35 protein-coding genes and 1 CRISPR repeat array are annotated in these 43,737 nt (G+C 40.5%); of the genes, 4 read left to right on the forward strand and 31 right to left on the reverse strand.

Features of this window, described 5'->3' with window-relative positions:
- Positions 1-264 precede the first annotated feature (264 nt).
- The 6 genes from argJ to BV372_RS34215 form a co-directional block, all read right to left on the reverse strand.
- Positions 265-1,506 (reverse strand): bifunctional ornithine acetyltransferase/N-acetylglutamate synthase, encoded by a 1,242-nt coding sequence (gene argJ / locus BV372_RS34190; RefSeq protein WP_086691881.1) that lies wholly within the window; start codon positions 1,504-1,506, stop codon positions 265-267.
- 961 nt (positions 1,507-2,467) lie between these two features.
- Positions 2,468-3,943, reverse strand: coding sequence for an Asp-tRNA(Asn)/Glu-tRNA(Gln) amidotransferase subunit GatB (gene gatB, locus BV372_RS34195; protein ID WP_086691884.1), 1,476 nt, complete (start codon positions 3,941-3,943; stop codon positions 2,468-2,470).
- Between the two features lie 114 nt (positions 3,944-4,057).
- The gene (locus tag BV372_RS34200; RefSeq protein ID WP_086691887.1) at positions 4,058-5,026 is read right to left on the reverse strand and encodes a glutathione S-transferase family protein; all 969 of its coding nucleotides are present in this window, start codon (positions 5,024-5,026) and stop codon (positions 4,058-4,060) included.
- Positions 5,027-5,082: 56 nt separating this feature from the next.
- Positions 5,083-5,373 (reverse strand): Asp-tRNA(Asn)/Glu-tRNA(Gln) amidotransferase subunit GatC, encoded by a 291-nt coding sequence (gatC, locus tag BV372_RS34205; RefSeq protein WP_086691890.1) that lies wholly within the window; start codon positions 5,371-5,373, stop codon positions 5,083-5,085.
- 77 nt (positions 5,374-5,450) lie between these two features.
- A complete protein-coding gene (locus tag BV372_RS34210) occupies positions 5,451-5,972 on the reverse strand; it encodes a photosystem I assembly protein Ycf3 (protein WP_086691893.1) in 522 nt (173 codons plus the stop codon).
- 224 nt (positions 5,973-6,196) lie between these two features.
- Positions 6,197-6,880 carry an SOS response-associated peptidase gene (locus BV372_RS34215; protein WP_086691896.1) on the reverse strand — a complete coding sequence of 228 codons (684 nt, stop codon included), beginning with the start codon at positions 6,878-6,880 and terminating at the stop codon, positions 6,197-6,199.
- Positions 6,881-7,084: 204 nt separating this feature from the next.
- Here BV372_RS34215 and BV372_RS34220 point away from each other — a divergent pair, with 204 nt between their 5' ends.
- Entirely contained in the window at positions 7,085-7,705 is a 621-nt protein-coding gene (locus BV372_RS34220) for a glutathione S-transferase family protein (protein ID WP_086691899.1), read from the forward strand.
- A 79-nt stretch (positions 7,706-7,784) separates the two neighbouring features.
- Here the strand turns inward: BV372_RS34220 and BV372_RS34225 are convergent, their stop codons facing one another.
- From BV372_RS34225 to BV372_RS34240, 4 genes are all read right to left on the reverse strand, one after another.
- Positions 7,785-8,012: a DUF167 domain-containing protein gene (locus BV372_RS34225; protein WP_086691902.1), complete on the reverse strand. Its 228-nt coding sequence runs from the start codon at positions 8,010-8,012 to the stop codon at positions 7,785-7,787.
- Positions 7,984-8,406, reverse strand: a complete 423-nt coding sequence (locus BV372_RS34230; protein ID WP_086691905.1) for a DUF2809 domain-containing protein — start codon at positions 8,404-8,406, stop codon at positions 7,984-7,986. The genes BV372_RS34225 and BV372_RS34230 overlap by 29 nt, the downstream gene beginning before the upstream one ends.
- Before the next feature lie 179 nt (positions 8,407-8,585).
- Complete coding sequence (locus BV372_RS34235; protein WP_086691908.1) at positions 8,586-9,137, reverse strand: DUF2231 domain-containing protein; 552 nt, start codon at positions 9,135-9,137, stop codon at positions 8,586-8,588.
- A 12-nt stretch (positions 9,138-9,149) separates the two neighbouring features.
- Positions 9,150-9,896, reverse strand: a complete 747-nt coding sequence (locus tag BV372_RS34240) for a DUF2993 domain-containing protein (protein ID WP_086691911.1) — start codon at positions 9,894-9,896, stop codon at positions 9,150-9,152.
- 258 nt (positions 9,897-10,154) lie between these two features.
- Here BV372_RS34240 and BV372_RS34245 point away from each other — a divergent pair, with 258 nt between their 5' ends.
- Complete coding sequence (locus BV372_RS34245; protein ID WP_086691914.1) at positions 10,155-11,207, forward strand: hemerythrin domain-containing protein; 1,053 nt, start codon at positions 10,155-10,157, stop codon at positions 11,205-11,207.
- Positions 11,208-11,290: 83 nt separating this feature from the next.
- Here the strand turns inward: BV372_RS34245 and BV372_RS34250 are convergent, their stop codons facing one another.
- From BV372_RS34250 to BV372_RS34280, 7 genes are all read right to left on the reverse strand, one after another.
- Entirely contained in the window at positions 11,291-11,566 is a 276-nt protein-coding gene (locus BV372_RS34250; RefSeq protein WP_086691917.1) for a type II toxin-antitoxin system RelE/ParE family toxin, read from the reverse strand.
- Positions 11,559-11,810 (reverse strand): type II toxin-antitoxin system Phd/YefM family antitoxin, encoded by a 252-nt coding sequence (locus BV372_RS34255; RefSeq protein WP_086691971.1) that lies wholly within the window; start codon positions 11,808-11,810, stop codon positions 11,559-11,561. The genes BV372_RS34250 and BV372_RS34255 overlap by 8 nt, the downstream gene beginning before the upstream one ends.
- A gap of 80 nt (positions 11,811-11,890) precedes the next feature.
- Positions 11,891-12,214, reverse strand: coding sequence for a hypothetical protein (locus tag BV372_RS34260; RefSeq protein ID WP_086691920.1), 324 nt, complete (start codon positions 12,212-12,214; stop codon positions 11,891-11,893).
- A 108-nt stretch (positions 12,215-12,322) separates the two neighbouring features.
- Positions 12,323-13,510 carry a M20 family metallopeptidase gene (locus BV372_RS34265; protein ID WP_086691923.1) on the reverse strand — a complete coding sequence of 396 codons (1,188 nt, stop codon included), beginning with the start codon at positions 13,508-13,510 and terminating at the stop codon, positions 12,323-12,325.
- A 146-nt stretch (positions 13,511-13,656) separates the two neighbouring features.
- A complete protein-coding gene (locus tag BV372_RS34270) occupies positions 13,657-14,184 on the reverse strand; it encodes a pentapeptide repeat-containing protein (RefSeq protein WP_086691926.1) in 528 nt (175 codons plus the stop codon).
- A gap of 421 nt (positions 14,185-14,605) precedes the next feature.
- Complete coding sequence (locus tag BV372_RS34275) at positions 14,606-16,354, reverse strand: serine/threonine-protein kinase (protein ID WP_086691929.1); 1,749 nt, start codon at positions 16,352-16,354, stop codon at positions 14,606-14,608.
- Between the two features lie 375 nt (positions 16,355-16,729).
- Positions 16,730-18,574: a CRISPR direct-repeat array (repeat unit 37 nt; unit sequence GTTCCAATTAATTAAAATCCCTATCAGGGATTGAAAC).
- Positions 18,575-18,672: 98 nt separating this feature from the next.
- Entirely contained in the window at positions 18,673-20,277 is a 1,605-nt protein-coding gene (locus BV372_RS34280) for a peptide ligase PGM1-related protein (RefSeq protein WP_086691932.1), read from the reverse strand.
- 838 nt (positions 20,278-21,115) lie between these two features.
- On the opposite strand from BV372_RS34280, the gene BV372_RS34285 reads away from it, so the two are divergent.
- Positions 21,116-21,373 (forward strand): hypothetical protein, encoded by a 258-nt coding sequence (locus tag BV372_RS34285; RefSeq protein WP_086691935.1) that lies wholly within the window; start codon positions 21,116-21,118, stop codon positions 21,371-21,373.
- Positions 21,374-21,715: 342 nt separating this feature from the next.
- Here BV372_RS34285 and BV372_RS34290 read toward each other — a convergent pair whose 3' ends face one another.
- The 13 genes from BV372_RS34290 to BV372_RS34345 all read right to left on the reverse strand — a co-directional run bounded on the left by BV372_RS34290 (position 21,716) and on the right by BV372_RS34345 (position 38,961).
- Positions 21,716-22,330 carry a CP12 domain-containing protein gene (locus tag BV372_RS34290; RefSeq protein WP_086691938.1) on the reverse strand — a complete coding sequence of 205 codons (615 nt, stop codon included), beginning with the start codon at positions 22,328-22,330 and terminating at the stop codon, positions 21,716-21,718.
- A 127-nt stretch (positions 22,331-22,457) separates the two neighbouring features.
- A complete protein-coding gene (locus tag BV372_RS34295; protein WP_086691941.1) occupies positions 22,458-22,973 on the reverse strand; it encodes a DUF3122 domain-containing protein in 516 nt (171 codons plus the stop codon).
- 215 nt (positions 22,974-23,188) lie between these two features.
- The gene (locus BV372_RS34300; RefSeq protein ID WP_086691973.1) at positions 23,189-23,722 is read right to left on the reverse strand and encodes a universal stress protein; all 534 of its coding nucleotides are present in this window, start codon (positions 23,720-23,722) and stop codon (positions 23,189-23,191) included.
- Between the two features lie 444 nt (positions 23,723-24,166).
- Entirely contained in the window at positions 24,167-25,651 is a 1,485-nt protein-coding gene (locus tag BV372_RS34305; RefSeq protein WP_256973631.1) for a DUF5009 domain-containing protein, read from the reverse strand.
- Between the two features lie 75 nt (positions 25,652-25,726).
- Positions 25,727-26,647 carry a polysaccharide deacetylase family protein gene (locus BV372_RS34310; RefSeq protein ID WP_086691943.1) on the reverse strand — a complete coding sequence of 307 codons (921 nt, stop codon included), beginning with the start codon at positions 26,645-26,647 and terminating at the stop codon, positions 25,727-25,729.
- A gap of 588 nt (positions 26,648-27,235) precedes the next feature.
- Positions 27,236-32,029 carry a non-ribosomal peptide synthetase gene (locus BV372_RS34315; RefSeq protein WP_086691946.1) on the reverse strand — a complete coding sequence of 1,598 codons (4,794 nt, stop codon included), beginning with the start codon at positions 32,027-32,029 and terminating at the stop codon, positions 27,236-27,238.
- Between the two features lie 1,149 nt (positions 32,030-33,178).
- Positions 33,179-33,625: a hypothetical protein gene (locus BV372_RS34320; RefSeq protein ID WP_086691949.1), complete on the reverse strand. Its 447-nt coding sequence runs from the start codon at positions 33,623-33,625 to the stop codon at positions 33,179-33,181.
- A 113-nt stretch (positions 33,626-33,738) separates the two neighbouring features.
- A complete protein-coding gene (locus tag BV372_RS34325) occupies positions 33,739-34,977 on the reverse strand; it encodes an anhydro-N-acetylmuramic acid kinase (RefSeq protein WP_086691952.1) in 1,239 nt (412 codons plus the stop codon).
- A 104-nt stretch (positions 34,978-35,081) separates the two neighbouring features.
- Positions 35,082-35,357 carry a hypothetical protein gene (locus BV372_RS35740; protein WP_143845498.1) on the reverse strand — a complete coding sequence of 92 codons (276 nt, stop codon included), beginning with the start codon at positions 35,355-35,357 and terminating at the stop codon, positions 35,082-35,084.
- A gap of 319 nt (positions 35,358-35,676) precedes the next feature.
- The gene (locus BV372_RS34330; protein ID WP_086691956.1) at positions 35,677-36,594 is read right to left on the reverse strand and encodes a tetratricopeptide repeat protein; all 918 of its coding nucleotides are present in this window, start codon (positions 36,592-36,594) and stop codon (positions 35,677-35,679) included.
- Between the two features lie 90 nt (positions 36,595-36,684).
- Positions 36,685-37,017 carry a cytochrome c6 PetJ gene (gene petJ, locus BV372_RS34335; RefSeq protein WP_086691959.1) on the reverse strand — a complete coding sequence of 111 codons (333 nt, stop codon included), beginning with the start codon at positions 37,015-37,017 and terminating at the stop codon, positions 36,685-36,687.
- Between the two features lie 219 nt (positions 37,018-37,236).
- Complete coding sequence (locus BV372_RS34340) at positions 37,237-37,746, reverse strand: GNAT family N-acetyltransferase (RefSeq protein ID WP_179198333.1); 510 nt, start codon at positions 37,744-37,746, stop codon at positions 37,237-37,239.
- A 78-nt stretch (positions 37,747-37,824) separates the two neighbouring features.
- The gene (locus BV372_RS34345; RefSeq protein WP_086691965.1) at positions 37,825-38,961 is read right to left on the reverse strand and encodes an RpoD/SigA family RNA polymerase sigma factor; all 1,137 of its coding nucleotides are present in this window, start codon (positions 38,959-38,961) and stop codon (positions 37,825-37,827) included.
- An 836-nt stretch (positions 38,962-39,797) separates the two neighbouring features.
- On the opposite strand from BV372_RS34345, the gene priA reads away from it, so the two are divergent.
- Positions 39,798-42,374, forward strand: coding sequence for a primosomal protein N' (gene priA, locus BV372_RS34350; RefSeq protein WP_086691968.1), 2,577 nt, complete (start codon positions 39,798-39,800; stop codon positions 42,372-42,374).
- A 227-nt stretch (positions 42,375-42,601) separates the two neighbouring features.
- Here the strand turns inward: priA and BV372_RS34355 are convergent.
- Positions 42,602-43,737 (reverse strand): calcium-binding protein (locus BV372_RS34355; RefSeq protein WP_143845500.1); only part of this gene is annotated, 1,136 nt, incomplete at its 5' end.

Genomic DNA, 43,737 nt, shown 5'->3' on the forward strand with positions numbered 1-43,737 from the left:
ATAGCAATCCGATTTGATTACTGAAATTATTTACATAGGGAGGGAACAGGGAACAGGGAACAGGGAACAGGGAAGAAAGAATAAAACTGTACTGAGTTTTTTTCAAAAATCAAATATAAGTCCTATAGAATTCATATTTGATTCGTGAACTTGCTCGTAAATGTAGGAAATAAGCGACAGGAAAGAAGTTGGTAATTTAACAGTTATCAGTTTGAAGTAAATCTCTATATCATACAAGTGATAACTGTTAATTTTTTAGTTAATTTAAGTTGTATATTCGGCGTTAATCTTCACATAGTCATAGCTTAAATCACAACCCCAAGCTTTACCTATACCATGACCATTACCAACGCTAACAGAAATTAATACTGTATCTTCTTTAAGATACGCACCTTTAGCTGCTGCTTTCAAATATTCACTCGCTGCTGCACGGTCAAATGGTAGAGGTTGACCATTTTCTAATAGTAAAAAATCTCCTAGCTTGATTTGTAAATTTTCTTGCTCAAAGGGTACACCTGCACGTCCAGCAGCGGCGGCGATGCGTCCCCAATTAGGATCGCGACCAAAAATTGCAGATTTAACTAAAGATGAACCTGCAATAGTTTTAGCTATTTGACGCGCGGAGAGTTCATCATTGGCTCCGGTAACTTGCACTTCAATCAGACAAGTTGCACCTTCGCCATCGCGAGCGATCGCTCTTGCTAAATGTTGACACACTGCTGTTAACATCGCCTCTAATTTTTCCGCTTCTGGCCCCATTTCTATAATTGCTGGGGTGCGGGATTGGCCATTTGCTAAGGCAATTAAGCTGTCATTGGTACTAGTATCACCATCCACAGTAATGGAGTTGAAGCTTCTGTCAGCGGCGCGACTCAACATTTGTTGCCATAGCGCTGGTGACACAGCAGCATCACAGGTAACAAATGCCAGCATAGTTGCCATGTTGGGATGTATCATCCCAGAACCTTTAGCAATGCCACCAATGCGCACGGGGCGATCGCCGATAGTTGTCTCTAAAGCAATGGATTTAGTCACCAAGTCTGTAGTAATAATTGCTGCTGCTGCTGCATCTGAGCCTGTTTCTGAAAGTGCTGCTACTAGTTTGGGAATTCCTGCTTTGAGTTGCTCCATGCGGATTCGCTGTCCAATTACCCCAGTCGAAGCCAATAACACAGATTCACTTGAGATATTCAAAGCTTGGGCTACTGTCATCGCTGATTCTAGGGCATCGAACCAGCCTTGACTACCTGTTGCAGCGTTTGCTTGCCCAGCATTGCACAGAATGGCCTGAGTATGATGCTTGGCTTGTAAGTGTTGACGACAATAATCTACGCAGGCGGCTTTAACTTGACTGGTGGTGAATACACCCGCTGCGATCGCTTCTACGTCTGAAAATATCAAAGCTAAATCGGGCAATCCTGAAGGTTTTAAACCTGCGGTAATTCCTGCGGCCCGATATCCCCTTGGTGCTGTGATACCACCAGTAATTTCCTGCCAGTCTGCCATGATTATTCCCCCACAACTATATAGTGGCTTGACTGGCGATTATATCAAGTCTTAGGTAATTCAAAATTCAAACTTCAAAATTCAATATCAATATAGACTCCACGGGCTTTAGCGTAGCTCTTCCTGAAGCTGGCTCCCACCCACAACGCGGCCTGCGAGGCTATAAAAACAAAATCTTTACCTTCTGCCTATTGCCCTCAGCTTTTTACCTTATTTTCTAGCCAGAGCGCAGATAAAAAGCGAAAAAGGAGAGCCACTTGGGCAGCTCTCCAGATCATCAGGGTGCATCTATGTAGCACATTATAACATCTTTACTCCGAGGGGCAATACCCCTTAATTGGAAATTTATGAAAAAATTATTAAGTTGGTTTTTAAGCTTAAACGAAAATAAAAAAGAGAGCTACCTAGGCAGCTCTCCAGATCATCAGGGTGCATCTGTTCAGCAGATATTAGCATTTTCTGTATGAAGGTCAATACCAATGATTGAACTTTCTTTTTATAAAGTTATGATAAAGACTTATCGAAGTATAAAAAAAAGAGAGAGCTACTTGGGCAGCTCTCCAGGTCATCAGGGTGCATCTATATAACATAAGTATAACACTTTTGTAACGATGGTCAACACCCCCTAATGGAATTTTTTAGATAAATTTTTCAAAAATTTTTCACCTTGATTTGGCAAAGAAAAAGAAAAGCCACTTAGAAAGCTTCTCCAGACCATCGTAGTGCATTCATTTAACAGAGTATAGTACTTTTGGATTGAGGGGTATAACCCATCTTCATAATTTCTTTTTGTAACAATTTTGTAAAGTAAGTACTAGAAATATACTCAAGCGGCGTGACAGGAATCAGAATTCCCTTCTGCCTCCTGCCCTCTGCCTTTCTTGCTAAATCTCAAAACTGCCCATAAAGCCTGTTGTACTCCTGAATTCTGAATGCTCCTGTAATTGTACTTAGTCAAAAGTTAGGAATTCAGTTTCTTCTCCACCAATTCATTAGTCAGCTTAGGATCGGCACGTTTGTCAGTCTTTTTCAGAACTTGCCCGACAAAGAAGCCTTTGAGATTAGTGTTACCATTACGATACTTTTCTAGTTCTTTGGGATTGGCGGCAATCACTTCATCTACGATTGGTTCCAACACGCTAGGATCGCTGATCAGTTCTTGTCCTGCAAAAGCTTTGTCAGGAGACACACCTGCAAGCAAGTCTGGTAACTTTTGTTTGGCTTGGGCGTTACTAATTTTGCCTTGTTCAATCCGAACGATCGCATCAGCTAAATTTTGCGGAGTCAAACCAATTTCGCTAATGCTGAGTTTTTGCTTATTGAGATAGGCTGCAATATCTTGAGTAATCCAGTTAGCGGCTGCTTTAGGATTTGCACCCGCAGCGATCGCAGCTTCAAAATAGTCAGCGACTGGCTGATCTTCTGTCAAAACTCGCGTATCGTAAGCAGAAAGCCCCAACTCAGCTTCATAACGATGGCGTTTTTGTGCGGGTAGTTCTGGAAGTTCGCTGCGCCAAGTCTCTAATTGTTCTGGGGAAACTTCAATTGGTGCCAAATCTGGTTCCGGGAAATAGCGGTAATCGCTAGAACCTTCTTTCGTCCGCATACTAATTGTGCGTTGCGAACCTTCTTCCCACAAACGCGTTTCTTGAATAATGCGATCGCCTGCTTCGACAGCTGCAATTTGCCGTTCGATCTCGTATTCAATCGCCCTTTGAATGGCGTTGAATGAGTTCATGTTTTTAATTTCTACTTTCGTGCCAAACTCTTTTTGTCCTACCGGACGAACAGAGATGTTAACATCGCAACGTAAAGATCCTTCTTGCATATTGCCATCGCTGACGCCAAGATACCGTACAATCCGACGCAGTTCTTGAGCATATTCAGCCGCTTCTTGTCCAGTACGCAGATCTGGTTCAGAAACAATTTCTACTAGTGGCACACCTGCTCGATTGTAATCTACCAGAGAATAAGTAGAGCCAGAAAGACGTTCGCTACCTGCATGTACTAATTTGCCTGCATCTTCTTCCATATGCAGACGCGTAATGCCAATGCGTTTGCGTGTAGGATTACCGTCAGCATCTACTAACTCAATTTCTAACCAACCATGTTCGGCAATTGGCAGGTCATATTGCGAAATTTGGTAATTTTTTGGCAAATCAGGATAAAAATACTGTTTACGGTCAAATTTGCTATATTTAGCGATTTGACAATTTAGTGCCAAACCTGCTTTGACGGCATATTCTAGTACTTTTTGGTTGAGAACTGGTAAGACTCCAGGTAAACCCATACAAACTGGGTCGATGTTAGTATTGGGGTCACCACCGAATGCCGTAGAGCTGGTAGAAAAAATCTTGGTATTGGTACTCAGCTGACAATGGGTTTCTAGACCAATAATCGCTTCGTACTCAGTTTTTACGGTTGTAGCAGAAGTCATAAAATCAAAAATCAGGCATAATCCTTCTTTAGGGTACTATTGTAGCTGCCTTATCAGTTGGGCTGAAGTCTGAAATAGTGTTGATTGCTGAGTCTGGTAGATAGGGATTTCCGATTAGACGCTGAGGCGATCGCGATTATGAGGCGCATCAAAATCAATTAACGGCCCTTTTGGTACAATCCTTGTGGGGTTAACCTTGGGATGACTCCGGTAATAATGCCGTTTGATATGGTCTAAATTACAAGTTTCTTTGATTCCCGGCACTTGATAGAGTTCTTTGAGATAATTCCACAGATTAGGATACTCAACAATTCGGCGGATGTTGCATTTGAAATGCACATAATAAACTGGATCAAAACGAAACAAGGTAGTAAACATACACCAATCGGCCTCAGTAATTTTATTACCGCAGAGATAGCGTTGTTTATCTAATAGTTGTTCCCAATAATCGAGAGCATTAAATAATTCTGTTACTGCCTCATCATAAGCCGACTGAGTAGTAGCAAATCCCGCCCGATAAACACCATTATTAATTGGTTGGTAAATCGTATCAATTGTCTCGTCAACTAGTTTTTGCAACTCTTGAGGATAGAAATCGACATCTGTTTTTGCGAAAGCATCGAATTCTGTATCAAACATCCGAATGATTTCGCGAGATTCATTATTAACAATTGTCTTTTCCTGAATATCCCATAAAACTGGGACTGTCACCCGCCCGCTGTAGTTCGGTTCAGCCTTGAGATAAAGTTGCCAAAGATATTGAGTCCCGTTAACTGTATCAGGAATAGCTCCTGGTTCATCGCTAAATTCCCAGCTATTTTGATCAATTTCCGCCCCAACAACCGACAAACCAATTACATCAGTCAATCCTTTTAACTGGCGAAGAATTGCAGTACGACAAGCCCAAGGACAAGCCCAGGAAATATACAGATGATAACGCCCTGGTTCAGCTTTAAACCCACTAGAGCCATCGGCTGTAATCTTATTACGAAAAGTGGTTGAGGGACGGATAAATTTTCCTTGCGAATCTTCTTGATCCCGTTCAGAAATCCACTTCCCATCCTTAAGAATTCCCAAACCCATAATTACCTCCGAATTTGTTAGCCATTAGCTAATGACTAATGACTAATAACTAATGACTATTCAGCATTAAGAATTTTTGGTACTTTGAAAAATTCCCCTTCCTGTTCAGGCGCACCATTGAGAATGGCTTCTCGGTCAGGATAGGGTTGTAGTTCATCTTCTCGCGTTACATTGCTGACATCAATTGCCCTTGCTGTTGGCGGAACATCACTGACATCTAGTTCATTTAACTGCTCGATATAATCGAGAATGCTTCCCAGTTGGGTGGTGAATTGCTCTTCCTCTTGTGGTGTTAACTCCAAACGAGCAAGAAGGGCTACTTTATGGACTAGTTCACGATCAATCATTGTTTATTAGTTGTCATTGGTCATTGGTCATTGGTCATCATACAAAGGACAAATGACCAATGACAAAGGACTATTGTCTAAAAGAATACGTCAATTTGGGTTCTTCCAGTGGTTTTCAGCCAGTTTTGGGCTTCGATATAGTTATTGGGAGCCATGCGAATCGCTCTCACCCAATAGTCGGCTGCTTGGTCCAACATTGCTTCGCCACCATCATGATCCCCAGCTTCTTTGAGCTTTTCGCCTTGGTAGTGATAAATCACGGCGATGTTGTTTAAGGCTTGGGGTAAACGCGGGTTTAACTCAATTGCCTGGTGATACAGTTCTAAAGCCTTCTCATGGTCGCCATTGCTGGCATAGATTAGCCCCATATTGTAGAGGATATAGCCGCGATCATTAGGATCTTCCTCTAATGTGAGGGCTTCTTCATAGTATTCTAAGGCTTCAGCATATTCACCGTCTGCTTGGGCCGACATGCCATCTCGGTAATAAACAAACGCTTCTTTAGCTTTTTTATTGGTTGGCAATATCTTCAGGATGATATCCGCCATCACTGTAAAGGATTTGTCAATAAAGTTATCGTTTTTCTGTGTTCTTGGCATATTTGCCTCTGTGAGATTGCAGCTATTAGCTCAAAAGATGCCCCAAGGAGAGTTTGTTTAACCGTTGTTAAGACGCGATGAATATTGTCTCTACGTTGTGTGGGCATAGGCGGAACCTCCCTATTTTCCCTCTTTAGTAAAACGGATGAAAGGGGAGAGCCGCAGATTCTATCTACTTGGTAATTTTGCGATCGCTATACTTAATAGCTAATTTAACTGATTTATCAAGCATTATTTTCGCTGATTGGCATGATGCACTCTGGAGTATTATGCTGAGGTTTATTTACTAAAGTGCTAACTGGGTAGCTAGTCATTGCTTCGGCTGGATAAGGACGTAATAGCTGCTGTAGTGCTTCAGGATTCTGCTCTTGGGGGTCTAACCACAAATTGTAATCATTGGGAGCCAGAATTACTGGCATACGATCGTGGATTGGTTGGAGTAAATCGTTGGCTGCTGTTGTCAAAATTGTACAAGAGGTGATTTCCTCTCCTGAAGGAGATTGCCATTTCTCCCACAAACCAGCAAAAGCGAAGGGTTGCTCATTTTGAAAACGAAAATAAAAGGGTTGTTTTTTGTGCTGTTGTCGTTGCCATTCATAAAAGCCATCAGCCAATACTAAACAGCGTCGGTGCTTAAAAGCTGAACGGAAAGACGGTTTTTCCTGAACGGTTTCGGCTCTAGCATTGATGAGTTTTGCCCCCATTCCTGGGTCTTTCGCCCATGAGGGGATTAACCCCCAACGTAACTGTTGAAATTCACGCTTGTGGCTTTCTGATTTGTGTAACACTGTCGCTACCATTTGTGTAGGTGCAATGTTATATTGCCCTGCCAAGTCGGGAACTGCTTCTAGATCAAAAGCTTGAGCTAGTGCTGCTGCTGTCTGGTTTAAAGTGAATCTTCCACACATATTTTTATTTTCAACCACAGATTAAAATGAAACATCTAAAATTATGATAATTAATTAATACTTTTTTTATTTCTTCAGATAATTCTAATTCCAAGTTACATACTGAATATAAATCAGAAAATATCCGGTTTCTTGAAAATCATTTGGTAAGATATTGTATTTTGAACCCTACATTCTGAACATATTCCCTATTATATTTTTGGCATGGAAATATTACGGCTGTACGATTTTTTACCTTCAGGTAATGGCTATAAGATACGTCTTCTATTGACACAAATTGGTATGCCATTTGAGAGAATAGAAGTCAACATCATCAAAGGCGAGACTCGAACACCGGAATTTTTAAGTAAAAATCCTAACGGTAAGATTCCCCTGTTGGAGATTGAACCGGGGAGATACTTAGCAGAATCAAATGCCATCTTGGTATATTTAAGTGAAGGTACAGAATTTCTTCCTTATGACAGATTTCTGCGAGCACAGGTGTTGCAATGGTTATTTTTTGAGCAATACAGCCATCAACCTTTTATCGCCACATCGAGGTTTTTGCTCTCTATTTTGGGTAAGCCTGAAGAATATCGAGAAGCCATAAAACAAAGGCGTGAACCAGGTTATGCTGCATTAAGAGCGATGGAAAAGCACTTAAGCTCTCATACCTTTTTTGTAGGAGAACGCTATACTATTGCTGATATCGCTTTGTTTGCTTATACCCATGTAGCTGATGAAGGTGGATTTGATTTGACACAATTTCCGGCTATTCAAACTTGGATAAAACGCGTCAAATCTCAGTCAGGGTATATAAGCATTCAACAAGATTTCAAAATATGATTTCATTAACAGTTATCAGTTAATAGTTATCAGCTTTACCCAGATTGCTGTTAACTGACTGCTGTCTATTGATTTAATATTAAACATCAGTGTCAATTTCTACTAATTTTTGTCGAGAAGACGCACCTAATTTAATTTTGATATGGGATTTAGGTACATTAAATTTTTCTGCTAGTAGTTTAATTAACTCTTCATTCGCTTTTCCATCTACTGGCGGCGATTTTAAATACACATTCAGACTACCGTCACTTTGTTCTTCAATCTTTTGTTGTTTTGAATTAGGTTTCACTTTTACTTTTTTTTGCATTGCCTATTCCTTGTAATTGCCTGAGCCATAACCAACCTAAAGCACAACCCAATAGATAATGTGGAAAATCCCACCAAGCAAAGGTAGTACCAAGTAGCCATTTGCCTATCAATGTAGCGCGAATCTCTTCCAAGAGCGTTGGATGCCAAAGTTGCAAAAATTCGAGGATACAGGTAATGATAAAAACCCAAATAGGTATTTGCTTGACTGCTGTCCGACTTCGAGTAAACCAAAATGCAAACAGGCACCAAAATACTTCGTAAAATACAGCTGCTCCATAGTTGTTAAACCATTGATGGGCAGGCCCAGTATAGTACTTAAAGAAAAAGCCCATCGCTACTACGATGAGCATAGACAAGATCATAAATTTTGACTGCTGACGATTTTGGCGCATTTTGTTAGGGCTAGAAACTAAGGAAGATTTTAGCCTTTACATAGCTAGTTTCTCAGTTCCTTTCGAGTCCTTCCCCAAATGCGAGATTTCAAAGGTCTAGCAGTCGTCACAGCAACTTTGAAGGCTTGTAGTCAATGCTCAAGCTCTTTTTCAAGTACTAAAGTACTTACTACTAATAGTTAAGGATATCTTTTACTACCAGCGCCCACTACTCCGATTTTGTGGCGATAAGAGAGTTCAGCACCGAACCACCCAGAAATGCTAGTTAGTGTTCCCACAATCAGGGAGATTAAGAGTCCCCAAGGTAAGATGCGCGACTCAGTATTACCTAGACGAAGCAGGAAGTTAACAAGTGTTAAAATGAGTATAGAAACGTTAAGAATCAAGTGTGCCCAGCCGGCTTGGCGCTTGCGAACTCGCTCAATTCTCAAAAAGTCGCTGATACCGGTTAGGGCTGCGATGCTACCTCCTGCTAATCCCAGTCCAATTAACCATAACGAAGCTCTCGCCCAAAAGAAATCTTTTGTTAACCAATAGCCAAAGTCGCTTCCTAAAGCGGCGGCTAAAAAAGCTATCGGAAAAATTACAGTCAAGGGGTGTAAGGGATGCCCAGCGATCGCTACTGTACTGGGTACACCGCTATCAAGATATTCTCGGTCGTCGCTTTCAATAATTGGTGGAATATTTGGGAAAGGTGTCGAGGTAGTTTGGGTATTTTCTGTAGTTTCCATTATCTTAGTACCTTAATTTTCAGCGGAAGGAATTTGCTCAACGTGAGCTTGGGCTTGGAGTATGAGTTTGCCGGGTTCTACTTTTAAACTGTTAACTTGTAAGGTCATTCCCTCTAAATCAAAGTTGCTCAAGTTCAAGAGTTCACTGGTTTGATCTACCAAAGCTTTTGTGAGTTCTGGCGATATTTCCTCACTTTTTCCATACTCGACATTTTCCAAAGAAACAGTTTTTCCGTTAGCGCTGACACGGGGTACTGCCTCAAAAGCAACTGGGTGAGTTTCACCAGTTTCTACTAAGAGTATGTTGGCATTTAATGCAACCTTTCCCTCACCAGGTAGGTGAAAATCTACATTTTGAGGATTAATTGTTCTCGTTTCTCCATTGACCTGTATTTTCTGATTTTGGAGTTGAGAACGAACATAATCAGAGTTAAAGGCGCGGTTAATATCTGCTTCATTTAAAACGACTCGCGCACTTCCTACAGTAGGTTTTGTAAGTTCAATTTTGCCAAAAGCAACACTGAGAGGATTAATGGCGACGCTTTGGATTTGCATGTCCATTTCCTCCACGCGGAGGTCTTTTTGCATCACTAAACCTTCGCCCTCAATCGAGACTGTATCTATCTGTCCCTGAACCAATTTGAGCGGATCAGTTTTAATATTGACATCTAAATTTTCTACTTCATCTAATTGGCTAGATAACCCTACTTCTGCGGCTTTATTTAGCGCTTGCTCTCCTAGTCCAGGACTTTCCGCCATGCTGACTTAATCTCCTATTTAACTATCTTTGAGTCAATCTAGAAAATCTGCAACATAAATTAATCTACCTGACGATGGAGTAAAGATTAAGTATTTGTCTATCTAAAAGTAGAAGTATGAATTTATGAGTAAATTTTTTTGTTTTTCTACCTAGAGTAACCAAGGTAATCACTCAAAAGAAAGAGGGAAGGATTCTCAGCAATCGGCAAACTTGTTATTAGTGACAACTACGAATTCTTTTTTGAGGAGAACTGAATAATGGTAGCTAGTTTAGATGATACTAAACGTAATGCAATTGCCGTTAAATTGGCATCCCTAAAAGCCCTGCAACAGTTGGTTCTGGAAAATGAACAGCAACTTTTACAGCAAGGTCTTGATTCCGAAATTTCTGACCGCATCCGGGATTTCATTAAAGATGATCAAAAGAACCTCGGTGTTTTAGAAACTGTAATCGGTCAGTATGGTATCCAAGCTGAACCCAAACAAACAGTTCAACAATTTATTGACAGAGCTCGCCAATTGTTTCAAGGTTCCGAACTCAGCTTGTATGAAAAAGTGTCTCAGCATGAATTGCTGAAGCATCAAGTAGTCATGAGTGGCTTGATTGTTCACAAGGCTGCTCAAAAAGTTGGTGCTGACGTTTTGCTGGCGATCGGACCTTTGAATACCATTAACTTTGAAAACCGCGCTCACCAAGAGCAACTCAAAGGTATTCTCGAAATTTTGGGTGTTCGCGAACTGACTGGACAAGAAGCCGATCAAGGTATTTGGGCACGGGTTCAAGATGCTATGGCCGCAGTCAGTGGTGTAGTTGGTAGTGCAGTTACCCAAACCACTGACAAAAAGGATATGAATATCCAAGATGTCATCCGTTTGGATCACAACAAGGTAAATACTCTATTCACCGAACTGCTACAAAGCAACGATCCCCAAAAGATCCAAGAGTACTTCGGTCAAATTTACAAGGATTTAACTGCTCACGCTGAAGCAGAAGAAGAAGTTGTTTACCCAAGAGTACGTGCTTTCTACGGTGAGGGCGATACCCAAGAACTGTTTGATGAGCAAGCCGAAATGAAGCGGATGTTAGAGCAAATTCAGGCTATCAGCCCCTCTTCAGACGAATTCAAAGATAGAGTCAGACAGTTGATGGAAGCAGTTGGCGACCATATCCGTCAAGAAGAAAGTACAATGTTTGCTGCTATTCGCAACAACTTGAGCAGCGATCAAACTGAGCAATGGGCTACTGAATTTAAAGCGGCTAAGAAGAGAATACAGGAAAGACTTGGCGTTGTTAGCGAAGCTAATGCCTAGGATGTCTTGAGGCTTTCTCTAAAGGCTAATAAAGGTTAGTTAGAATTGGAAACTCCCAGCACCTTGGTGTTGGGAGTTTTTATTTACAAATTTTTGTAAACTTCACTATCATTACGCTTCCCGACCCTAAACACATCGATCAATTGAGTTTGGTCATCAATCGTGTACAGAATCCTGTATTCTCCAGAGTCTACACGATAACCACCTTCATAACCTTTGAGAGATTTGCAGTCTTGGGGTCTAGGATTTCCTTGGAGCGATAATATTTTTGATACTACCTGCTTAAACTGTTTAGGTTGCAAGTCGAGTAAGTCTTTTTCAGCTGTCTTAGCAATCCTTAGTATGTAACGCTCACTCATCACCACGCTTCGCAATTATTGCTTCTATGCTGGTAAATCCTTCATTCTGGTTTATGGCATGACGGAGGGTAGCCGAGTCAATCGCATCCTCAATAGCTTCGAGCAACTTGAGATCCTCAAGATTGATAATTGCCACAACTGGCTTGCCATGACGCTCAATTAAAATGCGTTCTTTGCCATACTCAGCACGGTTAATTAGCTCTGGCAAATTAGCACGAGCCTCAGTTGCACTGACAATATCCATAGTTTTGGCTATTTTGTACAAATTACTAATATTGTACAAAATATAGATGATGCGGAATAATGCGATCGCATTATTCCGCACTACTCATAGGACTTTACGGGAAAGCCTCTTCCTTCGAGCCATTTACATTTGGTTACTAGATTTGTAATAGCCTGCCGAATGGATGCAGCATTAAAATCTCGCAATACAATATCTGGTAAAATCGCAACCTGTTCATCGAGCCAATCAAGATTGCGGATTTGATTATAGAAGTACTTTTCACTCCAGATATTAAGACCAATTTGTGACCCATCAACAAAGTGTATTATTGCATTGCAAAACTCATCATCAAGATGCTTTTCTTCGCTTGTGCCATATTCATCAAGCTCAACCCATATCTCAAATCTCTGATTTGAATCCATCATTGGTGATTGATGATACCTACACCATAGCCTCAATTCCTAGTTGCACAAGTCAAAAGTTGCTTCAACTGCGGTAATCACGTTGAAGCAAAACATGAACTGACGATTTTATCAGATTTGAGGAGACTGCCAGAATTTATACGCGGCATAGGCCATAGTTACAACACCAGTGATAATTGCAGTTTCATCAACTTCAAATTCGGGGTGGTGTAGTGGGTGATTAATAATTCTATCTTTATAGCCTACGCCCAAGCGAAACATAGAACCAGGGGCGTGTTCTAAATACACAGAAAAATCTTCTGCACCAAGGGAGGGTTCTGGTAAGACTTGGACGCGATCGCTACTCCAAGCTTCTTCGGCTGCTGATTGCAATAATTGCGTCAGGGCATAATCATTTTGCACGCTAGGTACACCCTGGTGATAATTGACTTGATAATGCGCACCATAAGAATGGCAAACACTAGAGACAATGTTTTCAATCCAGCTGGGAAGACTAGCACGGGTTTCGGGATGAAGCGATCGCACTGTTCCCAATAAACGTACTTTATCGGCAATCACATTTGGTGCTCGCCCACCATTAATTTGCCCTATGGTTAAGACTACTGGACGGAGAGGATTTTGCGTTCGGCTAATTGCTTGTTGTAAAGCAGTAATTACTTGGGAAGCAATCCAAATTGCATCAATTGCCTCATGGGGACGTGCTCCATGTCCAGATTCGCCAATAATCAAAATCTCTAAATCATCAGCTGCTGCTGTTAATGCGCCATAACGCACGCCAATAGAACCTGCGGGTATGGAAGGAAAAACATGTATACCTAATATAGCCGACACATTTTTCATCGCTCCGTCTTTTACCATCCAGCTGGCTCCTTGAGCAATTTCCTCTGCTGGTTGAAATAAAAACCGGACTTTACCGCCTAATTCCTCTGCCAATTGGGATAGTACCATTGCTGTTCCTAACCCGACTGTGGTGTGGACATCATGACCGCAAGCGTGCATCACACTTGCGGCGCGAGAGGCGTATTCTAAGGTAGTGCGTTCTTGAATTGGTAAAGCGTCCATATCGGTGCGAATTGCCAATAAACGCTGATCATTACCAGTGCCTTGCAATTCACCAATGACGCCGGTTTTGCCCACACCTTCCTGCACATGAATACCGCTAGAAGACAACACACCTGCAACGAAGGCAGCTGTTTGATATTCCTGACCGCTGAGTTCTGGGTGTGCGTGGATGTGGCGGCGAATTTCTATGAGACGAGGTGCTAGCTTTGTGGTTAAGTCTTTAATCTGGTTAAGCATGAATCGATTGCAGTTTACAGCTTTGTTCCCATGATAAAGAAGTGTTAAGAAATCGCTAACTGATGCACCCTTTGAGAAGGCTGTTTATTCTCAGGGAGCTAAGTAAGTTCCTAGAGCTTTCTTACTCCCCGTGTGACTATTTATAGCTATTTCTTTTTACTAGCTTGTGCGTCTGTGCCTTCTTGTAACGACCAGCCATAGGGTTTGTCAGAAGTTACAACACCATTAGCCAGCGTTGTTAGCCGGAAATTTGCCGCCCGGAAATTAGTGAACAGCATTGTAGCCCCCTTGAGGTTAGCTGCTTCTAGATTGGCGCTAATAAAACCAGCGTAGGAAAGATTAGCATTTTCTAAAGATGCTGATTTCAAGTTTGTACCGGTTAAGGAAGCACCAGTAAGATTTGCAGAAGTTAGAATCGCAGTTTCCAGATCTGCCCCAGTCAGATCGGCATTTGTCAGATTAGCTTGAGAGAAATTGGTTCCCTTTAGGTTAGCGCCGCGTAAGTTAGCTCCAGTTAGATTCACTTGCGTAAGGTCAGCACCACTTATATCGCATCGGGGACAGCTAGCTGTTGTTTTTAACTGCTCTAAGTCTTGCTGATTCACAGCTAAGGCTTGTCCTGCAAAGCCAAAACAAGCTAACAGGGTGAGGGTAGCGGCAATCTTGAGTTTCATATTTTTTAAGGATATTCACAAAGATGACATGTAATAGAATGCCCCGTTGAACACCTATAATACCTACACTATCCTTAGTTTCTCGTTAGATACCGTGAGGTTAACCTGTGGCTAAAACCATAGGCAAACCGGAGTGCCTGGATTACAGTCATTTCAACCTTTATGGGCAAGGTATAACAACTATACTTATTGTCATACTTAACATATCCGAATTTTTAGGCAAATGACAGGTAATGAAGCGATAATGAAGAAGTTATAAAATTCTTATAAATTATAGTGATAATACTACCCAATCTCAAATTTAGGGATTAGAATCGTGTCGTAACGAACTATACTGAACCTTTTATAGACTACCATATATTTGATCCCCCTAGCTCAATGATAAAGCGCAGCTAGGGGGATCTTAATTTTGGGCCCTTGCTTAACGCCATCCTAACAAGCGCAACCCAGGCACGATTAAGTAATAACTCACCCCTAACCAGAAGCTCATCAAGATACCTTCTAAAGCAAAAAAAACAATAGGCATGAATAATTCATACCATTGGGCAGGACTAGAAAATTCAAAGACAGTTGGTAGAATGTCTAAGCGAATTGCACCTGCAAACAACAGTGCAGTGCCCAAAGAAGCAATCACAGCGTAGACTATGTGATGGCTGCGCAGTCCTAAACTCAAGGTGAGCAGGAAAACTGCAAATACAACCGAAATGACCAACCCTTCATTGCTGTTTCTCGGTATAGCTAATTGCAAAATCAACCAGCCTAAGCCATAGCTAATAGTACCCATCAGCGATGCTACTAAAAATCGTCTGCGTTGGGCAAAACCTCCCGCCACCGTCAGTCCCCATGCTGTTCCCAAGCCTGCGCTGGCAAATATTAGAACTTCTGCTATCAATACAGTTTGATTATCGGCAAACAACCCAGGTAGCTGACGAAAGATCAATTGAGCAACGCGATCGCCTAAAATTGTCCGATAAGCTAAAAAGAAACCAATAATTGTCCCAAGTACAGCACCAGTTCCAGTCAGTATCATTGCCCAAATTGTGATCAGACAGGCGAGTAAGAATTTAGCGATCGCCTTTAAGATCCATAGCGTAGTTTTACCTATAGCCTGAGTAAAATTCCCTAACGCTTGTTCCACAGCTTGCATTAGCAGTGTCAATCTGGCTGATGCTTGGCGCAGAATATTTTGAATGAAAAAAGATAACCTCTTGGGTGACGTGATTTGAGAGATTTTTGCCAACCGTCTTTGAATGATAGTGGCATTTACCGGACGCGATCGCACATCCTCCTGCACCATGTCATCTAATAAATCTGCAAACCTGGGATTCACATTCACCCGATTGCGCCATTGCAATAACCCAGTTTGCGAATCTTCCAAGTCTGGGGGATATTTACCCGTGAGTAATTCAATCATCGTTCGACCGAGGGCATAAAAATCAGCACTCGGTCCCACATGACCCCCGCTAACTTGTTCTGGTGGACTGTAACCAGAGGAAAATAATCGCGTGGAACTCGATTGCGATCGCATCTTGGCATCGCTAAATTGTTTTGCTCCACCAAAATCAATCAATACTAATTGATTTCCAGTCGCTCCTTGCCAAACCAGAGGTAGACTAGACAAAGAGTTACGTAGCATTAAATTGGAAGGTTTGATATCCCTGTGAAGAATCTGGCGTTTGTGCAATTCCTGTAAAATCTGCACAGCCTGGGTAAACCAGCTGAACACCATCTCTTCAGGACAGCCTTGAGGATAGTTTTTGAGTATTTCCTCTAAAGTCTGCCCATTAATTTTTTCCATCACCAAACAAGGCAGTTGGCATGGTTTGGGATTTGATAAATTTAGTAAAAAATATCCATCGGCATCTACTCTAGGGACACCTGGATGGCGCAAACTACTTAAAACTGAAGCCTCTTGTCTAAATAAATCCAGTGCCTTTGATGAATTTTCTACCAAAACCTTCAGCACTTTTTCTGTCTGAGTTTTTTCATCCCAAACTGTGTAAATTTGGGCAAATCCTCCCGATCCTAAGGGCTGGATTGGCACATAGCGGTCTAATAGCTGTAACGGTGCGCCACAGCTATTGCAAAATTTGTTTCCCCAAGGTTGAGGATAGGGACGTTGACAATCAGGATTTATGCAGTGAACCGCACTCTGAGTGATGTGGGACACAACCGCTAAAATACAAAGGCTGACTTGATTTTAGCGTTTCTTTAGGTTTCTGGAATTTAAAGGGTCATTGAATTCATCGGTGGCATAATCCCAATCATTACCACAGTGTTTTTCGCTTGAGTCTAGCGTCAACCAGTAGGTGTTTGAAAACAAGCTTCAAATTTTGCGCTCCAAAAGCTTACTCCTGCTAGTTTTGAACCCTTTTACACCTATTTTGAGGTTGACGCAAACTCCCTAACCCTTGCTATACAAGCCTTTGGAGCTTTTTACCCAATGACACCCTTGACAAGTCAATGCTCGAAAAGCTACTTTGATTGGAGATTGACGCAACTGTACCTTGAAAACCAAATATATCAATACTTTCAACACCGGGCGGTTCCAATTAATTAAAATCCCTATCAGGGATTGAAACATGCCTTGGGATTTTCGCAAGCGCTCTTTAAAACTGTTCCAATTAATTAAAATCCCTATCAGGGATTGAAACATCTCTACGGATAACATTAACGGATACCTCTACGTTGTTCCAATTAATTAAAATCCCTATCAGGGATTGAAACAAAGATTTAAACTCTCACGCTTGCCAGGTTGCAGTTCCAATTAATTAAAATCCCTATCAGGGATTGAAACAGTTCCAGCAGTACGAACAGAACCAAAAGAAAGTTCCAATTAATTAAAATCCCTATCAGGGATTGAAACTTGACCATGCCTCAGCACCTTCTAGAGTGCAATTCGTTCCAATTAATTAAAATCCCTATCAGGGATTGAAACCTATCTCGTGTGGGCATTCTACCGAGAGTGTGAAGCTATCAGGTTCCAATTAATTAAAATCCCTATCAGGGATTGAAACAGCCAGGAGAATCATCGATCGCAAGCCAGAAGGCGGATATGGTTCCAATTAATTAAAATCCCTATCAGGGATTGAAACATTCAATTGGCAATTAAAAAGATTCAAACAGCAGGGTTCCAATTAATTAAAATCCCTATCAGGGATTGAAACGGCAAAGATTCTCAAGCTGCTTTTGCTATTCAGGGTTCCAATTAATTAAAATCCCTATCAGGGATTGAAACTGTTTTAGTCGATTATTCTGTTGTAGAAGCTGGTTCCAATTAATTAAAATCCCTATCAGGGATTGAAACTAAAAATCCCTTAGCATCATCCCGACTTACGATGTTCCAATTAATTAAAATCCCTATCAGGGATTGAAACACGCTGTTGTTTAATCTGGGGGTTGAATGACGCAGATGGTTCCAATTAATTAAAATCCCTATCAGGGATTGAAACTCGCTGGTTATGGGGAAACAATTGGAAGCGGATAGAGTTCCAATTAATTAAAATCCCTATCAGGGATTGAAACCAAGCATATAAAGGCTTTTGCCACTTCCGAATTTACGTTCCAATTAATTAAAATCCCTATCAGGGATTGAAACATTAGGAGTAGTTAGTGCGGGAATTGTCAGTACAAGCAGTTCCAATTAATTAAAATCCCTATCAGGGATTGAAACTTGTCATCCCTGGAATTCTGGACACAATCGGACAGCGTTCCAATTAATTAAAATCCCTATCAGGGATTGAAACCACCCTCGCACTCAATGTATTTAGCCCAGAAGCGTTCCAATTAATTAAAATCCCTATCAGGGATTGAAACGATGCTGTAAGCGGTGGCGCGTGTTGCGCGCGCGTTCCAATTAATTAAAATCCCTATCAGGGATTGAAACTTAGCTTTGCCCTTTTCTGTTTTTGCCCCTGTTGAGTTCCAATTAATTAAAATCCCTATCAGGGATTGAAACAAGTATCAGCTTAGGGTGTAAGTAAAAATCCCCAGTTCCAATTAATTAAAATCCCTATCAGGGATTGAAACAGTGCGGCTGGAAAGAAAAGCAAGAAATCCAGACGGTTCCAATTAATTAAAATCCCTATCAGGGATTGAAACAAGTTTAGATTTTTCTAAGCTGGCCCGTTTTTTCTGTTCCAATTAATTAAAATCCCTATCAGGGATTGAAACTGGCTGTTATTTAGCGACTGCTTCATGTCTTTAAGGGTTCCAATTAATTAAAATCCCTATCAGGGATTGAAACGGCGATTGGTCGAGTTACTGGGGTAATTACAAATGTTCCAATTAATTAAAATCCCTATCAGGGATTGAAACGAATCCAATCAAAGTTGCCGCCAATTAATCCAACGAGTTCCAATTAATTAAAATCCCTATCAGGGATTGCAACTTCTTTAAGGTTTTTTAAGCCTCTCCCCGCAACGGGGAGAGGTTTGGAGAGGGGTTCCGTTAATACATAGAATGAATTTTGACTTCTGCGTAGCGATACTAGTCGTTATATCCATCCCAAATCATCGGAAAACCATAATCTGAAAATGCAGGAAAATCTTGATAATTACTGCGGCTTTCTTCATCAAGAACTTTGACAACCTTGTTATACATATCTTCTGCTTGTTGTAGGGAATCACCGATGCTAGTTATTCCCAATTTGCCAAATTGAGAAAGACAACCCATGAGATGAAATACCGTACCTGTTTCAGTGCAGCTATCAAAGTGCAATCTGTGGTGGGCAACAATATCCATTAAATCGTTGGGTAATAATCCCTGATAGCGGTCTTTTTGGAGGTTGTCGGTCGCAATGTAGTATTTAGGACGCCCTTGCTGACTGTAAAATAATCCTGTAGATAGGTCATAGCGACCGTTCGTTAATAATTTCAGAGTCATGAAAGGATGAGTAGTGCCACCTTTACGGAGGTTAATTTCGATCGCCTGAATATCCCACTGTCCATTTTCCTGTTCAACGGCAATAAAATCTACGCCAAATCGCTCTAAAGCACCTTTTTGGGCTAGTTTTCTGCCAACTTGCAAGCCTAATTGCTGTAATTGCAACCGATAGCTTGCGTCTGCGGGAAAACGACAACCCAGATAAATCTGACCATCTGGCCCTCCTAATATTTGGTCATGGGTTGAGAGAATTTCGACTTCGCCAGTAGGTGTAATCCTTCCTTGAACGCTAGGCGATCGCTTGATTTCTCCTTCCACAAAAGCCTCAACAATCGCTCCTAATTCCGTGATGCGTCCAGAAAAATTTTCCCACGTTTCTTGAGAAGATTGAAAGCGCATAGTTGTAAAGCGATCGCTAATCGCTGCTACCCGTTCAGCAATAGAAGCTTGCCCTGGTGCTACATTCATAATTGGTCTTAAATCTAGCAGTGCATTTCCTTCTCCCGAAATGCCTTCGTTAAGTTTCACTACTATTCGTTGCAATTTCGGCTGGCGTTCCCACAAATCACTAGCAGCTTGTGCCAAATCCTGCTGATGCCAAACCCTCTCGCTACCATCTGGATGTGGTACACCGCTTTCTGCAAATATCTGCCGACTGCCACTTTTTGATCCCCAAATCTGCAAATCTGGTGCGGCTGCGTATAGCGGCACATCCAATTTTAAAGACAATTCTGCTTCCAAGTCGGTGGAATTATAACACACCATGAATGCTTTTTCTGGCCTCAAGGCTTGGCGAATTCTTTCTAGCAAACGCGGACGTTCTAAAATCTTTTGACTGAGAGGTTTAAGAGAAGAATCGTAAGTAGAAAGTAATAGTAAACGATTGCGGGCGTGAGAGAAAGGAATGCCGGGTAACAGTTGGAGATAGTAATCGATAATACTAGGATGCAGAGGCATTGATGTTACATAAATTAGCCTAGTACGAGGGTTCCGCAACCGCATTAAAGAAAATAATAATCGTTCTTCATAATGTTCACAGCCTTCTATTTTTTGGAGTTCGCGCTGGTCAATACTCAAAGAAGGAATAATTAAAATATCCGCCTCACTGTTGTCAAATAGCTCGATAGTTTTCCAGCGATGGCGTAAAGTTAATTGCAAACTGCGAAAATTATCAACCCGATCTAACTCTGAGATATTCATTTCTACCATAATCCCTACCCTGTCTTGATTTCAAGACTGTATTATTACTATGGTACATCCTTTATCTTCTGCTTTCTGGCTTAAAAATAGACACACAAACAAGGAAAGTCGGTAGCACAGTGAAATGTCAGAAGTTTATTTGGACTGTCTCCTAATAAAACACGACTGAATTAGAGATTTAGCCGTAGTTTATGCTCTCTGTCTGCGATTCAGAGATACCAGTTACTCTCCCTATAGCTGTGTTAAATACTTCGCCTACCCCACTACAACTCAGCACTATAGAACACTATATTTTGAATTTATATCTTAAGATTGAGCAAATTATAATTTTTTTACATCTAAAGAATGATAACGCTCCACTTGATAACAGCTAATTTAAAAATAGATGAGCAGGATAAATCCTTCATCACAAGAGAGTTGTTTACTTGTTGCCCGTGGTCTAATTAAGAGCCTGTGTCGAGTGTGGGGAGAATAGTATCAGCTTAGTGCATTTACCAGCTATAAGTAAGCTTGGCGAATATCTAGGGTAGAATAGCCTAAACTTACAAATATCAAGTAAAGAACAAAGCAAAAAGTAACCCTTGGATTGAGTTTTTCGATTCAAGGGTTAGTTTTATAAGCAGAAGATCTGGATTAAGGATTTTTCTTCAAAAACAAAAATATGCAAGTTAAATTTGCATTAGCCCAGTACTATATCGATACCATCTGATTTGATCAAAGTCGAGAAGAAAGAAAATTAAAAATTTTGAATTTGCTGAATCTGTGTCCACCATTAGAGGGATGATTATATCCTCAATAATTGATAATCTACTCATACAAAAACACGTAATAAATAGTAAGTAGATATATGGCATCCACAACACCATTGCAAGGCACAGAGTTAGTAGATTGTGCTAGAGCAAATGCCAAACAAGGAATTGAAACAGCTGCTTACCAATGCGGTTATGGTAGCGATCTCAATAGATTTGCCAAAGAACTAAGGCAAGCTTGTGAAGGAATGAACTTACAAGTTAAAGAACTCACTGAACTGATTACCGACCAGGATTTGATTCTAGAAATAGGAACTGGTGAAGTCGTTGCGCCTGATTCAGCTTCCGAACTGTAAAGAAATTTTTGAATTCCTAAGAACTAAAATTAGTGGTGGGTGCAATGCCCCACCCTAGAGCGATCGCTTCAATCAAGATTCAGGAATCTCAAAAGCCAATAAGAAGCTGAATGGTATTCAACAGACATCAAATCTAACTGACGAAAATTTGTATATATTAAAGTTTTGCCGTAAGAATTCAGCACCTAGGAGTCAGAAGTCAGAATTTAGAGGTAATCTAGTAGATTAGTAAATTGATTCATCAAATATTTCTCCTCATTCCTTAACCCTTCTGGCTCCTGAATTCTGACGGATGTATTCTTACGTTTTGCCCATCAGCTTTTCACCGCTAATTCAGCAGTTCTAAAAATCATACATTCTGGCTTCTAAGGCTTCTGGATATTCATCGCAATAATCATCAAAAGCTGTTTTAACAAACTTTTCAGATCGTTGGTGCGCTATCTCTGCTTGCAGTTCCTCAACAACATCCCACGCAGCAGCACATTCTTGTGAACGAGCACCTGTCTGAGCGCACATCATCCGAGCCTTCTTAATTTCATCCTGTAATTCTTGTTCTAGTAGAATTGTTCGCGGTTGTTCGAGAAAATGACTGTGAGCCAGAAGATCGGTAAGTGAGATAATACCCAGCAGTTCGCCCTGGATAACTGGCGCTCTGTGGAGATGATGATCGGCAAATAACCGTGCTACATATTCCAAACCGAGATCGGGATTGATGGTGATACAAGGCTTAGTCATTACTTCGTAGACACGCATCGTTTGGGGGTCTTTTCCATAAGCAATTACCTTATAAGCGATGTCACTCTCGCTAATAATGCCGTAAGCATCTTGTTCGTGGCGACGCTCTACAATTAACGCTCGCCAGTCTCTTGACCTCAATAACCTAACAGCTTCAGCTACTGTTGCCGAACTACGAATTGTGGCCACATCTTTAGTCATGATATCTGCTGCTTTCAACATAATTAATCTCCAAAAAATCTTTAATGATGCTGCAAACTCGGTTGCACATCTGTGTTTGCAAAAGACTATTTATAAGTTGAGAATGCGACCTATTACTGGGATTACCTGACAGTAAATAAAGAACAGGCTAATTGCTAACTACTGTTTGCCATTCTTCCATTACAGATTGAGGAACTGAGATATTAATAAAGTGCTGACCAGGCAAAGGAATACTAAGTAGTAGCTGTTCTACTGGTAATTTTGGCAGTATATCCTTGAAATCATACTGTCCAATGGTAGGTACTGGTGCTTCCGCCAAGAAAACATCAGGAGCAGTCAATATCTCACCTGTAGCTTTGGTAATTCTCAATGGTTGTGGATGAATTAGTTCGGCTGAACCAGGAAACCCTACCAACCGCAGATTTACACTCGGTGGGCAATCAGGATAAACTTGCTTCCACAAAATCACCTGCCAAACATTTCCCGATTGATCCTCTAATTTTAGCTGTGAGCGATAAATTACTTCTCCTGGTACTGCTTCTAATCGACTAATAGCAGCGATCGCGGTTTTAGAAGCGCTAATTTCTAAACCCAGGAATATGAATATTGTCAATATCCCTAGCAATAGCAGCCACCAAAATGTTTGTAGAAAGCGACGCAACATCAGGTGTTCCTCCTCTGCTTTAGAATCAAGATTCAAGGATTAAGAGTGATTAGTTATTTTTTTGCCACTCCCCCTGATTCTGCTTGTCTCCTCGATCCCTGTTCTCTGTTTTCAACATAGATTTCCAAGGGCGATCGCGCCACAACGCTCGTCATCAAAATTAATGCATCATGCCCTATTTTCAAGCTGCACTTTGCTGTGCAGCTATAAATTTTTCATTGGTTAACATTAGCAGGTTCTTGAACAACTTCTTCAGCTTGGGGAACCTTACTTGGAAGATGAACAACATGGACTGAGCAAGGAGCATGATGAAGGACGTAGTTACTCACGCTACCAAGAAATAGTTCCGTTAGCCCTGAGCGACCCCGACGCCCCATGACAATTAAATCAGCACCCCAATTAGCCGCTAATTGAGAGATCAGCCGACCAGGGCTACCAACTTGTTGGGTAAATTCTGCATTAACTCCTGCTGTGTTTGCTTGGGCACAGAAAGATTGTAATAACTGGACACCTTGATTTTTAAATTTATCCCATTGCTTTTGGTAGTGCTCGAAGCTTTGACTACCCACACCTGGATAATAGTCAAAATTGGCTAGTAGCGGTGCGTAAGGGCTACCATCTTCTTCCGCAGATAGGACATGCAGTAGCATTAAACTAGCTCCTGTTACCTTTGCTAAAGCCAAGGCTTGCTCAAAAACCTGTTTCCCCATTGGTGAACGATCCAACGCAACTAAAATTTTAGTAAACATATATACCTCTACTTTTTGTTGATCAATGGTCATTGAGGTTTCTAGCTTCTATTTCGCAAGTGTGTTTGGTAACTTATAGATACAGTTCTTTTAGTCGTTACCTTGAGTGTTTTGGTAAGCGCTTTTTTAGATCCAGTTTGTATACAGTTATGTTATAGAACACAAATTTGAGGAACTTGTGAGGATCGCAAAATCTCTCATATTAAAATAAGATACTTCATGAATAAATCTTTATCTAAGATTCTCACTAGTGCAGCTTGGCAGAAATAACTAGCTAATTACAAAAGCTTAAAAAGTTTATGAATGAAGGTTGATGCGATTTTGAACACACCTACTTACCATTTCCTCAACATTTAGATGCGTTTGTCCTGCACTTTAAGAGAGACAGAACAAACTTCAGGGGTTTCTTTTCTTGAGCGATTGTAGCTATCGGCTGTATATATTTTATGTTTTCCAAAACAGCTTGTATCCAGTGAACAGGCTTGTTAGCAAAGCGATAGGTAAGGTGTACAAAATTCCTTTAATTACTCCCATCACAGGCGTTGTAGTGTTTGCAATAATTACATCTTCTAACCCAGTAATTTGTAATATTGGCCAGACAAAATTAGCAAAAGCAACATAAGCAATCATTGGATTTTGTCCATTATCAATTAATATAGCCAGCCATTTTTTAAATTTAAAAATATCAATCAAAATAGTAAATATTATTAATATAAAAATAGCAATTGCAGTAGTTACGAAATAATAACTATATGTAGAAGGGTCTTTATGAATCCCACCTTGAAAAGGCTCAAAAAACAAGCCAATAAATAACCAGTAAACTCCCCACTGATAATACTGCTTGAGCAAATAGTCTATATCGGTTTCTGGCTGGGCAAATAAGAACCAGCTAGCAGCAGAAATTACAACACTTACCAAAGTTGTTTGCCAAAGCCAACGACCTTGTAATCCAACCAGCAACACCAAACAAATCATCAGCATGGATAAGATAATGAGCCAGAGACGTTGCTTGAAGCGAGGGGTTTGAAAATGTTGATTTGCTACGACTTCATCAGATTCAGTATTTCTTGCTATCCAGCTTAGTAACAACTCTCCGATAATAGTTCCAGGAATGATAATAAATAAATACTTCAGGTAATAAAACTGAAAAATCCAAGAGTAATTTAAATCATAGCCAAAAATCCGTACAGATGAAGCTGTCCAAAAATCTTTGATCCAGCTATTAGATGAAGCGGATAGTTGCAGAGCAATCAAATAGCCCATTAATCCTAAGCGTAATAGCAAATTGGTACGAGTTAACAACCAAGCTAGAGAGCCAAAAACAGCCATATTTGCTAAGGCTATAAGAATAGGATCGCTGCGCTCAAGTAAAAAACCTTTACCACCATATTGAAAGTGAGAAATCAAAGCTATGGTAGCAATTAATCCGCCTATATTTAGCCAAGCGCCATACTTACTCCACTTCCCCAAAATAGACCAACGCCCAAATATTAAGAACAACAAAATAAAACCTAAAATTGCTACATACCATGTTGCTTGAGTCGGGTTTTTATTAATAGTGAAGGGACGAAGATGTTGAAGAATTATGGCAAATGTCCCTAACATTAACCCTCGCTTTAAAACGTACAGAATAATCCTTGCAACACTCCAACCTTGAGTTAGACGGCGTGATAGTGCTAGGGGTATAGCTGCACCCATTGCAAACAAGAATAGGGGAAATACCACATCTACCCAGGTTAAGCCAGCAATCTGAGGATTAAAGTTATGGGTAGGAGGTGGCTCTTGAGCATGATACATCCAAGCAGGCAAAATCTTGTATCGGATTGTGCCTGAAAAGACCATTGCTAAGATAGCAAATCCTCGGAGTGCATCTAAGGCATCAGCGCGTTTTAAAATTGTGGTGGGAACAGTGCGATTTTCCTGAGTCAATGATAGTACCTTGAGCTTGATTTAGTATTAATGTTGATAAATTAAAATACCGATAAATGAATAGCCTTTTAAGGTTTACCTCTGAATAATGCTAAAAGAGCGACTAGCCATTTGAATTAATCTTGCGGTTGTTTTGTTTCTATTTACTGTTAAACGCGAAATCCGGTATTTATCATTTAACCAACGGAACCTTAAGATTGTGCTGTTATAAAGATAACCGGATTGGTAGTATTTACTAGCATAAGTTTCTACTTGATGATTCATAGAGCCATAGGGATATGCAATGTGTGCGGCGATTTCCTGCTCTGGAGCTAATCCAGCCATGCATTCCCTGAGGTGAGTTTGAGCTTGGGCCAGTTCTTGATTCAAATCCTGCACAGTCAGTGTAACCAAGTTTTTGTGGCTCTGACCATGAGATTGAATATCATAAAATCCCTTTTTAAATCCGGTTCTTAAATCCTCACAACTCAAATAAGTTGTGGATGGATGATTAACTTTAGATAGAGTCCCAGGATTTACAAATAGAACAACTTTAATTTTTTGATTGAACTCTTTTTCTAACCTTTCTAAAATCGGAATAAGATTAGTATAAACTGTTTTATAGCTGTCATCAAAGCTTAACATAATAGGTTTTTTGCCTACATATTTTTCTGGAATATCTTGAGAACAGTTAATAAAGTAATCATACATTTCTTGTGTAGATAGAAACCAATAATTATTAGCAGCTAAATCCTCTAGAAACTCTTCTAGATTTTGCATAGGATAAGCCATTCTCTGAGCTATGGGGTTCTGAGCTATTCCCAGATTAGAATTATTTAAATCAACAATGCCATGAAATCCCAAAATAGGAATTCTCGGAGCATTTATATATGAAAGAGTTATAAGAAGGGTAAAAAAGAATACAATACTATATAAGGAAAAAAATTGAAAATCACCTATTTTTTTACGGGAGAATCTTTGGCGTTTTGATTTTTGACGCTCTAATTTAAAAAGCATTTTTAGTGAGGAAGTATTACTAGATATTTGTACTTATAATCTGTCAAATTAAAAAATTCTGTATATCTAGTTGACTGACAAAAAAACCACGAATATGGAGAAATTTAGGCTTTAAATTTAAAACCAAAATATCTCTATAGTTTTTGCACTTAATTCGTGGATTATACAATCAACGCCTGAACCGTTCCTGACAGCTTGGGAAAAATATAGCACGGCTTCTGTCGTAATGGCAGGGTTGTAAAATGTTCTTACACATCAATCTTTATTTCCCCTTACCTTAGCCTAGGAAAAGGTGCGCATTCTGCAAGCAGCCACTCCGCGTCTAAAATGACATTACTAATATTAAGCGATTGCTAAAATATTGTCTTAATGCACCTGAAGTCTGATGTTTCAAAAACTCCAATATGGAGATTTCCTTGTTAAAAATGGTTTGCAGCAATTCACGTAGCTGGAATAAAGGCAAAGAATGTCAACCTAAATCAAAAAATTGTGATCGCGTCCAACTTTGTCTAGTTGGAAGATTTTTCGCCAAACATCGGCGATCGCTTTATACTTTCAAATGCTGGAGATTTCGCCTCAGATATACTCTCAGTTGATGGGTAAACTCTTCTGTGCTAAACGTTCTGCATCGTTGAGCAAACGGATTTGTGCCAATTTTTGGTTAGAATCAGTAGCAATGGCTGCTAACAAAGTTTGAAATTGCTCGCTCATGCGAGCGATCGCCTGACGCTCAAATAAGTCGCTATTATACTCCCAAGTAGCTTTAAGTCCAGTTGCAGTTTCTACCATTGATAGAGTCAAATCAAACTTCGCTGTCATTGGCTCTATATTGATGGGAGTTACAGAAATTCCGGGTAGTTCCCAAGGACGAGAGGCGGATTCTAAATTAAACACAACTTCCAGCAATGGACTCTGGGTAAGAGAACGATCTGGTTGTAAGGTTTTCATAAGTTGCTCAAAAGGAACATCCTGGTGAGCATAGGCTGCTAATGCTACCTCGCGTACCTGATTCAGCAGTTCCCTAAAACTAAAATTTTCTGAAATCTTGAACCGCAGCATGAGAATATTGACGAACAACCCAATGAGGGATTTAGTATCCTGGTGGTGGCGGTTGGCAATGGGAGAACCAACTAAAATATCTTCGCGATCGCTATAGCGATATAGCAAGGTGACAAATGCTGCTAGCAAAGTCATAAACAGCGTTACACCTGATTGCTGGCTCAGGGTTTTTATTTGCTGGGAGAGATGAGCATCAATATCCAACTCTAAGCTGCTACCCTTAAATTTATGCAAGGCTTTTCGCGGTTTATCTGTAGGTAGTTGCAGCAATGGTTGCACATTTAATAACTGCCGAGTCCAGTAGTTAAGTTGTCGTTGTAATACTTTTGTTGTTAACAACTCCCACTGCCAAAGCGTATAGTCTACATACTGAATAGGTAAACCTGGTAAGGGAGAAGGCTTATCTGCACAGAAGGCTGGATACAAGCTAGATAACTCTTGCAGCAAAATCCCCATCGACCAAGCATCACAAACAATATGATGTATGGTCAGCAGTAAGACGTATTCCAATTCTGATATTTGCAACAGCTTGGCTCGGATCAGAGAATCTTTAGCCAAGTCAAAGGGTATATGGGCTTCTATTTTGGCTAACTGTTGTACCTCGTTGTCTTGGTCTGGTGAATTCTGCAACTTAACCACAGATAAGCTAATAGTGGCAGTAGGATTAATCACCTGTACTGTCAAACCATTAACTACCTGAAAGTGACTCCGCAAGCTGGCGTGACGTTGAACAATTTCCTGGATGCTACGCTCTAGAGCATTGATATTTAAATTGCCGACAAGCCGGACTGCAAGTGGCATATTGTAAGTTGCATTTTTTCCTACCACCTGATCGAAAAACCAAAGTCTTGCTTGGGCAAAAGATAGAGGAAATTCTGTTTGGTCTTGTGAAACAGGAGCGATAGCAGGTACTATATGCCTCAAATCTGTTTGACGATAACTAGTAATTAACCTTTCTAGTTCGGCTACTGTCGGCGCTTCAAACAAACAGCCCAAGGGTAGTTCTATCTGATAAGCTTGCCGCAACCGGGAAATAACTTGCATCGCCAGGAAGGAATGTCCTCCCAAGGTAAAGAAGTTGTCGTAAATTCCAATTTCTTCCAAACCTAGGACTGTGGCAATAATATCAGCAATCACAGCTTCCGTAGGTGTGTGCGGCGGTACAAATTGATTTTCCCGTTCTAAATTGAGATCAGCTTCAGGTAGTGCCCTGTGGTTAACATTTCCATTGGGTGTGAGGGGAATGTGTTTGAGAATCACAAAGGTTGTCGGCACCATGTACTCTGGCAGTTTTTGCTGCAAAAAACTACGTAGTGCAGTTGATTTTAAAGTACAGGTTTTTTCTTTACTGGCTTCCTCTGATGGTACAACGTAAGCAACTAAGTATTTCTCTTTGGATGAGTTGGTGTTGATTGTGACTACGGACTGCTGTACCTTTGGATGCTGAGCAAGTACATTTTCGATATCTTCTAGCTGAATACGGAAACCCCGGATTTTCACTTGCTGGTCAATTCGTCCCAGAAATTCTATGTTGCCATCTGGTAGATAGCGGGCGAGGTCACCAGTTTTGGACAAGCGTGCGCCAAGCTGAGAGCTAAATGGATGGGGGATAAAAGTTTTTGCTGTCAGATCTGGTTGGTTAAAGTAACCCCTCGCTAGTCCATCGCCACCAATGTAGAGTTCTCCAGGTATGCCAACTGGTACTGCCTGTAATTGCGCATCGAGCAAATACACTTGAGTATTGGCAATTGGGCGACCGATGGGAACAGTAGCATCAATATTAGATGCATCCGTTAGTTGGTAACAGCAGGTAAGAACCGTATTCTCTGTTGAACCATAACAATTAATTAGCTTTAATTCTGGGGCAGCGTGCAAAAGTTTCTTAACGTGGGGAACAGATAAAACATCTCCCACTGCTAGTAGTTGCTTTAACTTTTTTAATTCTGCCAGGTGCTCATCTACCATTAAACGAAATAATCCGGCCGTCAGGCACAGAGTTGTCACCTGATGTTGTCGAATTGCTTGTGCCAACTCTAGCAAAGACGGAGTGTGGGAAGGCGCGATCGCTAAACGTGCTCCATTGAGTAAGCTACCCCAAATTTCTAGCGTTGCCGCATCAAAAGTAATGGGAGCTAACTGAAGAAAAACTTCTTCTTTAGTAAAGTTGGCATAGTTATTACCTTTAACTAAAGACACTACACCTCGATGGGTGATGCTCACACCTTTGGGTTTGCCAATAGAGGCAGATGTATACATGACATAAGCTAAATTTGCCGATGTCATTGATGGTGACGGGTTTTTTTGGCTGTGTTGCGCAATGATGTTCTCGTCTGTATCCAGGCAAACTAGATGTGCTTGATGTGTAGGTAAAGTTTCCAGCAATTGTGTTTGCGTCAGCAACACTGAGACTTGAGTTTCTTCTAATATGTCTGCCAAGTCTTCTTGAGGAGAGGTAGGATCTATGGGCACGTACACACCACCCGCTTTAAGAATCCCCAAAATTCCGATAATCATTAACACAGAGCGCTCTACACAAATCCCTACCAGAGCTTCTGTCCCGACGCCTAGAGATTGCAAGTAGTGCGCTAGCTGATTGGCTTTTTGATTTAATTCTTGATAGGTGATCTGTTGGTCTGTAAATACCAAGGCTACTGCATTTGGTGTCAATTCTACCTGCTGTGCAAATAACTCATGGATGCATTTATCTTGAGGATATTCTGTGTTGTTTTTATTCCATGCAACTAATAATTGATGTCTTTCAGTTGCTGTTAACAAAGAGAATTCTCCAAGGCGTTGCTCTGGGTTGGTGGCAATTCCCTTTAGTAAAGTCTGGTAATGACTTTGCATCTTAGCGATAGTTGCAGAATCAAACAAGTCGGTACTATATTCCCAAGCAACGTAGAAGTCATTACCTGCTTCCATAATCCTCAAGTTAATGTCAAATGCCGCTCCCCGCTGTGCTCCGAGATGCGGCAAAATTTCAATTTCCATCCCCTGTTGTTCGAGATTTTTAGAAGTTTGAAAACTGCGATATTTATGCCAACTAAAACACGTAGACACGAGGGGAGAACGACTGCGATCGCGCTCAATTTTTAATTGTTCAACTAAAAAAGAAAAAGGAGCCTCTTGATGCTGGAGCACTCCGATTACTATGCTGCGTAACTGAATTAGTAATTCTTTGAAGGTTGGGTTCCCAGCTAAATGAGCACGCAAGACATTTATATTAGTAAAATAACCAATAATTTTCTGAAACTCTTTGCTACCCAACCTACCTGCTATGGGAGTTCCTACCAGAATTTCTTCTTGACCTGTATAACGGTAAAGTAGAGCAAAGAATGCTGTTAGCATAACTGTATAAAGAGAAGCTCTTTGAATGTTTTTTAGCTTCTTCAGTTTTTGAATCAGTTCTGGGTCTAACTTGAAAATAGCGGTATCGCCCCGATAACTTTGCACTGGGGGGTAAGGTCGATGCCTATAGCGAGCTTCGCTAACGATAGGCAAATTTAAAGTTGGTAATACACCTTCTAGCTGTTTGTGCCAATATTCCCAAAGTTTTTCTTGGGAACTCGCCAGCATCTCTGTTTGCCAGCGCACATAGTCTGTATATTGACATTTAGGAAAGGGGATACCAAAAGAAATTGAGGATTGAGTATTAATTTCGGCAGCATACAACAGTTGGAGTTCTTCGATTAATAACTCAAAAGACCACATATCTCCAGCAATGTGGTGCATTACAATTAATTGAATGTTTCCTTGCGTTGTATTGCTAAACAGTTTTACCCGCAATACCGGACCAACTTCTAGATCAAAAGGACGATCTGTTTCTAAATAAATTTGCGACTTTAAATATTCTTCACTCCAAGAAGAAGCATCTATCACTTCTATGTCAATTTCTAGATAAGAGTGGATCTGTTGAATTGGTTGGCCGTTGCGAATCGCATAAGTAGTGCGGAGAATTGTATGGCGATCAACGAGCTGCTGCCATGCTCGTTCCCAGGCTTCTAGATCCAATTCAGAATGAATTCGCGCCGCCATAAAAATATGATAAGCAACGCTTTTTGGTGCCATCTGGTAAAGGAACCACAAGGCTTGTTGACCGTGAGAAAGTGAACAAAACGATGTGGTGTCTTCTAATTGACAAGAAGAAGAACTATCAGATTGCTTCAGGATTGCTAGTATTTCTGCTTCTTGCTCTCGCAGTTGAGCTAACAGGGCAGGAGAGAGGCTCTCTTTGACCGCTTCATAGCGTAGGCTGTTGCCCTCTGTCCAGAACTTCACGTTAAGACATCGCAGCTCTAACAACAACTCATCAACTGTTTTCATTTATATATTTTCCTTTGAGCAATCCACAGAATCTAAAATTTTTAAATAACTATCATGACCTGCGTACAACTGGACGCATCAAGAAGGGACTAGTACTATTACACGAAGTTCAAAATTCAAAATTATTATGAATATAAATTTTCTCGGTGGGTATCACTCACCAAAATTCTGGCAATACGTATATTTCAAAACTCAAGCATGAATTCTTTACCAAGATGTTTGAGAATTAATATCTCTTCATTCTTAGCCTTCATTTTTATGTTTTCATTAGAGTTAATTAAGAAATATTTTTTCACTGATTTGACTTAGCTAATTGTTCTGACTTTTTATCAGACGTTAGTTGTATTACAGTCATATGTTGTATTTGTTGATTATTAAAAAACACTAAAAGATTTAAAAACTAGATTACAAGCAAGAAAAGTTAAATTATTTTAGAAATAAATGTAATTAAAATTAAACTATGTTTACCCAGAAAACCGTAGGTTTCTTTAAATCAGGTAAAGCTCCGAAGCCCAAGCAAAACTGAATAATCTACCCTCCTTACCAAACTCCAGCTTACAAAAAGTAGGGGATTTATATAAAAATTTGGATACAAAGAAAACAGCCAAAAATTTATTTAAACGATATAACTGTTTAAGCTCAACTACAAACTGCTTAGGCAACAATATAAAAATCAATTTTGAGAAAATCGTCAGTATAAGTACTAGTTTTTTGTTATATCTGTGTTGTAAATTCAGTGATTTTACAGAATTTAGAAATGATTATTTAATATTTTAATACTGCGTTACACTAATTTTGAGATTTACACCTGACCAAGTTTCTTCGGCAAATTATGACGATTTCAGGAAAAATTTAGAAAAAATTTTTTAGAAAGTAAAAAATTCTCAGTTGTTATACTGATTGCTATTCTGAAAAATAGAAATCTTTCTTTACACTTGTGATAAATTTGAGCGTTACGAACTAGTAAGTTCATAAATGAAATGGGATTACTATAGCAGTCCTATTTCATTTGTGAAAAAACAAATTTAATTTGTATATCCTTCTTTCTCGTTCTCTATTACCTGTTCCTTCTTCCCTAACTCAACGAGTAATTTCACAACTCCTACACGGATTGCTATATATTCTCTACAGAAAGTTAGAAAAGAGGAGTTATTTTGGCTGACGCTCAAGGCTCGCTTCTATCGTACTATTTAAAAAATGACCAGCCAGAATAGCACTACTTAAATAGTAAGAATCATCTGATAATTGATGCAATGTTTCAAACCCACTACGACGTTGGCGATCGTTTAGTGCCCAGTAACGCTGCACAATTGTTGATACACCAATCAAACCCTCGCCTTCAACCTGTCCTAAAGAATTATGTTGGAGTAAAAAAGTATATTGGCGCTCTCCATCATCTAAACGCCCCTTATACTGCAAAGAGATTTCCGAGCGATCGCTACCTGGAAAAATCAGCTTTGTCGCCATTGTAAACCAGTTATCTCGATTCCAAGCCACCAAGATCATACCTTTGACATTAATCGGCATACTATTGCGTTCCAGCCAACTTCCTTGTAGTGTCCAGCGTCCGGGTTGCATTAAAAAAGTATGAGCCACCTTGTTATGTTCCTTGTCTTGCTCGAGTACCGCCAAGACATAAAGATATATTTGAAACGCAAAAATGTCAGGCGATCAATAAGTTAAAGTATAGCCTTCAGAAATTTGGAGTGCTAAGTTGTTAACTCAATACTGGGGTAAATTTCTCCCAAAAGCACTTCTTGAGGCGCACCCGTGGCGCTAGGTAAGTTCCCAGGAATACCTAATTGTCGCCAATAGGCTAAAACGGCAAAAGCGATCGCTTCTTTAAAATCTGCACTCAAACCAACTTCATCTGTAGTCAAAACGGGCACAGATGGTAATAAAGACTGTAAGCGCTGTTTCAAATAAAGATTGCGACTACCGCCACCACATAATAATACGCGATCGGGAAGTTGTGGCAAAAAGGTACGGTAACTATGAACAATCGATGCAGCAGTGAGTTCTGTTAGCGTTGCTAGTATATCCGCGGGACTGAGTTGGTATGCTTCAGCAGCTTGTAAACACTGTTGTAGATAAGTTACACCAAATAACTCTCTACCTGTAGATTTAGGCGGTGGTAGTTGAAAGTAATCTTGGGTTAGCCATTGTTCTACTAAAGGCTGACAGGGAGTGCCAGTTGCTGCCCACTGACCATTTTCATCGTAAGTTTTAGCACCATTTGTTAGATGCTCTACAGCTAAATCCAATAGGCTATTTCCTGGGCCCGTATCCCAGCCACGCATTTTTTCCAGCCAATTGTCACGGCGCGGCGGAATATAAGCAACATTACCAATGCCACCGATATTTTGTATACAACGTGCTTCCTGGGGATGACTGAGCAAATAAGCGTCAACTCTTGGAACTAGAGGCGCACCATGTCCGCCAATAGCAATATCAGCAACACGGAAATTACTCACAGTTGTAATCCCCGCCAAATGAGCAATCAAATCACCGCGACCGAGTTGCAGCGTGTAACCCAAAGAAGATAAGGGGATTGTTTTTGATAAAATTGACCCGTCCCCTTGTCCCCACGTCCCCTTGTCCATCTTCTGGGGTGGTCGATGGTAAACTGTCTGACCGTGGGAGCCAATCAAACTAGCTGGTTGATAACCAATTTGAATATTTTGAGCAGCTTCAGCAAAAACAAAGGCGATCGCATCATCTATTTCTGCTAATTCTGCCATCGAGATGGCTTCTCCTGCGCAAACTGCCAAGATTTTTTCTCTCAGTTCTGCGGGATAGGGATATGTTGCTCCAGCTACTAACTCAACTTTCAGATCTAATTCTTGCCCGGAAATCTCTACTAAGGCAGCATCTATACCATCAACAGATGTGCCACTAATTAAACCGATAACGCGAGTAGGTACGGTAGCTTGTTCAGTTGGATGCATTGACAGAGCTTTTTTATTGCTTGCAAGGGGTAGTTTAATTTATGCAACTGCTCATGTCAAAAAAATTGCACTAATATTGCCTGAAGTTGTACAGGCATTTATTACTATTGAACGGAGCAATGAATTTGTACACGCTCACGCCCAAGTAAAATACATTTATTCCCAAGATTCTTATTTAAAGAAACTTCACTTTGATTCTCGTTTTTAGCAGCAACTAATTTTGGCAGTAGTAGCGGCGTCCAAATAGCAATTACTGCTAAAGACAACATTGCTAATTTTATTCTCTTGTTAGCTATGTTTTCTTTTGATTTACCTTGTGTTGAGTGGCTACAGACTTTCTTGGGAGACCAGAAATGGTCATTAAAGTTATAATAACTCATCAATTAATGCTGTTCTATTCTCTTTTATTGGGGAATACTGTAGCAATCTTTTAAATAGTTGTCGAATCGATAATTCCTAATTTATAGAGATTTACTGGGTTTTTTCTCAACCCTACGCCATCTTACTCTGCATATATCTCTCTTAAGAATTATATTCTGATTGATCTCATCAGACAGTTATAAAAATTTCAAATCATACTACTTATTTCAATTTTGTATCATTTGATATGAATTTAGATCCCCGACTTTAAGAATTCGGAGATCTGGGCAGGAATGTTTCTGTTGCTGCCTTCTATCAGAGAATTAAAATAGGATTTATTTACGCAAATTCCGAAACTGAAGGTATTTGTTTTTGCATCGTTTTCAGTAAAATCAAAGCTTTTTGATAGGCCAGCTTTTCGCCTGTATGACCAAGAAACTCAGATGCTTTTTGCAAATCCGCGATCGCTCCTTGATAGTAACCTAGGTGATATCGAGCCACTCCACGGTTAACATAAGCGAGGGCATTACTGGGATTTAGCTTGATGACTTTCGAGAAATCACGTAATGCACCAAAGTTATCTCCTTTGCGACCGCAAGCACAACCCCGGTTAAAGTAAGCTCTATAATCGTTGGCATCGAGGTGAATTGCCATACTAAAATCGACCATAGCAGCTTTTAAATCTTGTAACTGCAAACGCGCTAAACCTCTATCATTGTAGATATCTGCGAGGAGTAGATTTGTGGGCTGGGAAATTTGACCCAGAGCCAGATTGTAATCAATGATTGCCTGGGAATAATTGCCCTTTGCCGCCTGAACTAGCGCTAGATTGTAGTAAGCTCGAAACTCATAAGGTTTAAGTGCGATCGCTCGATGATAATCAGCAGTTGCTGCGGCATAATCTTGTTGCCTATAGTTTGCCAACCCCCGATTTAGATAAGCCTCAGCGTTGTTGGGAGTAAAATTTATTGCTTGAGTACAATCTGCGATCGCCTGATGGTAAGCTTGGAGTTGCAGATAAGCAAGACAGCGATCGCTATACGCTTCCCCAAAATTGTTTTGAAGTTGAATTGCCTGATTTAAATCCTCAATAGCTTCCTGATAATTACTGTGTAGAATTTTATTCGCACCCAACTTCAAAAATTCCTCAGATGTGATTTGGGGGTTCGAGATAGGTGAAGCGCAGGCAGCATCCGTCGAAAAAGTAAGGAACAAAACAAAGATTGCACTGAGAAATAATCGCCAGAGATAATTCATAAGCAATATATTTGACAATTTCGACATCGCTAGAATTTAGCGGGACAAAAGCCCCGCTAGTAGATAATTTTTGCTGCTATGTTGGGTTAATTACCAACCTTTATCTGCTTGTTCAAGTACGTAAGCAGCTACATCTTCAATTTGGCTGCTATTTAAACGACCTTTAAAAGCAGGCATAGCATTTTTACCCTTTGTTACTTGGCTGATAATCGCCTCTGCTGAATACATACTGTATTTTTCCAAGGCATCTTTTTTCAGGCTCTTGTCAGCTTGAACCAAATTTTTACCACCTGCATGACAAGAAGCACAATTAGCACTAAATACTTTGGCTCCACTTACAGTGTCTGCTGCTAAAGCTGCATTACTGAAGGCAAAGGTGAAGATGGCTATGCCTAACAGTATTATTGAAAAAAACCTTTTCATTTCGTGTTTCCTCTACAACCAAAGCGTATTCGGTGCAATATTCTCCATAATTTTCAGATGAGTACTTGCCTAAGTCAAAAGACAAGCTGTCAAACTTAGTCTAACTATTTATAATGTTTAAGATAAATTTAAAATTTAACTTGAAAGCAATTCTATCTGATATAAAAATTTGTGTTATCTAGATCCCCGACTTCTCAAAAAAGTCGGGGATCTAACTTTTTACGTAGGATTTGAGACTGCTATAGCTGCTAATTGTGCCAATGCTTCTTCTGTAACTCTGCAAATTCGCCAATCATCTAAAATAGATGCTCCCATGCTGCGGTAAAATTCTTGCGCTGGCTCATTCCAATCTAATACACTCCACTCTAACCGCCCACAATTTCGCTCTACAGCTATTTGGGCTAATTTAGATAAAAGAGCCTTACCAATACCTTGACGGCGATATTCAGGTAATACAAATAAATCTTCTAGATAAATACCTGGCTTAGTCAAAAATGTTGAATAATTATGAAAAAATAGGGCAAAACCTACAGCTTGCCCTGCATACTCTGCTAATATTGCCTCAACATATTTTGGCGAGCCAAATAGATGCTCTTTAAGAGCCATAATATTGCCAGTTACTGCATGAGATAGTTTCTCATACTCTGCTAGTTGCTGAATTAGATCAAACAAAATACTGCAATCAGCAGGTTCGGCAAAACGCAAAATAAAATTGCTACGCGAAGTCATGAGTCTATGGTCTATAGTTTATAGTCCATAGTTTATATTCAACAGTGCAACCTTTTTTGCCTATTGCGTCTTACCTATTTAAATCAACCACCCTTTTAAGCGTTTTGCAATATGGGGACGCCGCAATTTTCGCATAGCTTTACTTTGAATTTGTCGCACTCGTTCGCGGGACAGATTGAACATATTGCCGACTTCTTCCAAAGTACAAGGTTCGCTGGTTGTCAACCCATAACGTAGAGAAATTACGTCTTTTTCCCTTGGGGTTAAGACATCACCCAACACTTCCCATATCTCCTGACGCATCATATGTTCATTCATTTTTGCTTCTGGAGATTGGTTATCTTCATCCTCAAGCAAATCCATCAGTTCGGTGTCTTCTTCTTTACCGACGCGGTGATTAAGGGAAAGTGCTTGACGCCTGAGTTGTTGCAATTGGCGTAATTGTTGCACATTCATTTCCAAAGCTTCTGCCATTTCAGCTTCGGAGGGATTGCGAGAAAATTTTTGTTTGAGTTCGCGTTGCGCTTTTTTAAGTTTGTTGAGTTTTTCAACAATATGGATGGGTAAGCGGATTGTTCGCGCATCGTTAGCGATCGCTCTTGTAATCGCTTGTCTAATCCACCAATAGGCGTATGTCGAAAATTTATATCCTTTATCTGGATCGAATTTTTCTGTAGCACGATTTAAGCCCATTGCGCCTTCTTGGATTAAATCTAGAAAAGGCACTCCGCGATTAAGATATCGCTTGGCAATTGAGACTACTAAGCGTAGGTTCGAGCGAATCATTTTGCGTTTCGCTACTCGACCTTGGTACAATCGACTTTCTAGCTGCCTTGCCGTCATTTCTAGCTCGGCAGCTACTTGTTCTTTAGTCGGTTGTTCTCCTAAGCTTGATTGTAAGGAATGTTGTATGTCCCTTACTTCTTCCAAAAATCTAACTCGCCGTGCTAACTCTACCTCTTCATCCGGCTTTAGCAACGGATAACGCGCCATTTCTTTAAAAAATGCGCCTACAGCATCATCATGCTCGGTTTTATTGTATCCCGAAGGACGGGCTGCTGCCATCTCATCGCCACTATCACGTTCCTCCGACTCCAGAGTTTCTGGAATTGAAGAATCGTCATCTGCCACTGCTTCTAAACTATCAAATGATTGTTCTTCATTTTCAGCAGCATTCTCCAGTAATTCCATTGTTCCCAATTCAGCAATATTCATAACTTTCCTTTAGGGATTGTTGCTTTGTTTGGTACATAATTCAGTGACAGCTGCTTGCTTGAGGCTTGGTAGTTTCCCTAAGGGAGAAATGCATATGTCCGGTAGCAAAACAAAAGTTTATGCTAATTTCTCATTAGAAGTTAAAATCAATGTCTAGCTGTCATTCCTTAGTTCCTGCTAGATAGATCTCATAACAATACTGGTCTATGCACCCACCAACTATCTCCTCATCTCCCCAACCTCTATATTCCTCATTCTTTTCTTGATCACTAAATATGTCAAATGCCCTCAAACTTTCTCAACCTTAACTCTTATAAAATTTTCAGCTAGACATCCCAAAATCTTAAATTTTTATTTAAATTTCTAAAGTTTTTTAGACTTCATTGGTTGGGAGTGATGTCAAAAATCGTAAGCTTACTGCTGAGTTTATTAGGTTTGATCGAGTTTCATGACTGACACAAAATTAGCAATTTAAAATTCGGAAATATTTTCTTTGTTTGTATAAAAGCATCTCATATACATAAATAATTGAATATCTATCAATAGTGTGAAAATCTTATACTCTATTCAGTAGATATAACAAGCATTTAGAAGATAGTGGAGGGAATGCTTTTCTTGGGTATACGAGGTATCCAATATTTATGGCATGTATAGTTGAGTTTAATTTTGCGATGTGGATTACATAAGAGGAAACTTATCAAGTATTATGAGGGATAAAAGTATTGCGAATTACAGTTTATGCCGCCAGAAAGAAAAAGTTAGATTCTTAGGAAAAAATTGACTTTTGACGAACCAGACATAAGCAATAGAAAAATCTATCTATTAAATTAGAATATATGTATATTGATGGCGTAAATTTATCCCATTTGGTAGTGCATGAGCCAGGAGAGTCGTATCAATCACAGACAAATATTAATCGTTGGATTGAAGTCTTGGTAGACTGTCCGGGAAACTTGGGGCTATTTACCTATCGATTACCTGCCCAGTTAGAAATCAAACCAGGTGATATTTTAACTGTACCCTTTGGTACACAACAAATTGGCGGGATCGCTATTCGTTTATTGACACAGCCAAATACTGATATACCAATAGAAAAAATCCGGGATGTAGAAGATGTAGTAAGTGTAGGGTTTTTTCCAAGTGGTTATTGGGAATTATTAAATAAAGTATCGACATATTACTATACACCGCTAATTCAAGCGATCAGGGTAGCTTTGCCACCGGGTTTGTTGGGGCGATCGCAGCGTCGTATCCGCTTAACTTTTTTAGGAAAGCAAAGTGGAAAAAAAGAAGACCCAAGTAACTATCTACTTACTCAACAAATTTCTCCTACTCATACATTCCTTAGTTCCTCAGCACAGCAAATTTTACAACTTTTACAAGCTCAACCAGCAGGAGACTACAGTTTTGTGTACCTCCAACAAAAAGTTAAATCTGCTCATCGTGGTGTTCGGGAGTTAATGCGATTTGGCTTTGTAGAAAGCTACTTAGAACCGCCAAGATTAACTCGACCAAAATTACAGAAAGCAGTTACCCTAATAGGCACAATCGACAGTGATTTAACTACACGTCAAAGAGAAATTATAGAAGTATTGCGAAGACGTGGTGGTGAGATATGGCACAGTGAATTATTGCAGATTTGTCATACTAGTTCCTCTACCTTGAAGACGTTGGCAAATAAAGGCTACATCGTTATCGAAGAACGGGAAGTATTGCGAACAGAACAAGGGCCTGTAGTGACAGGCGATCGCCCTAAATCTTTAACCGCGGATCAATCTACAGCCTTAGCCAGAATACAAGCCCTGGATAGATATGCTCAAGTCTTATTGCATGGAGTAACCGGTTCGGGGAAAACAGAAGTTTATTTACAAGCGATCGCACCTTTATTGAATCAAGGCAAATCTGCCCTTGTCTTAGTACCAGAAATTGGACTAACACCCCAGCTAACAGATCGTTTCCGTGCCCGTTTTGGTAATAAAGTTAGCGTCTATCACAGTGCTCTCTCGGAAGGAGAACGTTACGATACCTGGAGACAAATGCTAGCGGGAGAAGCCCAAGTAGTAATTGGCACTCGCAGTGCGATTTTTGCGCCTTTACCCAAATTGGGTTTAATTATTTTAGATGAAGAACACGACAGCAGCTTTAAGCAAGACTTCCCCATACCTACCTATCATGCGCGCACCGTTGCCCAATGGCGAGCCGAAATCGAAAATTGTCCTTTAGTATTGGGTTCTGCTACACCTTCATTAGAAAGTTGGGTGGGTTTGAGACAAGACGCGCAGACAGAAATTTTCTCCGCGTCCCCGCGTCCTCATGTCCCCGTGTCTTCCTACTACCTCTCTCTTCCCGAACGCATCAACTCTCGCCCATTACCGCCGATAGAAATAGTAGATATGCGGCAAGAGTTACAGGCGGGAAATCGTTCTATATTTAGTAGATCGCTACAAGCAGCTTTGGAACAGCTGCAAGAACAACAACAACAGGGAATTTTATTCATCCATCGGCGGGGACACAGCACTTTTGTCTCTTGTCGCAGTTGTGGCTATGTGCTGGAGTGTCCTCATTGTGACGTGTCATTGGCGTATCACCACACCGAAGACGGAGCGCCACAACTGTTACGCTGCCATTACTGTAATTATGGGCGATCGCATCCACAATACTGTCCTGACTGCGCTTCCCCTTACCTAAAATTCTTCGGTAGCGGTACTCAGCGCGTCGCCCAAGAATTATCGCGCCAATTTCCCCAACTGAATTACATCCGTTTTGATAGCGATACTACCCGCAACAAAGGCGCACACCGTACTCTACTTACCAGGTTTGCTAACGGGGAAGCACATCTATTAGTGGGTACGCAAATGCTCACCAAAGGTTTGGATTTGCCACAAGTAACACTTGTAGGTGTTGTTGCTGCTGACGGCTTGCTACATCTGTCAGACTACCGCGCCAGTGAACGAGCATTTCAAACTTTAACTCAGGTAGCTGGACGTGCTGGCAGAGGCGACGATCCCGGTAGGGTAATTGTGCAAACTTATAACCCAGAACATGAGGTAATTGAAGCAGTCAAACGCCACGATTATCAGTCTTTTTCTACTGCCGAATTAGAACAAAGACAAGCACTTAATTATCCTCCCTATGGACGCTTAATTTTGTTGCGCTTGAGCAGTCTAGATCCAATTCAAGTACAAAATACTGCTCAGATGATAGCTACAGCGTTGGGAACTTGGGAAGGATTTGAGATTTTAGGACCAGCACCAGCTAGCATTTTACGGGTAGCTAATCGTTATCGCTGGCAGATATTGATTAAATTTGCGCCTGATGAATTACCTAACTTACCAGATTGGGAGGAAGTGCGATCGCTCTGCCCTGCATCTGTGAGCTTAACTATAGATGTAGATCCTTTAAACATCATGTAATGGCAAATTTATTGTGAGGTTGGCATCTCGCTTGCCCTAATTATGCAACTTAAAAGTACATGAGATGATAACAGCAGATCTGCACAAAGTTAAAGGGAGGAATATTGTCCCTCCCTTTTTAGTATTAATGCATCAATTAATCTGGAATGTAACTTTAAATCCCCGTTCTTGATGAATTGAACGATAACCAATCACAAGAAACCAATTTAATTTGAACATCCTGACTGCTACTGAATTAAAAAATCGGTTGCTAAGAGTGATGGATGATTAGCGAGCGTCGCAAATTGAGCACCTGTACCAAAACCATTTACAGCGCCATTTTCGTTATAAAACAATTTACCATTGGCAGAATTGTAAACAATCATCGCACTGCTAATAGCGGCAGCAGTATCGTTTGTGACTTGGGTAAACTCACTGCTAACACTAAAACCATCGCCAATATTACTTTTGAGGGCAGCGAATGTATTTTTGTACAGAACAATTTTGTCAGTATTTAGAGTAAAGTCAGCAATAGTGTCAACGCCAATAGAGTTGCTATTAAAAGCAGCGTTGAGGTTATAAACAAAGTGATCGTTGCCAGTTCCACCTAAAAGGTAATCATTACCAGCACCACCTACAAGAAAGTCATTATCATTACCGCCCAGTAGCGAGTCATTGCCATCACCACCAACAAAGTAGTCATTGCCAATATCACCAGAAAGGTAGTCATTACCGTTCTCACCTAGTAGCGAGTCATTGCCAATCCCACCAAATAGGTAATCATTACCATCGCCACCCAACAGCAAGTTGTTGGCATTATTTCCTCTGATGATATTGTTGAGGGCGTTGCCGACAGCGTTAATTGCAACATCACCTGTGAAGGTAAGATTTTCTAAGGTCAAACTCAAGGTGTAGTCAACAGAGGCATATACTGAATCAATCCCAGCATTGATGTTCTCCTCAACTATGTCATTGGCACTATCAACATAGTAAATGTCATCGCCATCACCGCCCACTAAGCTATCATTGCCTGTACCACCATCAAGAATATCGTTGCCTGCACCACTGATGAGAGTGTCATTCCCATCACCACCATACAGACGATCCTTGCCTGTACCGCTTTCAAGGCTGTCATTTCCGCCAAAGCCATAGAGAAAATTATCACCTTCCCCACCCAACAGTAAGTTGTTGGCATTATTTCCTCTGATGGTATTGTTGAGGGCGTTGCCGACACCGTTAATTGCAACATCACCTGTGAGAGTGAGATTTTCTAAGGTCGAACTCAAGGTGTAGTCAACAGAGGCATAGACTGAATCAATCCCACCATTGATGTTCTCCTCAACTATGTCATTGGCACTATCAACATAGTAAATGTCATCGCCAT

This window comes from Nostoc sp. T09 (genome assembly GCF_002154695.1).
Taxonomy (GTDB): Bacteria; Cyanobacteriota; Cyanobacteriia; order Cyanobacteriales; family Nostocaceae; genus Aulosira.

Bases quoted from the DNA above. Each gene is read 5' to 3' on its own strand.
- argJ (WP_086691881.1), bottom strand. From the start codon at position 1,506: ATGGCAGACTGGCAGGAAATTACTGGTGGTATCACAGCACCAAGGGGA.
- gatB (WP_086691884.1), bottom strand. From the start codon at position 3,943: ATGACTTCTGCTACAACCGTAAAAACTGAGTACGAAGCGATTATTGGT.
- BV372_RS34200 (WP_086691887.1), bottom strand. From the start codon at position 5,026: ATGGGTTTGGGAATTCTTAAGGATGGGAAGTGGATTTCTGAACGGGAT.
- gatC (WP_086691890.1), bottom strand. From the start codon at position 5,373: ATGATTGATCGTGAACTAGTCCATAAAGTAGCCCTTCTTGCTCGTTTG.
- BV372_RS34210 (WP_086691893.1), bottom strand. From the start codon at position 5,972: ATGCCAAGAACACAGAAAAACGATAACTTTATTGACAAATCCTTTACA.
- BV372_RS34215 (WP_086691896.1), bottom strand. From the start codon at position 6,880: ATGTGTGGAAGATTCACTTTAAACCAGACAGCAGCAGCACTAGCTCAA.
- BV372_RS34220 (WP_086691899.1), top strand. From the start codon at position 7,085: ATGGAAATATTACGGCTGTACGATTTTTTACCTTCAGGTAATGGCTAT.
- BV372_RS34225 (WP_086691902.1), bottom strand. From the start codon at position 8,012: ATGCAAAAAAAAGTAAAAGTGAAACCTAATTCAAAACAACAAAAGATT.
- BV372_RS34230 (WP_086691905.1), bottom strand. From the start codon at position 8,406: ATGCGCCAAAATCGTCAGCAGTCAAAATTTATGATCTTGTCTATGCTC.
- BV372_RS34235 (WP_086691908.1), bottom strand. From the start codon at position 9,137: ATGGAAACTACAGAAAATACCCAAACTACCTCGACACCTTTCCCAAAT.
- BV372_RS34240 (WP_086691911.1), bottom strand. From the start codon at position 9,896: ATGGCGGAAAGTCCTGGACTAGGAGAGCAAGCGCTAAATAAAGCCGCA.
- BV372_RS34245 (WP_086691914.1), top strand. From the start codon at position 10,155: ATGGTAGCTAGTTTAGATGATACTAAACGTAATGCAATTGCCGTTAAA.
- BV372_RS34250 (WP_086691917.1), bottom strand. From the start codon at position 11,566: ATGAGTGAGCGTTACATACTAAGGATTGCTAAGACAGCTGAAAAAGAC.
- BV372_RS34255 (WP_086691971.1), bottom strand. From the start codon at position 11,810: ATGGATATTGTCAGTGCAACTGAGGCTCGTGCTAATTTGCCAGAGCTA.
- BV372_RS34260 (WP_086691920.1), bottom strand. From the start codon at position 12,214: ATGATGGATTCAAATCAGAGATTTGAGATATGGGTTGAGCTTGATGAA.
- BV372_RS34265 (WP_086691923.1), bottom strand. From the start codon at position 13,510: ATGCTTAACCAGATTAAAGACTTAACCACAAAGCTAGCACCTCGTCTC.
- BV372_RS34270 (WP_086691926.1), bottom strand. From the start codon at position 14,184: ATGAAACTCAAGATTGCCGCTACCCTCACCCTGTTAGCTTGTTTTGGC.
- BV372_RS34280 (WP_086691932.1), bottom strand. From the start codon at position 20,277: ATGGTAGAAATGAATATCTCAGAGTTAGATCGGGTTGATAATTTTCGC.
- BV372_RS34285 (WP_086691935.1), top strand. From the start codon at position 21,116: ATGGCATCCACAACACCATTGCAAGGCACAGAGTTAGTAGATTGTGCT.
- BV372_RS34290 (WP_086691938.1), bottom strand. From the start codon at position 22,330: ATGTTGAAAGCAGCAGATATCATGACTAAAGATGTGGCCACAATTCGT.
- BV372_RS34295 (WP_086691941.1), bottom strand. From the start codon at position 22,973: ATGTTGCGTCGCTTTCTACAAACATTTTGGTGGCTGCTATTGCTAGGG.
- BV372_RS34300 (WP_086691973.1), bottom strand. From the start codon at position 23,722: ATGTTTACTAAAATTTTAGTTGCGTTGGATCGTTCACCAATGGGGAAA.
- BV372_RS34310 (WP_086691943.1), bottom strand. From the start codon at position 26,647: ATGCTTTTTAAATTAGAGCGTCAAAAATCAAAACGCCAAAGATTCTCC.
- BV372_RS34315 (WP_086691946.1), bottom strand. From the start codon at position 32,029: ATGAAAACAGTTGATGAGTTGTTGTTAGAGCTGCGATGTCTTAACGTG.
- BV372_RS34325 (WP_086691952.1), bottom strand. From the start codon at position 34,977: ATGCATCCAACTGAACAAGCTACCGTACCTACTCGCGTTATCGGTTTA.
- BV372_RS35740 (WP_143845498.1), bottom strand. From the start codon at position 35,357: ATGAGTTATTATAACTTTAATGACCATTTCTGGTCTCCCAAGAAAGTC.
- BV372_RS34330 (WP_086691956.1), bottom strand. From the start codon at position 36,594: ATGAATTATCTCTGGCGATTATTTCTCAGTGCAATCTTTGTTTTGTTC.
- petJ (WP_086691959.1), bottom strand. From the start codon at position 37,017: ATGAAAAGGTTTTTTTCAATAATACTGTTAGGCATAGCCATCTTCACC.
- BV372_RS34340 (WP_179198333.1), bottom strand. From the start codon at position 37,746: ATGACTTCGCGTAGCAATTTTATTTTGCGTTTTGCCGAACCTGCTGAT.
- BV372_RS34345 (WP_086691965.1), bottom strand. From the start codon at position 38,961: ATGAATATTGCTGAATTGGGAACAATGGAATTACTGGAGAATGCTGCT.
- priA (WP_086691968.1), top strand. From the start codon at position 39,798: ATGTATATTGATGGCGTAAATTTATCCCATTTGGTAGTGCATGAGCCA.